Consider the following 55,371-nt stretch of genomic DNA (forward strand, 5'->3'; position numbering starts at 1 on the left):
CGGAAATCGCCGAAATACTTGGTGATCGCCGCCGTCAGCGTCGTCTTGCCGTGGTCAACATGGCCAATCGTGCCGATGTTCACATGCGGTTTCGAGCGGTCAAACTTTTCCTTTGCCATGGTCTTGGGCGCCTTGTCTGTTGGGGGGCCACCACGGCCCGATTGTCACTCCGCGCGCCGTTTAGGGGGTTACGATGGAAAAATCAAGCATGTCTTGCCATGCTTCGGGGCCGGGCGGCTGCCGCAGCCGCCCGCTCCCGTCACTCGCCGAAAAGGGCGGCGCTGATCTTGTCGGCATAGTCCTCGGAGACCCGCGCCATCTCGGTCTCCTGCCCCTTCACCAGCACGATACCGGCCAATCCGCCGAGACGCTTCTGGCCGGTGGCCGCAAGCTCTGTTTCTGCCGCCAGCGGGGCACCGGTATCCTGCTGGGTTACGCGCATCACCCCGCGCGAGCCGCTCGTCGTCGAACCCAACAGAAGATAGGCCCCGCCCGCGAGATACAGCATCTCCAGCTCGAGCTCGACGGCGAGGGGCAGAGCCCCGTCGGCATCGGCAGACTCGAGGCGCGCACGGATCACGGTCTGCGCGATCTCCTCCACCCGCGCCTCCTCGAGGCTGAAGGCCGAACCGAAAGTCTTCTTCGCACGCGAGGCATCGACCGTCACGGCAACCACGTCGAACTGCTGGCCGGTCTTTGTAATCCGTTCTTGCGGCATCTCGCAGGCTGCAAGCGCAAACAGCGTGGCGGCCGCGACGGCGGTTCTGGCGAAGGTCATTGGAATCCCCTGTAAATTTCGATGGTCAGCCCTAAACCGCCGGGCGGCCGCCGAAAAGAGCCAAACGCAGCCGGGGGCGCATGCCTTCGTGTCTATTCCTCGGCCGAAGGCTCCGTCGGGGATGAGGCTTCTTTGTCCTCCGGTGCCGGGATTTCGCTTTCTTCCTGCGGCGGTGCGGCATTTAGCGCCTTCTCCGCCTCGGTCTTCTCATGCGCCGGCCTGCCATCCGCCTCGAACCAGCCAAACTCGTCATTCTGCCGCGCCATCCAGTTCTGGATCTGCTTGGCGGCGTTGCGGCTCAGGTTCTCAAGCTGCACCTCCTTGCTCTGCGTCAGACCGGAGCTGAGGAAGGTCTGCGGCGAAATCGTCTCCACCACGGTCACCATATGCGGCTGTTCGTTGAGCTTCTTTCCGGCGGCATCGTCCCAGACGGTGACATGCAGGATCAGTGCGGATTTCGGCGCAGCGACCAGCGGGATGCCCGGAATCGCCAGCACATAACCCTCGATACTGATGCCGAGATGGTAGTACTTGCTGCCCTCGTAACGTGAAAAGCGATCCTCGATCGCCTTTGTCACGCCAGTGATCCATTCCTCTGCCGTCGCCTCGCGCGAGGCCGGGCCCTTGGTCAGGTTCGGGGCAACCACCACGTTATGCCCGAGGCGGAAATTGCCCAGATAGGCCGGGGCCTCGTCGAGATCGTTGGCATTGGTGCAGGCCGTCGCCACAAGCAGGCCGAGCAGGGCCAGAAAACGCATCATCCGAGATCACCTGAAGTAATATCTAGTTCCGAACCGCATATCCCACCCACCCGGCAGGTGCAACGATTTGCCCGACAGGCCCGGACAACCTATATCATGGCAGAGCCCCGAGGATCTGCCAATGCCGTCTCGCGACGCAATCGAAAACCGTACCGCGCCTGTGCGCGTGCCGCTCGTCACAGAGCCGCTCGGGGTCATGGGCTCGCTGCGCGCGGCGCGGCGCAACGTGTTGTCGATCATCCCCGAGCTCGCGACCCGTCAGCCCATGGTCTCAGGGCGCACCGGCAAGCGCTGGCACATGGTGACGGACCCGGATGCGATCCGCCGGATGCTGCTGGAAAACCTCGACAATTACCCCAAGTCGCTGGTCACCAAGAACCTGTTGCGCCCGGCGATCGGCGACTCGCTCTTCATCGCCGAGGGCGCGCATTGGCGCTGGCAGCGGCGCACCGCGGCCCCCGTGTTCTCGCATCGCAACGTGATGAACCTCGCCCCGGTCATGACAGCCGCCGCCGAACGCAGCGCCGCGCGTGTCGCCGGGGCCGGGCCGCGCGCCATCGACATGGCCGCCGACATGGTACGCACCACGTTCGACGTGATCGCGGATGTGACCTTTTCCGGCGACGGCCTCTTTGATCTCGACGGGGTGCATCGCGGCATCGACGCCTATATCGCCGAGGCGGGGCGGCTTTCGCTCTTCGACATCCTAGGCCTGCCCGATTGGGTGCCGCGCCCGGCGCGGGTGATGTCGGGCGGTGCCGTGGCCGAGATGAAGCGCATGGCCGACGAGGCGGTCGAGGCGCGCCGCGCACGCGGCCCGCGCGCGGTGCCCGACCTGCTCGACCTGCTGCTCGACGGCGAGGACCCCGAGACCAGGCGCCGGATGAGCACGCCGGAACTGCGCGATAACCTGCTGACCTTCATCGTGGCGGGCCACGAGACGACGGCCCTCGCGCTCGGCTGGTCGCTCTACCTCTGCGCCTATGATCAGGGCGTGCAGGACCGCGCCCGCGCCGAAGCGCAAGCGGTGCTGGAGGACCGCGCCGCCACCGGCGCAGACGTGGCCCGCCTGCCCTTCATCCGCCAGATCATCGACGAGGCGCTGCGGCTTTATCCGCCCGCGGGCATAGTGTCACGCACGGCGCAGGCGACGGATACGCTCTGCGGGCGTGCGATCCGCCCCGGCGATACGGTGATGATTCCGATCTACGCGCTGCACCGCCATCACCTGCTGTGGGATGCCCCCGATGCCTTCGATCCCGATCGCTTTGCCGACCGCAAAGGCATCCCGCGCTACGCCTACCTGCCCTTCGGGGACGGGCCGCGCATCTGCATCGGGGCCAGCTTTGCGCTGCAAGAGGCGGTGATCGTGCTGGCCACGCTCTTGTCCCGCTTTCGCTTCACGCGCGTGTCGGGGCGCGACCCAAAGCCGGTGATGATCCTGACCCTGCGCCCCGAAGGCGGCGTCTGGCTGATGGCCGAGGCGGTGTGAGTGGCGGCAGGGGTCGCCTGAAGCTGCCGTTCAATCGCAGAGCCAATGCGCGGCTCATCTCTGAAACCGTCAAAGGCAGTTCCAGATCACTCCTGCCCTCATCGCGTCGGCACCGGCTCCTCGCCACGGTAGTCGTAGAAACCACGCCCGGCCTTGCGCCCCAGCCAGCCCGCCTCGACATATTTCGTGAGCAGCGGACAGGGCCGGTACTTGGTATCCGCCAGCCCGTCATGCAGCACGTTCATGATCGCCAGACAGGTATCGAGCCCGATGAAATCCGCAAGTTCCAGCGGCCCCATCGGATGGTTGGCCCCCAATTTCAGCGACTGGTCGATGGACTGCACATTGCCCACCCCCTCGTAGAGCGTATAGACCGCCTCGTTGATCATCGGCATCAGGATGCGGTTGACGATAAAGGCCGGGAAATCCTCGGCGCTGGCCGCCGTCTTGCCCAGTTTGTCCACCACCGCGCGGCAGGCGGCAAAGGTCTCCTTGTCGGTTGCGATGCCACGGATCAGTTCCACCAGTTGCATCACCGGCACCGGGTTCATGAAATGAAACCCCATGAATTTCTCGGGCCGGTCGGTGCGGCTCGCCAGCCGGGTGATCGAGATCGACGAGGTGTTCGAGGTCAGAATCGTCTGCGGTGCCAGATGCGGCAGCAACTCGTCAAAAATCGCCTGCTTAACGGCCTCGCGCTCGGTCGCGGCCTCGATGATCAGGTCGCTCGGGCCCAGATCGGTCAGGGTTTGCGTCGTGGTGATCCGCGCCAGCGCCGCCTCGAGTTCATCCTGGGTGATCTTTTCCCGGCTCACCTGCCGATCAAGGTTCTTGCGGATCGTCGCCATCGCCTTGTCGAGCGCCTCGCGGCTGATGTCGTTCAGCGCCACCTCATAACCCGCCAGCGCCATGACATGCGCGATCCCGTTGCCCATCTGCCCCGCTCCGACAACGCCGATTGTCCTGATATCCATCGCCCGATCCTCGTGGTTTTGCCGCGCCAGCATAGGCCCCGGCAGGGCCGGGCCGCAAGGGTGGTGGGGATCTAAACTTATCCACGAATGCGACCTTTAAGGGAATGGAAACGGGAATCGGACCATCCTGCCACCGGGTGATGGACACAAAGGGCAGGACCCATGATATTCGAACGCCTGGGCTGCGCGCCCTTTGACTATAGGCCCGTGCGATACGGCGCATCGAAACTGACATTTCGCGGACCAGAACGTGACCTTTCGGGCGCGTATATCGCCTGTCTTGGCGGCACCGAAACTTATGGCAAGTTTCTTGACCGGCCCTGGCCCGCGCGGCTTGAGGCCGCGCTTGGCCTGCCTTGCGTCAATTTCGGCCTGCCCAATGCCGGGCCGGACGTGATCCTGCACGACAAGGGCCTGCTCGATCTCGCCCGCGGGGCCTCCGCCGTCATCTTGCAGGTGCCCGGTGCGATGAACCTCTCGAACCCCTATTACGACGTGCATCCGCGCCGCAATGACCGGTTTCTCCGCGCCCGCACCCGTCTGCGCCGACTTTATCCTGAGGTGGATTTCACCGAGTTCAACTTCACCCGCCACATGATGTGGCGGCTCGCCTCTCTCGCGCCAGAGCGGTTTGCACTACTGCGCAACAGCTTGCAGGATGTCTGGGTCGACCGGATGCACCGCGTCATCGCCCGTATCGACCGCCCCGTCATCCTGTTGTGGCTGGCCAATCATGCCCCAGGGACGGATCCGAATTCCGCAGAGGTCTGCGACGATCCGGCGCTTGTGAGCCGCGCGATGATCCGCGCCATCCGTCCCCGCGCCACCCATCTGACGCAGGTGGTGATCAGCAAGACCGCCCGTGACCAGGGCACGCGCGGCATGCGGTTCTCACCGATGGAGGAAAGTGCCGCCACCGACCTGCCCGGCCCGCTCGCCCATGCCGAGGCGGCGCAGGCCTTGCTGCCCGCCCTGCGCACGCTGACCGAGGCATGAAAAAACCCGCGCCGGTCGGGCGCGGGCCTTGGTCTGGTTCTCAACTGCCTCAGAGCTTTTCGGTCAATTCCGGCAGGGCGGTGAAGAGGTCGGCCACCAGTCCGTAATCGGCCACCTGAAAGATCGGTGCCTCTTCGTCCTTGTTGATCGCGACGATGATCTTGCTGTCCTTCATCCCGGCCAGATGCTGGATCGCACCCGAAATGCCGACGGCGACATAGAGATCGGGGGCCACGACCTTGCCGGTCTGCCCGACCTGCCAGTCATTCGGCGCGTAGCCCGAATCGACCGCGGCCCGGCTCGCGCCCACGGCAGCGCCCAGCTTGTCGGCCAGCTTTTCGATCAGCGCGAAATCGTCCTGACTGCCGACACCGCGACCACCCGAGACGACGATGCCCGCCGAGGTCAGTTCAGGGCGATCCGAGGCCGCGACCTTGTCTTCGACCCATTCGCTCAGGCCGGGATTGTCCGCCGCCGAGATGGTCTCGACCGGGGCCGCCGCCTGCTCGCCCGCAGCATCAAACGTCGAGGTGCGGAAGCTGATCACCTTCTTGGCGTCGCGCGATTTCACCGTCTGGATCGCGTTGCCCGCATAGATCGGGCGCTCGAACGTATCGGCATCCACCACGCCCGAGGCGTCCGAGATCACCATCACATCGAGCAGCGCCGCGACGCGCGGCAGCACGTTCTTAGCATCGGTCGTGGCCGGGGCCACAACATGGCTGTAATCGCCCGCCAGGCTGACCAGCAGCGCTGCCGTCGGCTCGGCCAAGCGGTGCCCGAGCGAGGCATCCTCGGCCACCAGCACCTTGGCGACACCGGCGATCTTGGCCGCCGCCTCGCCCGCCGCCGCAGCAGAGGCCCCGGCACAGAGCACCGTCACATCGCCCAGCTTCGCAGAGGCAGATACGGCCTTGGAGGTCGCGTCGAGATTGAGTTCACCATCGGTGACTTCGGCAAGAAGAAGTACAGACATCATACGGCCCCCGCTTCCTTGAGTTTCGCAACAAGCTCATCGACCGAGCCCACGATTTCACCGGCCTTGCGGGCCTCGGGCTCTGCCGTGCCGGTGATATCCAGGCGCGGTGTAACGTCCACGCCGTAGTCGTCAGCGGTCTTTTCATCGAGCGGCTTTTTCTTTGCCTTCATGATGTTGGGCAGGCTCGCATAGCGCGGCTCGTTGAGGCGCAGATCCACCGTCACGATGGCGGGCATGCCCACCTTGATCGTCTGCAACCCGCCATCGACCTCGCGGGTCACGAGCGCGGTGTCGCCCTCGATCTCCAGCTTGGAGGCAAACGTTGCCTGGCTCCAGCCCAAAAGCGCCGAGAGCATCTGCCCGGTGGCGTTCATGTCATTGTCGATCGCCTGCTTGCCGCAGAGCACGAGGCCCGGCTGCTCTTCCTCGACGATTTTGGCGAGGATCTTCGCCACGCTGAGCGGCTCGATATCCTGATGCACATCGTCGGCCGCCACCACGAGGATCGCGCGATCCGCGCCCATGGCCAATGCGGTGCGCAGCGTTTCCTGCGCCTGCTTCACGCCGATGGAGACGGCGATCACCTCGTCGGCCTTGCCCGCCTCTTTCAGGCGAATCGCCTCTTCGACCGCGATCTCGTCGAACGGGTTCATCGACATCTTTACATTGGCAAGATCGACACCGCTTCCGTCCGCCTTGACGCGAACCTTCACGTTATAGTCGATCACGCGTTTGACAGGCACTAGAACCTTCATTGGCATGGTCTCCTTCAAAGTGGTGAAAGGCCGATCTGGCCCTTCGTCTCATTCGTCTCGCGCGTTGATACCGGCTCATTGCGCGACAAAACAGGGTAAAATCGTCACGTCAGCGCCCGGCGACGTCGCGTTGCGGACTTTTCACGACAGGATCGTTGCAGGAGTGTTTCAGCGGTTCGCGCCCGAGCGACGCTCCGGGGCTCCGCCCTTCCGGTCGCCGGGCCGTCCGCAGGACGCCCCGCCGCTTTCAGCGGTTCGCGCCCGAGCGACGCTCCGGGGCTCCGCCCTTCCGGTCGCCGGGCCGTCCGCAGGACGCCCCGCCGCTTTCAGCGGTTCGCGCCCGGAACCCACAGCACATCCTGCTTGCCGCCGTCATTGGCCATCCGGGCGGCGACAAAGAACCAGTCGCTCAGCCGGTTGAGATAACGCACCGCCGCCTCGTTGACGTGCTCCAGCACCGACAGTTCCACCGTCAGCCGTTCTGCCCGGCGCGACACGGTGCGACACAGGTGGAGATGCGCCGAGAGCGCGCTGCCGCCGGGCAGGATGAAGCTGCGCAGCGGCTCCAGATGCTTGTTCATCGCGTCGATCTCGGCCTCCAGCCGGTCGACTTGCGCAGGCACCAAACGAAGAACCGGATATTCGGCCTCCTCGTCCTTTTCCATATCCGGGCGGCACAGGTCGGCTCCCAGATCGAACAGATCGTTCTGAATGCGCGCCAGCGCCTCGTCAGTCTCGCCCGTGGCGTGCAACCGCGCGAGGCCAAGCGTGGCGTTCAGCTCGTCCACCGTGCCATAGGCCGTCACCCGCGCCGAATGCTTGGCCACCCTTGTGCCATTACCCAGCGCAGTCTCGCCCGCATCGCCGGTGCGCGTGTAAATCTTGTTGAGAACCACCATCGGCTCAGCCTCCCTGCCTGCGGAAATAGACGAAAATCAGAATCAGAACGATGGCCACGAATTGCGCGATCAGCCGCCACCGCATGTATTTGTTGGACCGCTTCGCATTCTCCACCCCTTCCTTGCCGAAGCTGGCAATGCCCCGGATCAGGATGATCGCCACCACGGCACAGCCCGCAGCCACCAGAAGGAATAACGGGTCTGTCCACATGAGGTATCCTTTCCGAGTCGGTTACGTTGGGCACATCTAGGCGGCACCGGTGCAAAAGCGAAAGGGAAAATGTGCCGCAGCGCCCGCCGGGGCCACGCTCAGCCCTTCGAGATCACCCAATCGAGCGCACGAGTCGGCAGGACGCGCCGCAGTGTACCGGCGAAATAGGTGGGCGTGGTAACGTAATACCGCGCGCGCGGGCGCGGTGCCTCGACCGCATGGATCAGCTTTTTCGTCACCGCATCGGGCAACAGCTCGAACTTGTCCTTCTTGCGCTGACTGTAGAGTCGCGGCCGCAGCTTGTCGCGATAATCAGCCATGCGCACCGAATTCTCCCAGTCGATCCAGCGCTCGAACGGCGCGCGGGCATTCTCGCGGATCTTCGTCTTCACCGGGCCGGGCTCGATCAGGCTGACATGGATGCCGGTGCCGCGCATCTCGACGCGCAGCGTGTCGGTCAGCCCCTCGATGGCGAATTTCGTGCTGACATAGGCCCCGCGCCAGCCGATCGCGACCAGCCCCAGAACCGAGGAATTCTGCACGATCCGGCCATGGCCCTGCGCCCGCATCGCCGGGATCACCTGCCGGGTCAGGTCGTGCCAGCCAAAGACATTGGCCTCGAAAATCTCGCGCAGCGCGCCGCGCGGCAGATCCTCGACCAGCCCGGGGCAGGCATAGGCCCCGTTGTTGAACAGCGCATCGAGCCGCCCGCCGGTGGCCCCCAGTACCTCGGCCACGCCGGCCGTGATGCTCGCCTCGTCGGCATAGTCGATGCGCGGGGCGTCGAACCCCTCGCCGCGCAGCCGGTCGCAATCGGCCTCGGCCCGGCACGCGGCAAACACCCGCCAGCCGCGCGCCCGCAGCCCATGCGCCGCGTCATATCCGATGCCCGATGAGCATCCGGTGATCAGGATCGTTTTCTCGCTCATGGCGGGGTTTGTGACCGGTCCCCGCCCGCAACGCAAGCCTAGTCGGACGCTACGGTCAAAAGCCGGTCCGCCATCCATCCGATGCGCCCCGTCCCGGCGACCCGCAGCTTGATCCAGCCATTGCCCGGATCGCGCAGCACGATCACCTCGGTCCCGCGTGCAAGACTGGTGATCGCGCCAAAGGCGGTGCCCGGCCCGGTGCGCAGGTTGACGGACCGGCCCGCAACGCGGCGCGTCTCGACCACCGGTGCAAAGGGCTGCGCCGCGTCTTCGGGACTCGGCACGCTCTTTGGCACCTCGCTGCGCGCGACGGCCACCGTCGGCACCGTGATACGGGGCATGGCGGCGTCATCACGTTTGACCGCGGCGGAGGGCCGGGACACATCGCCCTCCGCCGCCGAGGCGAGCGTCACGTCCACTCGCTTTCCCATGGTCAGGCCCTTTGTCAGGCCCATTTTCAGGCCCAGTTCATCCAAAGATCTGACTGTGTGCGTCGCCCTGGGTTCGGGCCGCGCCGCATCATCCTGCGCGATCTCAATCACGTTCACCCGCAAAGGGCGCGCTTTCGGTCTTTGATTGTCGAGCATCGCCCGCATCTGAATGGAGTTGGCAGAGGGGCGATACTCCGCCCCGCCGCTCATCTCGTAAAATGACCACCCCAGAAAAACAAAGCTCAGCAAAATAAAACGCCACATCGCGCACCCCCTATAAATACATAACTGAAAAAGCTGGCAGAGGTTCCATGATACCCGATTCGGACGACACGGCGACGGGGAAAATCGGGGAAGTTTGCGCACCCCTGCCCCGATCCCCGCTTTACGGTGCATCCCGGCGGCGATATCACCACATCCATGAGTGATCTGATCGACGACCCCAACATGATGCCCGAAGCGACATCAGAACCGCTGCGCCGCGCCATCGGCGACCGTTACCTGACCTATGCGCTCTCGACAATCATGCACCGCGCATTGCCCGATGCGCGCGACGGGTTGAAGCCGGTGCACCGCCGCATCCTCTACGCGATGCGCGAACTCAGACTGTCAAGCAGCGGGGGATTCCGCAAATCCGCCAAGATATCGGGCGACGTGATGGGCAACTATCACCCGCATGGCGATGCTGCGATCTATGACGCGATGGCCCGCCTCGCACAGGATTTCGCGGTGCGCTACCCGCTCGTGGACGGGCAGGGCAATTTCGGCAATATCGACGGCGACAACCCCGCCGCCTCGCGCTACACCGAGGCGCGGATGACCCCCTTTGCCGAGGCGCTGCTCGACGGCCTCGCCGAAGACGCGGTCGATTACCGCGACAATTACGACGGCACCCTGCGTGAACCGGTTGTGCTGCCCGCCGCCTTTCCGAATCTGCTGGCCAATGGCTCTTCGGGGATCGCCGTGGGCATGGCCACCAATATCCCACCGCACAACATTGCCGAACTGATCGACGCCTGCATTCATCTGATCAAGACGCCCGATGCGCGTGACGACACGCTGTTGAACTTCATTCCCGGCCCTGATTTCCCAACCGGCGGCATCATCGTAGAGCCGCCCGAGAGCATCGCGCAGGCCTACCGCACCGGGCGCGGCGCGTTCCGCCTGCGCTGCCGCCACGAGATCGAGGATCTGGGCCGCGGCCAATGGCAGATCGTGGTCACCGAGATCCCCTATCAGGTGCAGAAATCCAAGCTGATCGAGCGCATCGCCGAACTGATCCAGACCCGCAAGATCCCCGTGCTCGCCGATGTCCGCGATGAGAGCACCGATGACGTGCGCCTGATTCTGGAGCCGCGCTCCAAGAATGTCGATCCGGAGGTCCTTATGGGGCTGATGTATCGCAATTCCGATCTGGAACTGCGCTTTTCGCTCAACATGAACGTGCTCATTGACGGTGTCACACCGCGCGTCTGCTCGCTCAAGGAGGTGCTGCGCGCCTTCCTCGATTTCCGGCAGGAGGTGCTGCTGCGCCGCTCGCAGCACCGGATGGAAAAGATCGACCACCGGCTCGAGGTGCTCGAAGGGCTGATCGTCGCCTTTCTCAATCTCGACCGGGTGATCGAGATCATCCGCTATGATGACGAGCCGAAACCGGCGCTCATGCGCGAGGATTGGGGGCGGACATTCACCCGCGCCATGTCCGAAGCCGATTACATTCCCCCCGTCGCCACCGACGAGGAGGGGCTGTCGGATGTGCAGGCCGAGGCCATTCTCAACATGCGCCTGCGCAGCCTGCGCCGTCTTGAGGAAATGGAGCTCAAACGCGAGCGCGACGCACTGATGGAGGAACGCGCCGGGCTCGAGGACCTGCTCGACGACGTGTCGCTGCAATGGGCGGCGGTCGCTGACCAACTCAAAGAGGTGAAAAAGACCTTCGGCAAGAATCATGCCATTGGCGCGCGCCGTACCGGCTTTGCCGAGGCAGGCAAGATCGAGGAGGTGCCGCTCGAGGCGATGATCGAGCGCGAGCCGATCACCGTGGTTTGCAGCCAAATGGGCTGGATTCGCGCCCTGACCGGGCATATCGACCTGAACCGCGAGCTGAAATTCAAGGACGGCGACGCGCCGCGCTTCATGTTCCACGCCGAAACAACGGACCGCATCCTTGTCTTTGGCAGCAACGGGCGGTTCTACACGCTCTCGGCGGCCAATCTACCCGGCGGGCGCGGCATGGGCGAACCGCTGCGCCTGATCGTCGACCTGCCCAACGAGGCCGGGATCGTCGATCTACTCATTCACAAGCCGGGGCGCAAGCTTCTGGTGGCCTCCTCGGCGGGCGACGGTTTCGTCGTGCCCGAGGACGAGATCGTCGCCCAGACCCGCAGCGGCAAGCAGGTGCTGAACCTGCGCGCACCCGCTCAGGCACAGGTGTGTCGCCCGGTCTCCGGCGATCACGTGGCCTGCGTCGGCGAGAACCGCAAGGTGCTGGTGTTTCCCCTCGACGAACTGCCGGAATTGACGCGCGGCAAGGGCGTGCGGCTGCAGAAATACAAGGATGGCGGACTGTCGGATGCCACCACCTTCAACCTCGCCGAGGGCCTCAGCTGGCGCGATCCGGCAGGGCGCACGCGAACAGAGTCGGACCTGACCGAATGGCGCGCCAAACGCGCAAGCTCCGGTCGCATGGCCCCGCGCGGCTTTCCCCGCGACAACCGCTTTACCTGAACGCATCCCGGGGCCACCTTGCAAGGCCCTTGCAAACGGCTTCCCCCGCGTTACCGGCGCGTCTCGCCCAGTGCCAGGGTATGCGCGCGCAGCCACTCCATGAAACCGCGCGGATCGCCGTCGAGCATCTTCATCTTCTCGTCGCTCACCGGGGCGCCGACGATCGGCTTCTGCGGGCGGTTGCAGCTATGCACCACCTCGTGCAGCAAGAGCCCCTGCCGCAGTGTGGCCGAGATCCGATTGGCCATCTGATACCAGCGCGAATTCGAACCGGGAAAGAAGATCGGCACCACCCGCGCGCCCGATCGGCGGATCATCTGCGCGGTGAACACGTTCCATTCGCGTTCCACCGCCGGACCAAAGAGCGTGTCCGACGACGCCACCACCCCCGACGGAAACACGCTGATCACCCCGCCTTCCTTGAGATGCGCCATCGCCTTGGCGCGCATTTCCACGGATTTGCGCTGCGCATCCGGTTCATGCGGAAACGGCACCGAGATCATGTAGGAGGCCGCCACCTCATCGATGCCCGTGAGCAAGGCACGGGTCAGGATCTTGTAATCGCTGCGGCGCCGTCCGATCAGGTCGGCAAGGATCATCCCGTCAACCAGCCCGTGCGGATGGTTGGCCACCACCACCACGGGGCCGTCGGCCGGAATGTTGCCCACTTCATCGTCAGGGGTTAGCAGCGGAATGCCCATCGTGTCGAGCGCCGCCCGCCAGAACGCCTGCCCAGTGGGCGCGCCGCGCTTTTCGAACTTGCGGATCATGCGGACAATGGTGAGCTTGCCGGTGACCCATTCCATCACGCGGATGATCGCCGCCGTCGTCGGCGAGTCGAAACTGTTGGCATAGGTCAGGCTGCGACGGTCATATTTGGTGAATACGACCGTTTCGCACGCCGTGCCGCCGGTCTCGTCCTGCGCGTTGGTGCTCACTGCCCCGTCCCTGTTCCGCTCTTCATCCCCGTCTTGGGGTCTCCCGCGCGCTCACATGTCCTCGCCGAACCGATCCGCCACCAGCGCAGCCATCGCATCACCGAGCGGCGCGGCATCGGAGCCCGCGATTTCGACGTCAATAGTGCTTCCTTTGGCCGCTGCCAACATCAAAAGCCCCATGATGCTGTCACCCGATGCCGATTGTCCGTTATGCGACACCTCGACGGTTGCGTCAAATCCCTCGACCACCTCGACCAGCTTGGCAGCGGCGCGGGCATGCAGCCCCTTTTCGTTCACGATCTTCAGTTGCCGCGAGACCTTTTCCGTCATCTGGCCGCCCCCTCTCATTCGTTGGTCACGTTGTGACTGTCGATATATTTGCGTCCCGCATCCAGCGCCGCGCGCACCGCCTCGGATACGCTCAGATGGCGGCTCTTGGCCAGCTTGATCAACATCGGCAGGTTCGCCCCGTAGAGAATCCGCCGATCATCCGGGCGGCAGGCACGCAGCGACAGGTTGGACGGCGAGCCGCCGAAAATATCGGTGACCAGCACGACCCCGCCCCCGGTATCGACGGAATCGGCGGCGACGCAGATCTCGTCCTGCTTGAGCGCGCGGTCGTGATCGCCCTCGATGGTGATCGCCACGATACCGGATTGATGGCCAACCACATGTTCGACCGCCCTCAGGTATTCGCGGGCCAGCCCGCCATGCGCCACGATCACGATCCCGATCACGACAGGGTCACTCCTCCGATGGCGGGGGCACGGTCATGCCGGGGCCGCGCCGCTCCAGTTCGCGATGCCTTATAGACACTTGCCAGCCGTCCTGCGCAAGGGTGGCGGCGAGGGTTTCTGCCATCGCCACGCTGCGATGCTGCCCACCGGTGCAGCCAAAGCCGATCGCGAGGTAGGCCTTGCCCTCGGCCTCGTAGGCGGGCAGCAACTCCTCGACCAGCGCCGTCACCTTGGCGCGAAAGCTCTCGAAGCGCGGATCGGCCCGCACATATCCCGCCACCTCGGGCGCGCGCCCATCCAGCCCGCGCAGCGACGGCTCCCAATAGGGATTTTTCAGAAACCGGCAATCCAGCGCCATGTCGAGGCCGCGCGGCAGCCCGCGCTTGTAGGAAAATGAATGCACCGACACTGCCAGCCGCACCGCGCCCTGCGGGGCGAACCAGCGCTCCAGGTCGGCGCGCAGGTCATGCGGCGACAGGTCCGAGGTGTCGATCACCAGATCGGCCCGCGCCCGCACCGGCCCCAGCAGATCGAATTCCCGGGCGATGCCCGCCTCGGCACTCTCGGCCGGGGCCAGCGGATGCCGCCTGCGGGTTTCCGAAAACCGCTGTTGCAGAACCTCCGGTCGGCAATCGAGATAGAGCACCTGCAACGGCAACCCCGCCTGCCAATCGCGCCCGTCGATCAGGGCGATCAGCGCATTGGTCGAGAAATCGCGGTTGCGCACATCGAGCCCGAGCGCCAGCGGCTTTTCGGGCGCCGTGCCGCCCTCCAGCAGCCGTGGCAGAAGGCTGAGCGGCATGTTGTCGATCGCCTCAAAGCCCATATCCTCCAGCGCGCGGATCGCCGTGCTCCGCCCGGCCCCCGACGGGCCGGTGACCAGCACCAGGCGCGGCCGCGCCCGGTCGCTCTGCGCGGGCTCGTGCGTGATGGACAGATTGGCTCCCATGGATCAACTTACCTTTCCATGCCGTAGATAAAGCAGAATCGCGGCAGGAAAATGGGCCTTCGTTGTTTTTGCGAAGACGGGCAGCGACAAACCCATCACGCGTGCCTGAGCCAGCGGCGGCAACCGCGCGTCTGTGTCGCGGTCCATGTCGATCACGCAGGCCACCGGCGTGGGCCCTGCGGCAGGCAGGTGCAGGATCCCCATCCCGCGCGCCTCGATCCGGCCACGGATCGTATCGGGCACATCGGCCATGAGCCGCGCGCCGTCACGCCACAGCCGGGTGCGATCATCCGCGATCAGCACTGCGCCCAGTGCGACAAGTTGCAAGGCCAACCCCGATTTTCCCTGCCCCGACGCGCCCCGGATCAGCGCCGCGCGCCCTTCCAGCGCTACACAACTGGCATGCACGACCTGCTCGACAGACGCCGCGTCTCCGGTCACGGTGTCAGACCGGCAGGCCCACGACAAAGCGCGCGCCCAGTGGGTCGGACGTGGCATCGGCGTGGGTCGGACGGATGTTCTCGGCCCAGATCACGCCGTCATGCGCCTCGATGATCTGCTTGGATATGGCCAGACCAAGGCCGGAATTATTGCCGAAATCGTCCTCGGGCCGCTGCGAATAAAAGCGCTGGAACACCTTTTCCAGCGCCTGTTCGGGGATGCCCGGCCCGGTATCTTCCACCACCACAAGCACCCGATCCGCGCGCCGCCGCGCCCAGACCCGGATCGCGTCCCCCTCTTCGCAAAAGCTGATCGCATTGGTGATCAGGTTGACGAAGACCTGCGCCAGACGCGCCTCCAGCCCGGTGATGACGATGGGCTCGTCCGGGAAATCGGTAATGAAATCGACACCCTTCTTTTGCGCTTCCTCGCTCAGATAGGTTCCGAGATTGCACAGCATGGTCAACAGGTCGAACGCCTCCTGCTCTTCTTTCACCAACTCGCTGTCCAACCGCGAGGCATTGGAGATATCGCTCACCAGCCGGTCGAGGCGGCGCACGTCATGCTCGATCACCTCCAGCAGGCGCTCGCGTTGATCGTCGCGCTTGGCGATGCGCATAGTACCCACCGCCGAGCGCAGGCTGGCCAGCGGGTTCTTGATCTCATGCGCCACGTCGGCGGCGAACTGCTCGTTGCTCTCGATCCGGTGGTAAAGGGCACCGACCATGCCGCGCAGCGCCCCCGAGAGCCGCCCGATCTCGTCGGGTCGCGCTGTGAGGTCCGGAATGCGGATGCGTCCGCGCGCGCCCCTGCCGCGATTGCGCTCCCGCCCGATCTCGGCCGCCGCCGCCAGATCGGCCAGCGGGTTCGAGATCGTCGAGGCCAGGATCAGGCTCAGCCCGACGGAAATCAGCGTGGCGATCAGGAACATTTGCAACACACGCTCGCGCTCGACCCGCGCCAGCTTGTCGATCTCGCCAGAGGCATTGGCCAGCGCCACCACCGCAACCGGCGTGTTGCCCTGCACGACCGGCGCCGCCGCCGACAGGATAGTGCCGCGCGGCCCTTCGGCACTGCGCACCTGCACGCCATCGGTCACCGCCGCGTCGACCATGTCGCGGGTCATCTCTTCGAGGCTCTGCACACCCGCGCCCAGCGCATCACCCGAGAAGGGGGCCGCAATCATATCCCAGAACCGGCCCAGAAAATCGGTCATCGGCGTATTCGGAAGCGCGCGCGCGGGATCGGACCCATCCGCATCCGCCGCCTTGCGTCCGAGAAGCAGCCCCGTCCGGTCGAACAACAAAAGTTCCGTGCCCGCCCCCACGTTCAGCCGCGCCAGCGTATCCTTGACATCGAGCCCGTCGCCGCTGGCGAAGCTGACCGGTGCGGTGGCGGGCAGACGCGCCTCGACCACGTCGGACATCAGCGCGGCGTTCTGCGTCAGGCTGTCGACACGCTGCTGGACCAGCGTTTCATGCGAGCCGCTGAGATAGAGGATGCCCACCACGAGCACGTTGAGCGCGATGAGATTGAAGGTGACGATCTTGCGCGTCAGCGAGGACTCGCGCAGCGAGAACCGGCCACGCCGGGCGCGGCGCTCTGTCATTTCCGCCTCGTCCACGCGGTCAGGCACGACAAAATCGTCCCCGAGAACGAGGTCGCTATCCTTTCGCGGCACCAGATCGCGCACGTCTATCCCCTTGGCAAGGATCATTATTCTTCGTTGTACCTGTACCCGATACCATAAAGCGTCTCGATTGCCGAGAATTCGGAATCGACCACGCGCAGTTTCTTGCGCAGGCGCTTGATATGGCTGTCGATGGTGCGGTCGTCGACATAGACCTGATCGTCATAGGCCACATCCATCAGCTGATCGCGGCTCTTGACGAAACCGGGGCGCTGCGCGAGGGCCTGCAACAGCAAGAACTCGGTCACCGTGAGCGACACGTCCTGCCCCTTCCAGCTGACCGCGTGGCGCAGCGGGTCCATTCGCAGATAACCGCGTTCGATCATCTTGGTCTCTTCGGTGTCGGCCACCACGGTGCCGTTCTGCGCATCCTGCCGCCGCAAGAGCGCACGGATCCGCTCCACCAGAAGCCGTTGCGAAAACGGCTTTTTCACATAGTCATCCGCGCCCATCCGCAGCCCCAGAACCTCGTCGATCTCGTCATCCTTGGAGGTCAGGAAGATCACCGGCATCTGTGATTTCTGCCGCAGCCGCTGCAACAGATCCATCCCGTCCATACGCGGCATCTTGATGTCGAGCACCGCCATGTCGGGCAGTCTCTTGCTGAACGCATCGAACGCCTGCTGCCCGTCATTATAGGTTTCCACCTCGAACCCTTCTGCCTCGAGTGTCATGGCGACGGAGGTCAGAATGTTTCTGTCATCGTCCACAAGGGCGATCCTGGACATTTTTTAATTCCTTATGCTGCTCAGATTACCTGCATTTTTTGTGTCATTATGCGCCTTTTCCCGCCGCGTTATCAATCCAAAACTGCGAATCGCCAGGTCCGCACGCTCCCATTGAGGCAAAAATATGTTTCGAATGGCTAAATTGACTCACTTTGCACGGCACGGGCGACCGGCGTCTTCGCGAACATCCATCTGGTTGCGCTAACTTGATCGTGGTTGCGCTAACTGCGTGAAATCGCCCTGTTATTTTACGGAAACGTCATGTTAAGAGGCGCGCAGCCGGGCAAGGTGCCCGACCGGCGCCGCCCGCCGGCGCCCCCTCTGTGATCCCGCGTTCCCGCGGAATTCGACGAACAGGAGTAAGGCGACATGACATTCGGACGGGTCAACCCGCAATTCCGGCTGGAAGATCAAGGCATCACCGGACTGGGCAATGTCTATTACAACCTCATCGAACCGGCGCTGATCGAGGCCGCGCTCAAGCGCGACGAAGGCACCCTCGGACAGGGTGGCACGTTCCTGGTGACCACCGGCAAGTTCACCGGCCGCTCGCCCAAGGACAAGCACGTCGTCAAGACCGACAACGTCGCGGACAGCATTTGGTGGGAGAACAACGCCGAGATGTCCCCGCAGGGCTTCGACGCGCTCTACGACGACATGCTGGCCTACATGAAGGACGGCGACTATTTCGTGCAGGATCTCGTGGGCGGGGCCGATCCGGCCTATTCGATCAACGTGCGGATGATCTCGGAACTGGCCTGGCACAGTCTGTTCAACCGCACCATGCTGCGCCGCCCCGAACGCGAGACGCTCGACGATTTCACCGCCGATTTCACGCTGATCAACTGCCCCGGCTTCAAGGCCGACCCCGAGCGTCACGGCTGCCGCTCCGAGACCGTGATCGCGATGAATTTCGAGCGCAAGCTGATCCTTGTGGCCAATACCGAATACGCCGGCGAAAACAAAAAATCCGTCTTCAGCCTGCTCAACTACCTGCTGCCCGAAAAAGGCATCATGCCGATGCATTGCTCGGCCAACCACGCGCAGGGCAATCCGGTCGATACCGCCGTCTTCTTCGGCCTGTCGGGCACCGGCAAGACCACCCTCTCCGCCGATCCCGCGCGCACGCTTCTGGGCGATGACGAACATGGCTGGTCGGATCGCGGCACCTTCAATTTCGAGGGCGGCTGCTACGCCAAGACCATCAGTCTCGACCCCGATGCCGAGCCCGAGATCTACGCCACCACGTCGAAATTCGGCACCATCATCGAGAACATGGTCTTCGACCCCGAGACGTTCGCGCTCGATTTCGAGGACGATTCACTTACCGCCAACATGCGCTGCGCCTACCCGCTGCACTATATCTCGAACGCCTCCGAGACGGCGCTTGGCGGGCATCCCAAGAACATCATCATGCTGACGTGCGATGCCTTCGGCGTGCTACCCCCCATCGCGCGGCTGACACCGGCGCAGGCGATGTATCACTTCCTGTCGGGCTTCACCGCCAAGGTCGCGGGCACCGAGCGTGGCGTGACCGAGCCGCAGCCCACCTTCTCCACCTGCTTCGGCGCGCCCTTCATGCCGCGCCGCCCCGAGGTCTACGGCAACCTGCTCAAGGCCAAGATCGCCAAGCACGGCGCGACCTGCTGGCTGGTCAATACCGGCTGGACGGGGGGGGCCTACGGCACAGGCTCGCGCATGCCCATTCAGGCGACGCGCGCGCTGCTGACGGCAGCCCTCGACGGCTCGCTCGGCGATGCCGAGTTCCGCAAGGACGAGAATTTCGGCTTCGACGTGCCGGTCGCGGTGCCGGACGTGGCCGAAGTCCTGCTCGACCCGCGCCGCACTTGGGACGATCCCGAGGCCTATGACCGCCAGGCCGCCAAGCTGGTCGGCATGTTCGCCGACAATTTCGCCCAGTATGTCCCTTATATCGACGAGGACGTGAAGGCGGCGGCCCTCGGCTGAGGGTTTGAGCGGGGGCGTTTTCTTGGGCCTGCGGCGTTGGCCGTAGGCCCGAGCGCGCCACCCTGCTCCCCGGACGGCCCGCGCGCGGGCCTTGCAAACCCGCGCCCTGCGGTTGCCCGTGGTGATGCGCGCGGCGTTTGACGGGAACCAGACCGGAGTCGACATGCTGTTATTCTGCAGCCACTCCCAAACTGTTGTTGCAACCAAACCTTACTATGGAAGGTGCGGAGTACCGCTACATTGAGAGTTAAGTGCATTTGCGGGCTCTAATGCAGGGGGTTGTTTTGTTAGCGTACGCAAGTTATTTGCCTTTGCCTGAGAAAAGGATCTCTATTCGCTGCCCCGTTTGAGGGACTAATAACATGGGTTCAATAGGGGATTGGAACTGGGCTATTGCGGTAGCCTCTGCCCGGTACAATGCGTTAATTGTCGAGGATATTTTCTCAAAATGGCCAAATGACCAGCCGCACCCCCCTGTACATGAGATCATATTCTGCGCAACGAATCTGGCATTTGCCACAGAACTATTCCTTAAGGCCGCATGTGTCGCTTGCAGTGGAAAAGTGCCTCCCGGCGGGCACAAGCTTCGAACAATCTTTATGAACATACCAAAGCATGATAGACAAAAGATCATCGCTAAGTATGACAAAATTTTCGCGTCAAAATATTGCGATCTCAGAAACGGGGAAATCTGGTTCAGACTTAACGATAGTGATCTTCCCGCTGAAAAACGGCCAACAAGTTTATTGGAAGTTTTAGATCATTATTCAACAAGCTATGAGGATTGGCGTTATATTTTTGCGATCCGAAACGACGCAAATCCATCAAACCTGCGCGGGCTACATTACTCTCGCCTCATGTGTCTATGTGAAGCGACAGACCAACACTTGCAAAACCGGTTCCCGGAGATCGTGCGGAGAAATGAGGTCACCATCCTTTCGTAATCTCTCGCCCGCAAAACCTCATAATTCAGTGAGGAGCCGCTTAGTAACTATTCCGACCAAACGCTGAGGGGCAGTGACTTTGGAAATCGTTCTTGCTGCGTATTGCTGCCAGTCGTGGGCGGCGCAGCAAAACTCCGCTCCCCGCCCAACCTCACCGCAACGTCGAGCGCGTCAAGCATCCCGACGACCGACCGCGAGGCGGTGTCCCCCACCTCTCGCACCCGCAGCATCCTGACGGGGAATGAACGGCCCGTCCGGCCCCTGCCTCCGACCGGTGCGGTCAGGACGGGTTAACCCATGGCCGCCCCCCGGTTCAGGGCCTCGCCTAGAGCAGCACCACCCCCCGCCGGATCAGGTTTACCCCCGCGATCAGCAGCACCCAGAGCGTGACCTTGCGAAACGTATCCTGATCGAACCGGTCCTGGAGCCAGAACCCCAGCCCGATCCCCAGCAGCGCCGGCGGCACCAGCCCGAGCGACAGCGGCAGCGTCTCGGCGCGCAGCACGCCCGAGCCCAGATGCGACACCAGCAGCAGCACAGCGCCCAGCCCGTAGATCACCCCCTGCACGCGCATCTGCTCGGTTTTCTCCGTCCCGCGCGCCATCAGCATCGCCACCGTCGGTGGCCCCCAAATCCCTGATAACCCACCGAAAAGACCCGACAGCGCGCCCATCCCCGCCTCGCCGCGCGCACCGCCTTCGGGCGACAGGCGCAGGCCCCGTCCAAGCAGAGTGGAGAGTGCATAGGCGGTGATCAGCGGCCCGATGAACAGGAACATCGCCGCAGGCGGCAGGCGCGGCACCGCTTGCGCCGCCAGCACCATCACCGCCCCGCCCGCCAGCAGGAACACCCGGAACCGCAGGACCGAGGCGAGTGCTGCGCCGACGCCCTGCCGCAAGGCCTGCCACAGGTTTGTCGCCAGCGTCGGCAGGATCAGCCCAGCCAATGCGAGATCGGGTGGCATCATCGTACTCAACCCCGCGATCAAAACCGTCGGCATTGCAAACCCCACCACGCCCTTGACCAGCCCCGCGCAAATCGCCACGAGAAAGGCTAGGCTCCAGCCCCAGACCGGGCCAATGTCGAAAAACATATCCATACCTGCGTGTTAGCATGGCTCTAGCTCCGCAGTACAATAAATCAATACGCAATTTTAGATCAAAAAAATGCGACAATTGGCATAATAGTTGCGCTGCACCTGCATAATAGATAAAAGTCACCAGATCAGGAAAAGGATGCGATTCATGGCACATGACGGACAGGACATTGCAATGGCCCAAACCACGATTCTGAGCGACCTTCTGGCACTGACCGGGGCCGCCATTGGCCCAGTCGAGACAGTGCTCGAGCGTGCGAAAGCCTCTGTTGGCGCGCTTGTGACGGTGGATGGCCGGGTGTCCGGAGCCGCGATCGAGACGCATCAGACCGCCGCGCATGGCTTGGCCTGGCTGGCCACCTATGTCGAATCCCTGCGCCAGATGCAACATTGGGCCACCCGGCTAGAGGAACAGGGTCAGTTCGGCGAGGTGGAGCAGCTGATTCACCAGATCGCGTTCGGCGAATACCTGCATCAGATCTATGGCGGCATCCAGATGAACCAGGGCGAAATGGTGCGCCTGCGGGATTTGGGGCTGAGCCAGGACGACATGCGCGCGCTGATGGAGCCTGCGGTGATGACGCTGACGCAATCGGGCAACACGCAAGACGCGCGCACCCGGCTGGTGGAATTGATGCAGGAACGCGCCGCCGAGATCACCGTGGGGCGCAGCGGGCTAGATGACGAGTTGGAGATGATCCGCGAGCAGTTCCGCCGCTTTGCCGTGGAAAAGGTCGAGCCGCACGCGCATGAGTGGCATCTCAAGGATGAATTGATCCCGATGGAGATCATCGAGGAACTGGCGGAAATGGGCGTCTTCGGCTTGACCATCCCCGAAGAATTCGGCGGGCTGGGCCTCAGCAAGGCGTCGATGTGCGTGGTCTCGGAAGAGCTGTCGCGCGGTTATATCGGGGTTGGCAGCCTTGGCACCCGCTCAGAAATCGCGGCCGAGTTGATCCTTGCCGGGGGCACGCAGGAGCAGAAGGAAAAATGGCTTCCCAAGCTGGCCAGTGCCGAAACGCTGCCGACGGCCGTTTTCACAGAGCCCAACACCGGCTCTGACCTTGGTGCGCTGCGCACCCGGGCCGTGCGCGACGAGAATGGCGACTGGAAAGTGACCGGCAACAAGACCTGGATCACCCATGCCGCGCGCACCCATGTGATGACGCTTCTGGCGCGCACGGTGCCCGACACCACCGATCACCGGGGCCTGTCGATGCTCCTGGCCGAGAAAGAGCCAGGCACCGATGAGCACCCCTTCCCCACCCCCGGCATGACCGGCGGCGAGATCGAGGTGTTGGGTTATCGCGGCATGAAGGAATACGAACTTGGCTTCGATAATTTCCACGTCAAGGGCGAGAACCTGCTCGGGGGCGAAGAGGGCAAGGGCTTCAAACAGCTGATGGAGACCTTTGAATCCGCCCGCATCCAGACCGCCGCTCGGGCCATTGGCGTGGCGCAATCGGCGCTCGATGTGGCGATGAAATACGCGCAGGATCGCAAGCAGTTCGGCAAGCCGCTGATCGCCTTCCCGCGCGTCTCGGGCAAGCTGGCGATGATGGCGGTAGAGATCATGGTGGCACGGCAGCTGACCTATTTCTCGGCCTGGGAAAAAGACAACGGGCGGCGCTGTGACCTGGAGGCAGGGATGGCCAAGCTCCTCGGCGCGCGCGTCGCCTGGGCGGCGGCGGATAACGGGCTGCAGATCCATGGCGGCAACGGCTTTGCGCTGGAATACACCATCAGCCGGATTCTATGTGATGCGCGTATCCTCAATATCTTTGAGGGGGCGGCGGAAATCCAGGCGCAGGTGATTGCACGGCGGTTGCTGGGGTAGATTTGGTCTGGCCCTGGGTCGCCGTTCCGCATCCCGCGCGAAACGCACCCAAGATGCCGCGCGGTCGCCGGGTCATCCCCTTCAATCTGGCTGAAAGATCGTCCCTGCCTGCAACGCCTGCCCCGTGCGCCAGATCAGCCCCGCGATGATCAAGCAGAGCAGCGCCAAGAGCCCCAGCCCGATCAGCCGATGCCCCGCCGAGCCGGTCATCTGCGCGTGGCCAAGACTGGCCAGCACCGCCCCCGCCACCGGAAAGCTCAGCGCCCAGAAGGCGAGCGAGAAGGGCAAACGCAGCAGTTTCGGCAATTGCACCGCCACGATCAGCGTGAAGAGATAGGCGCAGTTCAACAGGACCCGCGCGAATTCATCCACCCCGCCAACGAGCGCCACCCAAGCCAGATAGCCCACCGAGGGCGGCGCGATCAGGATCACCAACGAGGGCTGCAACCGCTCGGGCAGGGGATCGTGAAAGATCAGCCGGTTCATCACCAGCACCAGCATCACGATCCAGAAGATCAGCCCGACGCTGGTAAAGAACCAGCTGATCTCGATATAACCCAGAGGCACGCCCGCAATCGCCACGATCACGTTGCCGACGGCGGGAATGAACCACGCGGGCGAGAGGTGGCCGTGCTGGAACGACCGCGCGCTGATCCAGCCGTTCACCACGGCGAGTGTCAGTGCCAGTTGCATCGGCACGGCGATGAGCCACATCGCACGTGCCAGCCCCGGATAAGGGACCAGCATGACGATGGACATCAGCACCAGCGCAATGGAAATCGCCGGGAAGAACGCGAGCTTGACGGGATGTTGCCATTCGGCCTGCACGGCACCCGGGTGGCGCAGCAGCTTGGCCAGATAGCCCACGGCGATCACGGCAAAGATGCCCATGGTCAGCCAGTGCGCCAAGGCCGAGGCGAGATGGTCAAACCCCATCGCCGCCTCGCCCGCGCGCAGCGCGAGGGTAAAACCGCACAACCCCATCACTATGGTAAAGAGCGTCACCGGCATGTGTTGCAGACGACTGCCCGTCATGTCGCTCACTCCGCCGGGCCGATGCTCAGATGCAGCGGGGCAAGGCCGTCAACCTCGCCCAGCAGCACATTGCCCGACCCTACCGGGCCGACACCGGCCGGCGTGCCGGTATAGATCAGATCCCCCGGTTGCAGGTGATAGAACCGCGACAGATGCGCGATGACCTCGGGCACGGACCAGACCATGTCCGACAGCCGCGCCTCTTGCGTCACCGTGCCGTCCACCGCCAACCGGATCGCCTGACCGCCGATCTCGCCAAATTCGGCCTTGGGCGTAATCGGGGCGATGATTGCCGAATGCTCGAAATCCTTGCCCAGATCCCAAGGGCGGCGCTTCTCCTTGGCCACCCCTTGCAGGTCGCGGCGCGTCAGGTCGATGCCGCAAGCATAGCCATAGACCGCCACCATCGCCTCTGCTTCACTGACGCGGAACGCGGGGCCGCCCATTGCCACCACGAATTCCATCTCATAGTGGCAGTTGGCGGTCTCCAGAGGATAGGGGATCGTCGCTCCGCTTAGGCAGATATCATGCGCCGATTTGTTAAAATACCACGGCGCCTCGCGGTCCACCTCGTTGCCCATCTCGGCGGCATGGGCGGCATAGTTGCGCCCAACGCAGAAAATCCGCCGCACCGGAAAGGCCCCGGCTTCTCCCTCGACAGGGACAAGGGGGGCGGCTGGAACGGTGAATAGCGGCTCTGTCATGGCAGGCTCCGGGGCAAGCGGTTGAAATCGCGCCTGTTATGCGCCCCCGCCCCGGCCTTGTCAAAGCATCGGCTCAGCCTGCGCGCTGCCCCCGCGACCAGACCCCGCGCAGGGCGGGCGCGTCGCCGCGCAGCCGGAACCGGATCAGATCGGCGCGCGCGCCCAGTTCCAGCCGTCCGCGATCCGTCAGCCCCACGGCACGCGCCGGGTTCATGGTGACGGTGGCCAACCCGCGCGCCATGCATCCCCAGCGATGGCCCAGCTGCACCGCCGCCAAGAGCAGCGCCGAGGGCACGTAATCCGACGACAGGATATCGAGATGCCCCAGATCGGCCAGGTCGCTGGCGGCGACATTGCCGGAATGCGATCCACCCCGGATCAGGTTGGGCGCGCCCATGATGACGGAGATGCCGCGCGCATGACATGCGCGCGCCGCCTCAGCCGTGGTGGGAAACTCCGCCAGCCGGATGCCATGGCCATGCGACACGGCGACCTGCGCCTCGGTGGTGTCATCATGGCTGGCCAGCACTGCGCCATAGCGCGTGGCATGGGCCACCGCCGCCGCCTCGTGCCGGTCGCCATTGGCGGCGCGCAGCGTCTTCAACTGCGCGATATGGGCCTCGAATTCGACGTCGTTCATCGCGTGCTTGCCCTTCATGTAGGCCTCGAGCTTGGTCAGATCGCGAAACTGCCGCTGCCCGGGCGTGTGGTCCATCAGGCTGACGATGCCGACCCGGTCCTCAGGCCCGAATTCCTCCATCTCCTCTTCCAGAGTCTCGGAACAGACCTCGGCGCGCAGATGCAGGAAATGGCTGATCCTGAGCGCATCCTCGGCCCGCAGACTCAGCAATTCATTGGCGAGGCCACGCGCGTATTTCTTGTAACGCGCCGCACCTGTGGGCACAGACCCCACGCGCATCGCGTCGAACACGGTGGTGATCCCGGTGCTGGCCAATTCCGCGTCATGTGCGAGGATGGCGGCGTCATGCGGCCAGTCGACCTTGGGACGCGGCTGTATATGACGCTCCAGATTGTCGGTATGCAGCTCGATCAGGCCGGGAGCGAGGTAATCTCCGCCGCAATCCACCGCTCCCCGGGGCACCGTCGTGCCAGTGTCGATACCGGTGATCTGCGCGTCCTCGATATGCACCGATCCGGGGCGCACCTCGCCCGGCAGGATCAACACGGCATTGGCGAGAATGAGGGTTTCTGTCATGTCACTGTCACGCTTCTCTGTAAGGGGGCGTCAAACCGATGAGTGTGCCCATGCATTTCACCCGTTACGCTGTCTATTACACACCGCCCGAGGGCGCGTTCGCCGCCTTCGGCGCGGCCTGGCTGGGATGGGATGTGGCGCGGGGTCTGCCTGTTGCGCATCCCGAGGTGGCCGGACTGCCCGCACCCGTGGCCGAGATCACCGCAACCCCGCGCAACTACGGGCTGCATGCCACGATGAAACCGCCGTTCCGGCTGGCGCAAGGGCAGGAGGAGGCAGCCTTGCGCGATGCCTTTGCGCGGTTCTGCGCGCAGGTCCGTCCGGTGATGCTCAACGGCCTCGCCGTCACCGCGCTTGGGCGGTTCTTGGCGCTGATGCCCGAGGGTGACACCACCGCGCTCGACGCGCTCGCCGCCCAGACCGTGCGCGCCTTCGAGCCGTTCCGCGCGCCGCTGTCCGAGGCGGAAATTGCCCGCCGCCGCGCCGGCGGGCTGAGCCCCAATCAAGAGGCGCGGCTCATGGAATGGGGTTATCCGCATGTGATGGAGGGGTTCCGCTTTCACATCACGCTGACCGGCAAACGGCCAAAATCCGAATTGCAGGAACTGCGCGAGATCCTCGCGGCGCAGCTCCTGCCGCTCCTGCCGCGCCCCTACCCCATCGACGCGCTGTCGCTGATGGGCGAGGACGCGCAAGGCCGGTTTCACCGGATCGCGCGTCATGTCTTCACCCTGTAGACCAGCCTGATCGCCCGCTTGGCCAGCCGCGTCACCGACGCATCGGTGTCGAGCGTCACCACCGGCCACGCACCGTCAGGCAGCGCCACCTCCGCCCCCTCCAACCGCTCGGCGATATCGTCCGCCGCCTCGCGCCCGCGTGCGGCAAGGCGCGCGGCCAGCACCTCGGGGGCCGCCGTCAGATGCAGCACGATCAGGCGGGTATAGCGCGCCTGCGCCTGCGCCAGCACGCCGCGCGACAGGTTGACCAGCAGATCGCGCCCCGCGCCTAGATCCATGCAGATGCCCACCGGCACCCCGTAGCGCAGCCCATGCGCGCGCCAGTCGAGGGCAAAACCGCCTTCCTTGCGGCGCGCCTCAAATTCGGTCTCGGTCACGGATTCATGCCCCTCACCGCCATCGTCGGCGGGGCGGGTGATGACCCGGCGCACCCGGCGCAAACTGGGCCTCTCCGCCACCATCGCGCGCATCAGCGTGTCTTTGCCCACGCCCGACGGGCCGACCACGGCGATGAGACGCCCCTTTTTCATGCCGCCCGCCCCGGGGCAAATGCGCCCATATCGACTTCGCGGTCGCAGATCCGGGCGCGCGCCGCCTCGTCGTGAAAGATGCCGATGATCGCGGCACCGCGCGCCTTGGTCTCCTCGATGAGGCCCATCACTACCTCGCGATTGGCAGCGTCGAGGCTGGCGGTCGGCTCATCCAGCAAAAGCGCGGGAAATTCGTGCGCAAAGCCGCGCGCGATGTTCACCCGCTGCTGCTCGCCGCCCGAAAACGTCGTCGGGCTCAGCGACCATAGCGCCCGCGGTATATTGAGCCTCGCCAGCAGCGACTCGGCCCGCGCGATGGCGTCCGCCCGCGCCACGCCAAGGGTCAGCAGCGGCTCGGCCACCACTTCGCGGGTGGGCACGCGCGGCACGACGCGCAGGAACTGGCTGACATAGCCCAGCGTATGACGGCGCAGCCTGATGATCTCGCGCGGCGCGGCTTGGGCGATGTCGGTCTTGCCCACCATGATCCGCCCGGCACTGGCGCGGTAATTGCCGTAGATCATCCGCATCAAGGTGGACTTACCCGCACCCGACGCGCCGGTCAGCGCCACGCATTCGCCGCGCGCCACCCGCAGACACGCCCCCGCCATCACCGCGATCACCGCGCCGCCCTGATTGTGCAGAGTGAAGCTCTTGCCCAGACCGTCTATCTCGATCATCGCGTCCACCTTTCATCTTGCCCCAAATATCCCGGGGGTTCGGGGGCTGGCCCCCGGATCACACCTGCAATACGCTCGACACCAGCAGCTGCGTGTAGCCATGCTGCGGATCATCAAGCACCTGATCGGTTAAACCCTGCTCGACCACGCGGCCATCCTTCATCACCATCAGCCGGTCAGCCAGCAGGCGCACGACGGCCAGATCATGCGTCACGATGATCGCCGAGAGGCCCATTTCCCGCACCAACCCGCGCATGAGATCGAGCAGCCGCGCCTGCACGCTCACGTCAAGCCCGCCCGTGGGCTCGTCCATGAACACCAGACGCGGGCCGGTCACCAGATTGCGGGCGATTTGCAGGCGTTGCTGCATGCCTCCTGAAAACGCCCACGGTTTGTCATCCACCCGGTCAGCGGCAATCTCGACCCGTCCCAGCCAATCCACCGCCTGTTCGCGGATATCGCCATAATGCCGCGCGCCCACGGCCATCAGCCGCTCGCCGACATTGCCGCCCGCCGACACCCCCATGCGCAGCCCGTCGCGCGCGTGCTGATGCACGAACGCCCAATCGGTGCGCATCAGCATCCGGCGCTCGGGTTCGGACATGCTCAACGTGTCGCGCGGGCCGTGAAGCTGCGTGTCGAAAATCACCTCGCCCCGGTCGGGCAGCAGATGCCCGGCAAGGCACGACAGAAGCGTCGACTTGCCCGAGCCGCTCTCGCCGACGATGCCCATCACCTCCCCGGGCCAGAGATCGAAGCCGACATCCTCGCAACCGCGTCGCGCCCCGTAGAATTTGGCGAGATCGCGCACTTGCAACAGCGGTGTCATGCGCGCGCATCCTCATAGGGCGCGCCTTGTGCACCGACATGGTTCGCTGCGCGCCGCGACCGGCAATAATCGGTATCGGAACAGACGAACATCCGCCCGCCCGCGTCATCCACAATCACCTCGTCGAGATAGCTGTCAGAGGCCCCGCAGAGATCACAATCGTGATCGGCCTTGCTGGGCTCGAACGGGTGATCCTCGAAATCGAGGCTGACGACGCGGGTATGGGGCGGTAGCGCATAGATCCGCTGTTCGCGCCCCGCGCCGAACAGCTGAATCGCCGCCATGCTCAATTTCGGATTGTCGAATTTCGGGATCGGGGACGGGTCCATCACATAGCGCCCCTCGACCTTGACGGGATAGGCATAGGCGGTGGCAATCGCGCCATGCTGGCTGATATCCTCATAGAGTTTCACATGCATCAGACCATATTCCTCGAGGCTGTGCATCTTGCGCGTCTCCACCTCCGACGGCTCCAGAAAGCGCAGCGGTTCGGGGATCGGCACCTGGTAGACCAGGATCTGATCCTCGCTCAGCGCCGCCTCGGGGATGCGGTGGCGGGTCTGGATCAGGCTCGCCTGCGCGGTTTCCTCGGTGGTGGCGATGCCAGCGGTTTTCTCAAAGAATTTTCGGATCGAGATCGCGTTGGTCGTGTCATCGGCACCCTGATCAATCACCTTGAACGTATCACCCGGCGTCAGGCAGGCGGCAGAGACCTGCACGCCGCCCGTGCCCCAGCCGTAAGGCATCGGCATTTCGCGGCTGGCAAAGGGCACCTGATAGCCGGGGATCGCCAGTGCCTTGAGAATGGCGCGACGGATCATCCGCTTGGTCTGCTCGTCGAGATAGGCGAAATTGTAATCGCTCATCGCAAACTCTCCCGTTTCACTGTTCCAAGAATGCTCATTCCGCCACCTCCTGCCCCGCGCAGCCCTCGGCCTCACGGCGCAGTTTTCGCACCAATTCCAGCTCGCTCTGGAAATCCACGTAATGCGGCAGCTTGATGTGCTCCAGAAACCCCGTCGCCTGGATGTTGTCGGCATGCATCAGCACGAATTCCTCGTCCTGCGCGGGCGCCCCCTGATCCTCCTCGCCCAGTTCCTTCCAGCGCAGCGCGCGGTCAACCAGCGCCATGGCGATGGCCTTGCGCTCGGTCTGACCAAAGACCAGCCCATAGCCCCGGGTGAATTGCGGCAGCTCGGTTTTCGAGCCCTTGAACTGGTTCACGGTCTCGCATTCGGTCAGCACGACTTCGCCGAATTCTATGGTAAAGCCCAGCTCGGGGATGTCTATCTCGACGGCCACCGCTCCGATCCGCAATTCGCCGACAAAGGCGTGGTTGCGGGCGTAGCCGCGCTGCGTCGAATAGGCGAGCGACAGGATGAACCCCTCATCGCCCCGCGTCAGCGCCTGCAAGCGCAACGCGCGGGTTGCGGGCAATTCCATCGGCTCGCGGGTGAGGTCGGGCGGGGTCGCCTCATCCGGCACCTCCTCCTTGATCAGCCCCTCGCGGTTCAGATAGCCCATGATATGCGGCGTCTGTCCGGGCTGGGGCGCGGCCTCGGGGGCCTCCGCCACCTCGCCCTCGGCGGCCAGTTTGAAATCCAGCAGGCGGTGCGTGTAATCGAATGTCGGCCCCAGAACCTGCCCGCCCGGCGCGTCCTTGAACGTGGCCGAGATGCGCCGGTCGCAACGCATCGCAGATGTCTTCACCGGATGCGAGACCCCGAATCGCGGCAGCGTGGTGCGATAGGCGCGAATGAGGAAAATCGCCTCGATCAGATCACCGCGCGCCTGCTTGATCGCCAGTGCGGCAAGGTCTGGATCATAGAGCGAGCCCTCGGCCATGACACGGTTAACGGCAAGGCTCAGCTGCTCGCGGATCTGCGCGACGCTGAGTTCTGCCACAGCCCTGTCACCCCGCCGCTCCTCGGCAAGCCAGGCATGGGCGTTGTCGATGGCGCGCTCGCCTCCCTTGACCGCGACATACATCAGACGGCCTCCACGCGGGTGCTGCGCGGCAGTGCCGCAAGCCGGTCGCCACAGGTGAAGAGGAAATCGAGCCCCAGCGGAAACGCCCGCGCATTGGCCTGAAACGCCGCCACCTCGGGCAGCGAGAGCGCCGCTTCGTCTGCGATCCCCGGCCCGATCAGTCGCGCACCGGATGCCTCCAGCCGCTCCATCTCGACAATCAGCGTGGCCGAACGATCAGGATACTCGGGTGTGCCCCGCGCGTAGTCGTCGCGTGGCAAGAGCGCCTCCCAGCGGCCTATCGCGAACATCGCCTCGCTACGCCCCACCAGCGGCGCGCCGGTGTGAAAGGTGATCCAGTCGCGCACCGCTGCGCAATCGGCATCGCCCGCCAGATACACCGGCGTTTCCGGGTCGCACAGCGTGAGCAGCACCGTGCCCGCCGCAACCGACAGGGGGGCGGGTGGCGTGGCCCCCGTTACCGCCTCAATCGTTCCTGGCCGGGCCATCACGCGCATCACGGCGCGAAAGGCGTGGGCCGCATCCACCGGGGGGGCCGCGAATGCGCCGCTCAAGGTATCTGTCTGCATCAATCCTCTCCCCGCATCATGGTGAAAAAATCCACTTTGGTGGCCGCGGCGCGGGCGGCACGGGCAGTGCGGCGGGCATCCTCAGCCTCTTTCAGGGGCGACAGGATCACCGCGCGCAGGGTCTCGGCCTCAACCCCCTGCATCAACGCATCGACCAGCGCCGCCTGCGTCGCATGGGTCTTGCCGCGCCCCTGCACAAAACCGTGCCCAACAGTGCCATCAGCCAGCCGCACCGCGCAGCGAGTCACGGTCATCTCGCCCAGGTTGAACGGCGCGCCAGTGGCCCCGGCGCGACCGCGCACCATCACGCCACCCACCTCGGGCGGGCGCAGGTGGGCGTAATCGGGGGTCAGCCCGGCCTCGGACCATAGCCTGTTCAGCTCCCCGGCGGGCGCACGCGCCAGCAGGCCCATCCATGCCTTGCGCTCTGAATTCTCGGTCATGCAGACACCTTGCGGATTTGTCGAAGTAACTATACAACTAGACAAATAACTACCTGAAACCGCCCCACTGAACAAGCCTGCACCCCAAGAAATTTATGTGACATGCCCCGAGAAAAGCCTGCCGCGCTCTGGCGCGCGATCCATAACAGTCTGAGCGCCGACATCACGGCGGCGCGCTATGCGCCCGGTGACAAGCTGCCGACCGAGGCAGCCCTCGCCAATCGCTTCGGCGTCAACCGCCACACCGTGCGCCGCGCGCTCGGCGAATTGGCAAACGCGGGTGTGATCTTTACCCGGCGCGGTGCCGGGGCGTTCGTGGCGCATCGCCCGACCGATTACCCGATCGGAGCAAGGGTACGGTTTCACCAGAACCTGCGCGCCGCCGGTCGCCTGCCGACCAAGGAAATCCTCGCGTTGGAGACGCGCGCGGCGGATGCCGCCGAAGCCGAGGCCCTGCGCCTTGCAACAGGCGCGCAGGTGCATGTCTATGACGGGCTGTCGCTGGCCGATGGCATGCCGGTCGCTATTTTCCGCAGCAGCTTTCCGGCGGCGCGGTTTCCGGATCTTCCCCGGGCGCTGCAACGCCTCAGATCGGTGACAGCGTCGCTGCGCGAACAGGGCATCGAGGATTACACCCGCGCCTCTACGCGGCTGACTGCAAAACTCGCGAGCCCCACCCAGGCGCTGCATCTGCAACTGAGCCCCGGTGCGCCGATCCTGCGCACAACGGCGGTGAACGTCGATCCAGAGGGCCAGCCCATCGAATACGGTCGCACCTGGTTCGCGGGGGAGCGGATCACTCTCACGCTCTCGGGTCCCTGAAATACCGCGCAGTGTCATGGCGATGTCACACGCGCCGCTTAAGTGGGCCCATATTGAAGCTACCCTTTTACCCGCGCCATTTCAGCACCTGCAAGGCGGCCCTCGTGGCCGCCTTTTTGCTTAACCGCCATGTTCTTCCAAAAACGCCGCGGCTGTGAGCGCGCAGAAATCCCCCAAGCTGTCACGCAGCCGCGCATGGTCCCAGTCCCACCACGCCAGCGCGATCATCCGCTCGGCCAAGACGGGCGCCAGCCGCGCGCGCGGCGCTTGTCGAACCAGGCGAGATCATCCCAATACGAGGCCGAGCGATAGAGGAAATGATGCAGCGACGCTCGGTCCAGCGGATTTTTCTCCCCAAGAGATGAATGCCTGCGGCGCGAGTATTTTTACCATAAAGAAACGCAGCACCCTCGGTTTCTTTATGGCAAAAATACTCAAATCCGCGGCCTCAGTGCCCGCTATCATCCGACATGATGAGCTTGCGCCGCAGCCAGCCCGACACCGTGTCCATCACCATCACCATGATCAGGATGAGTACGATGTAATAGCTCACCTCTTCCCAGTCCTTTTGCGTGATCATCGCCTGCGTCAGCAACAACCCGATGCCGCCACCGGTGATCGCGCCGATGATGGTGGCGCTGCGGGTGTTGGATTCAAGGTAGTAGAGAAGCTGGCTTAACAGGATCGGCGTGATCTGCGGGATGACGCCAAAGCGGTAGCGTTGCAAGGGCTTCGCGCCGGTCGATTGCACGCCCTCGATCTCGCGCGTGCCGACATTTTCCAGCGCCTCCGAGAAGAGCTTGCCAAAACTGCCCGTGTCGGTGATCAGAATGGCCAACGCGCCGGTCAGCGGGCCGGGGCCAAAGGCCCGCGCGAGGATGATCGTCCATATGAGCGCATCGACGCCGCGCACGAAATCGAACAGCCGCCGAACGCTCGCGCGCACCGCCATCAGCGGCGAGAAATTGCGCGCCGCCGCAAAGGCCAGCGGCAGCGCCACGATGGCGGCACCCATGGTACCGAGAAAGGCCATCAGGATGGTCTCGAAGATCGCCCACATCACATCCTTGTGCTGCCACATCTTGTTGTTCCAGATGTCATGCAGAATGGCAGCAAGGTTGCTCTTGCCCTCGACGACGCGATCGCCCGAAACGACCAGCCCTGCCAGCTCGCCGAAACTCTTGCCGTAGAACGGGCTGTCGAGCGTGAACCAGAACAGCTCCCAGCCGAAGGCATAGCGCATCACCTCGGTGCGCGCCTTGGTCAGGGTCACGCGCCCGCCCTCGGTGGTGATGTCGACGCGGGCGTTGCTGGCGCTGATCCAGTCCGGCACTGTGTCGGCGGGCAGGTTGAGCGTCACGCCCTCGCGCCGCGACACCTGGGCCGTGATCAGCCCGTAACCCGGCACGTCATAGCGCATGCCATTGCCGTCGATCAGCACCTCGTGGCCATGTTTCAGCGCAACGCGTGTGCGATCCTTGCCCTCCCGCGTCACCCAGTCGGGGCTGGTGCCTTCGGGCCAGGTGCCCTTGTTCTCGCCCTCCACCGCGATGGTCAACGCGCCGGTGCGGTTGTCGCGCGTCACATGGGTCTTGTGGCTGTAACTGTCGGCGACAAGGATGCGCGCATTGTCCATCCGCGCGCGATCCGACAGCCCCGGAATGTCAAAGGCGAAAAAGATATAGACGAAATAGGCCAGGATCACCGCCGGGACGGCAAAGGCCATGCACCGCTTGCGCCGAAAGAAACCGGCTGCGTCGAACCCTGCTTCGGTTGCCATCGTCATGCTCTCACTCCCCCGCGATCAGCTTGTTGCGGTAGCGGCTCGACATCTGATCGAAGAACACGATGGAGCCGAACAGCAGCAGAAAGATCGCCGCCACCTCGTCATAGCGCCCCTGCCCCCAGCTGAACGCGTTCTTGAGGTCATAGCCGATGCCGCCCGAGCCGACGAAGCCGAGGATCGCCGAGGCGCGGATATTGATCTCGAACCGCAACAGCGCGTAGCTGACGTAGTTCGGGGCCACCTGCGGTATTATCCCCAGCCACATCCGCTGCTCCCAGGTGGCACCGACCGAGTGCAGGCCCTCCACCGGCTTCAGGCTCGCGTTCTCATTCACTTCGGAAAAAAGCTTGCCCAACGCCCCCACGGTATGCAGCGCGATGGCGATCATCGCGGGCACCGGCCCGCCGCCGAGGATGAAGATCAGCACCAGTGCGATCACGATCTCGGGCACCGCGCGCAGGATGTCCATCATCCGGCGAAACAGCCCGATCAGACGCGGCCATTTCGCCAGCCCCCGCGTCGCCAGAAGCGAGATCACCACCGCGCCCATCGCCCCCAGAAGGGTCGAGGCCGCCGCGATATTGATCGTCTCGATCAGCGCGGGCAGGAACTTCCACATCAGCCCCGGCAGATTGTCGCTCTTTTCGCTCGCCTCGGCCAGAACCTCGCCGGGGAACTCGAGTATATTGCCGATCCCGTCCCAGAACCCGCCCGCGTTGCGCCCGTCGGCCACCTGAAATCCCGAGACCATCAGCGCGATGAACACGATCAGCATCACCGAGCCGTAAAGCCGCTTGCGCCGGGTCATCGCCATATAGGCGGATTGCACGTCCTGTACCCGCACCACGCCCGCCCGTCCTGCCATCAGATCGCTCATGCCTAACCCCCGGTCAAATGAGACCGGGCCTACGCGCATGGCAGGCCCGGCCCGTGTGTCAGCCGCTGCGGCTTACATCTTGGATTTGCGCGCCTCGATGATCGACAGATAGGCGTCGTGGTTGATCGGCTGGAAGCCCAGCGCCTCACCGGCCATGAAGTTATAGGCGCAATCGGCATCCATATAGGGCAGCGACGCGGTCAGCGTGGTAATGTCCAGCTTGACGCGCTCGGGCAGGTCCTTGCGCAGCACGATCGGGCCTTCGGGAATCGGCTTGGACTTCCAGATTTCGACCATCTGGTTCATGTCCACCAGGCCCGCATCGGCGGCCTTGCGCAGCGCGCCCGAGTTATAGCCGTCTTCCCAGGCACCCATGCCGTCAGCCCAGGTCACGCCGGCATCGACATCGCCATTGGCCACGGCGACGATGGTCTGTTCGTGACCGCCCACGAACTTGACCTCGCCGAAAAAGTCGCCCGACTCCATGCTGGCACCGGTCGCGGCCGGGATCTCGATGGACGGGATCAGATAGCCCGAAGTGGAGTTGGGATCACCGAAGGCAAAGACCTTGCTCTGCATGTCGTCGAGCGAGACGATGCCGCTGTCCTTGCGCGCGAAGCCCACCGAGTAATAGCCGTAGGACTTGTCCATGTTGGTCTTGACCATGATCGGCTCGACGGCGTCGGGATCGGTAAGATAGGTCTTGGCATAGGCCGAGGCCCCGAGCCACGCCATGTCGAGCGTGCCGCCCAGAAGGCCCTGGATCACGCCGTCATAATCGGCGGGGGTGAACAGCTTGACCGGCACGCCGAGCAGGTCTGCGGCGGCGGCGCGGAAGCACTCGTTCGAGGCCATGCGATCCTGCGCGTTCTCGCCGCCCAGCACGCCGATGCGGAATTCCTCGATCTTGTCCTGCGCCAGCGCGGGGCTGACGAGGGCGGTGGCGGCCACGATGGCAGCAATGAGTTTGGTCATGGGTTTCTCTCCGGTTGGGTTGACTTGGGTTGTCGGCCCGCCACCCCCCGGCGGACCCGGGGGTCGTCAGATCGTGGCTTCGGCCTCGCGCAGCGCGCGCACCGCTCCACGGTCCAGCGTCTCGATGGAGGTCGATGTGCTCTCCTCGGAAAAGCGGGCATCGGCACCATAAATGTCGCGCGCCACGCCGGTGGTCAGTTGTTCGGGCGAGCCGTCAAACACCACCCGGCCCTGCAGCATCCCGATCACCCGGTCACAATAGCGCCGCGCGGTATCCAGCGTGTGCAGGTTGGCGATCACCGTGCGCCCGACTTCTTCATGGATGCGGCGCAGGTCATCCATCACCAGTTGCGCGTTCATCGGGTCGAGACTGGCAATCGGCTCGTCCGCCAGCACGATCTTGGGGTCCTGCATCAGCGCGCGGGCAATCGCCACCCGCTGCTGCTGCCCGCCGCTCAGCGCCTCGGCACGTTTCGGCGCATGATCAGCAATGCCCAGCCGGTCGAGGATCGCGATGGCGCGGTGAATATCCGCATCGGGATAGAGGTTGAACATCGTGGCCAGCGTCGAGCGGCGGCTGAGCGTGCCGTGCAGCACGTTCGACACAACATCCATCCGCGGCACGAGGTTGAATTGCTGAAAGATCATCGCGCAGTCGGATTGCCAGGCGCGTTTTTCCGCACCCTTGAGGCCGGTGACCTCACGCCCTTCGAACATGATCTGGCCCGACGAGGCATCGGTCAGCCGGTTGATCATCCGCAGCAGCGTGGATTTGCCCGCCCCGGATCGCCCGATGATCCCGATCATCGCCGGTTTCTCGACGGTGAATGTTACCCTGTCCACGGCTGTGTTGCAGCCGAATGTCTTGGTCAGCGCGTCGATGCTCAGCACGAAAAATGCCCCCTTGGTTTGCGCCCCACCTACGCGGCGAACGCAAAGAGAGTGCGACAGTTTGGTAAAATTTTTTTGACGACCACTTAATGCCGCGTGACATTCTCAACCCTTGCGACAGTTCCATGCCGGGCGTAAACCTGATAGCATGATCGCCCGACGCCGCCCCCGTTTGACCCGTGACGACTGGCTTCTGACCGGCCTCACCGCCTTGTGCGAAGGCGGGCCCGGCACCCTCGGCGCGGAACCTCTGGCGCGGCGTGTCGGCGCGACCAAGGGTTCGTTCTACTGGCATTTCGACGATGTGCCCGGCTTTCACGCGGCGCTTCTGGCGCTCTGGCAGACCGAGGCCAAGACGGCCCTGCTCACCGCCGACGGCACCACCGACACTGCCCGCCTGCGCACCACCGCCCAGACCATCGCCGACAGCGCCATCAGCGACAGCCCCGCCCTGCGCTCCGAGCCCGCGATTCGCGCCTGGGCGCAGGGTCATGCGCCCGCCGCGCGCGTCGTGGCGAGCGTCGACGACATCCGCGTGGCGCGGCTGCACGATCTTCTGGCGGCCTGTGGCATCGGCAACCCGGAAATGGCCCGAATCCTCTATGCCTCGGCCACCGGCATGCAGGCCTTGCAGGACAGCGCCCGTAACACGGCGGCCAGTGCCATCGGCTCGCTGGTCGATCTCATTCTCGCGCTGAGGTAAGGCGATGCGCGCCGCCGCCCTGCTCATCGCCATGTCCATCCTTGGCTATTGCAAGGATGAGACCGTGTCGGGCCATGGCGGGGCCGGGGCGACATGGGTGCTGCACAGCATCGACGGCACGCCCTTTGCCGCCCGCGCAACCCTGGCCTTTCCCGAGGAAGGCACGCTTGCGGGCGAGGCCCCCTGCAACCGCTATTCCGGCGCGCAGACCCTGCCCTACCCGTGGTTCCGCGCCGAAGCCCTGATCACCACCAAACGCGCCTGCCCCGATCTGGCGGCCGAGACACGCTATCTGCGCACGCTTGAAGAAATGACGCTGGTCGAGGTTGCGGGCGACACGCTTCTGCTGACCAATGACGCAGGGCGCGAGATGGTGTTTCGGGCGGAAGAGTAAGCGGGGTGCGGCAACGTCAGTTGCAGACCAAACTTGACCGCCCCCGCTCCACTCAGATCCAAAAACCCCGCGCTCAGCCCGCGCCCGCCTGCGCCGCGAACCGCGCGACAAAGCGGGCGCGGGCGTCCGGCAGCGGCTTGTTGCCCATCTGCGGCGCGAGATGATGCATCAGGAAATGACCCGTTACCTGAAACCCCTGCAATATTTCCGCATCCGGGGCCGGGCCCTCGCCCAGCAGGCAGGGCGGCAGCGGCAAGAGCCGGTCGGCCCACTCGCCCGCCCCCGCGCGCGACACCGCGCGCCCGGTCTTGGGCGATATATAGCTGAGATCATTGGCCTTTTCCCCCATCACCGCGCAGCGCCGCAAATCAAGGCCAAAGCCCATCTCCTCCAAAAGCGCCAGTTCCCAGTTGAGATAGGCCAGCGGCCAGATCTCCGGCTGCTCCAGAAGATCGAGCAAGATCAGGCTTTTGCGGTAAATCCTCTCATGTGCTTCACGCTCGGGCAGCGCAAATAGCAGCAGCGCGCAAACAGCATTGAGCCCGGCCAGCGCCATCCGCTCCCCAATCGACCAGGCCCTTGATTTCAAGGGCTCGACCCGAAATGTCCCCAGATGATCCTCCAGCCGCGCGCGCCACTCCACGTCGAGTTGCGCGCCCGGTTGCAGCACGGGTGCCATCCTGCGCGACGCCCCACCCCGCACGACGCCCGCGTGCCGCCCACGCTCAGACGTGAAAACTTCAATAATGGCAGAGCTTTCCCCGTGGCGGCGGCTGCTCAGCAATATTCCCTGATCACGCCATTCCATCGCCCAAACCTACCCGCTCAACCCGTCAGCGTCGAGCAGGTGCCGCCCCGCCCGGTCCTCCACCTCGACCACCCAGATATCCGGGTCGAACCCGCGTTGCCGGGCGATGGCGGCATCCACCTCCGCCTCACAGCCCTCGGCCAGAGTCACCCAGGCGCGCGCGCCGGTCGCGAGGTCGAAAGAGCGTTGAAACACCTGCGCCTTGGCGTCGAGCGTGTTGAGCTTCACCAACACCGCTCCGCCCGTGTCATCGCCATGCGCCACGACAAAGGCCGGGATATCCGCCAGCCGCAACCGCGCCAGGTAGGCATCCACCCAGAATCGTGCGGTCAGCCGGGCCACGCCCTAGGTCCCGTCCTTGAAATCCAGCCCCATCTCGGAATAGCGCTCCGCCTCATCCATCCAGCCGGTGCGCACTTTCACCTGCAGGAACAGATGGATACGCCGCCCGAGGAATTCTTCCAACTCTTCGCGCGCGGCCTTGGACACGGCCTTGATCGTCTCACCCTTGTTGCCAAGGACGATTCCCTTGTGGCCGTCGCGCAGCACATAGATGATCTGATCGACGCGGGCCGAACCGTCCTTGCGTTCTTCCCAGGCCTCGGTCTCGACGGTCAATTGATAGGGCAATTCCTGATGCAGCCGCAGCGTCAGCTTTTCGCGGGTCATCTCGGCGGCGATCATCCGCATCGGCAGATCGGCGATCTGATCCTCGGGATAGAGCCACGGGCCCTCCGGCACCTCCCCCGCCAGCCACAGGCGCAGATCGTCCACGCCATGGCCCCTTTCTGCCGAGATGAGGAATGTCCGCTCAAAACCGAACCGCTCGTTCATCTCCTTGGTCAACGCCAGCAGCACAGGTGCCTCCACCCGGTCTATCTTGTTGATCGCAAGGGCAATCCGGCGCCCCTTGGCGATATCCTGCAAGCCGTCGAGGATACGCTCCACCCCTTCGGTGACACCGCGATGCGCCTCGATCAGCAGCACCACGACATCGGCATCCGCCGCGCCGCCCCATGCGGCGGCGACCATCGCGCGGTCCAGTCTGCGGCGCGGCTGGAACAGGCCGGGCGTATCGACGAAAACAAGCTGGCTCTCACCCTCCATCGCGACGCCGCGAATGCGCGCGCGGGTGGTTTGCACCTTGTGGGTGACGATGCTGACCTTGGCGCCCACCATGCGGTTGAGCAGCGTGGACTTGCCCGCATTGGGCTCTCCGATCAGGGCGATGAAACCGGCGCGGGTGGTCATGTCTGGCTCTCCAATGCATCGAGCAGCGCACGCGCCGCCGCCTGTTCCGCCTGGCGCTTCGATCCGGCGGTGGCGCTTGCCTGCTCGCCGCTTTGCAGCCGCGCCGCGATGGTGAAGACCGGCGCGTGATCGGGCCCCGAGCGCGCCGTCTCGGCATAGTCGGGTGGCGGAAACCCGCGCGCCTGCGCCCATTCCTGTAGGGCAGTCTTGGCGTCGCGCGCGTCTTCCTTGACCGCGCCGATGCGCCCGCCCCAGAGCCGCAGCACCGTTGCGCGCGCCGCCTCGAAGCCTGCATCGACATAGACGGCGGCGATCACTGCCTCCATCGCATCGCCCAAGAGCGCCAGCTTGCGCCGCCCGCCCGAGAGCATCTCCGAGCGCCCCAGTTTCAGCACCGTGCCAAGGTCAATCTCACGCGCGACATCGGCGCAGGCTTCCTTGCGCACCAGCGCGTTGAAGCGCGGCGCAAGCTGGCCTTCGGTGGCGGCACGGTCATGCGCCAGGAGCGCCTCGGCCATCACCAGCCCAAGCACCCGGTCCCCGAGGAATTCCAGCCGCTGATTGTCATCGCGATTGGGCGAGGACATCGAGGAATGCGTCAGCGCCCGCACGAGCAGCGCGGGATCGGCAAATTCATGCCCCAGCCGCGCCTGAAATTCCGCCATGTCGCGTGACAGTTTCACTCCAGCCTCTCGAAGAACCGATCCCCGCGCCATGTCCAGAAGGCCAGCATTGAGGTGCCGGCAGAGGAAAAGATCACCCGGTTCGCCCGCCCGATCAGGTTCTCGTACGGCACAAAGCCGACACCGCCCACCGCCTGAGGAAAGCGCGAGTCGGTGGAATTGTCACGGTTGTCGCCCATGAAGAAATAATGCCCTTCGGGCACCGTAAAGACGCCGGTATGATCCGAGCGTTGGTCGCCGATATTCAGGATCGCATGGGAATGACCGTTGGGCAGGGTCTCGATCTGGCGGGATTTGGTGCACTCAGCCCCGGCGCCCACAACCCCGTTTTCACAGCGCGGGCGAATGCCCATCGGCCCCTGCCGCGCAAATTCCTCGCCAAACTCGCCCGCCGGTTCCAATTCGACCGGTTCCTCGTTGATATGCAATACGCCGTCGCGCATCTGGATGCGGTCGCCGGGCAGACCGATCAGGCGCTTGATGAAATCGGTGCCGTCGGCGGGATGACGGAACACGATGATATCGCCGCGCTCTGGCTCGCCGCCCAGGATCCGGGTGTTGTCGCCATCGAGAAAGCCGCAGATATCCTCGGCATCAACGTTGACAAAGCCCAGCCGGATCGACGGGCAGGAAGCATAGGAATAGCCATAGGCCATCTTGTTGACGAAGAGGAAATCACCAATCAGCAGCGTGTCCTTCATCGAGCCGGAGGGAATCCAGAACGGCTGAAAGAACAGCGTGCGAAACAGCCCCGCGATCACAAGGGCCCAGAACACCGTCTTGATCGTCTCGACGATGGAATTTCCTTTTTTGGCGTCAGATGCCATGGAGCCTCTCCGGATGGGGCAGATTTGGGTCTCGCGCTACATGCGGGGCGGGGCGCGGACTGTCAAGGCGCGAGGGGGTGTGATCGCCGGTGTGACAGGCAAGGTTGAGCAATACGCGGCTTGGGGGCAGGTGTAGAATCCGATTGAAGCACCCTGCGCGGAACGCGGCCAAAGGCCACCGCAACGACAGAAGAAGGCCATTCACGCCCCCTACCCAACCCCAGCCTTCGGCCGCGCCTCGATCACCACAAAGGCCTGTGCCCAGGGGTGATCGTCGGTCAGGGTCACATGGATGATCGCCTCATACCCCTCGGGCGTCATCTCGGCCAGCCGCTCGGCCGCCCATCCGGTGACATGCATCACCGGTTGCCCGGTCCCGAGGTTGCTGACCGCCATGTCCTTCCACGCAATCCCCATGCGCAGCCCGGTGCCGAGCGCCTTGGAGCACGCCTCCTTCGCGGCCCATCTTTTGGCATAGGTGCCGACCACATCGGCGCGACGTTCGGCCTTGGACTGTTCGATATCGGTAAAGACACGGTTGCGGAACCGATCGCCGAAGCGCTCCAGCGTGCGCGCGATACGCTCGATATTCGCCAGATCTGTGCCGATCCCAAGGATCATACCTGCCCTCCCCGTGCAAAGAGTGGAGAGCTCAGGCCGAGCGCCCGGGCGAGGATCAGGCCGAGCGCGAGACCGGCAGACGCCAGCCCTGCCCGCATCGCGCAAGGCTGGCAAGAGGATAAAAGCGTGCGCCCGGCCTGTCTCACCCGCGCGCCCCGTCCATCAGGCGGCGCATCTCGGCAATGGCCGGTCCAAGCCCGAGAAAGATCGACTCGCCAATGAGGAAATGCCCGATATTGAGCTCCATCACCTCGGGGAAGGCCGCGACGGGCTGCACGGTGTCATAGGTGAGGCCGTGACCCGCATGCACCTCCAGCCCCAATGAGTGCGCATAGGCCGACATCTCGCGCAGACCCTCCAACTCGCGGTCGCGTGTCTCGACATTGCCCTCGGCATGGGCGTCGCAATAGGCGCCGGTATGCAGCTCGATCACCTCGGCCCCGATCCGTTGGGCGGCGTCGATCTGACGTTTGTCGGCGGCGATGAAGATCGACACCCGGCAGCCCGCATCGCGCAGCGGTGCAATATAATGCGCCAGCCGGTTTTCCTCGCGCGCCACCTCGAGCCCGCCCTCGGTGGTGCGTTCCTCCCGCTTTTCGGGCACGAGGCAAACGGCGTGCGGCTTGTGGCGCAGGGCGATCTTCTGCATCTCAGCGGTCGCCGCCATCTCGAAGTTGAGCGGAACCGTCAGAACCTCCATCAGCCCGTCGATATCGGCGTCCGAGATGTGGCGGCGGTCTTCGCGCAGATGCGCGGTGATGCCGTCGGCGCCCGCCGCCTCCGCCAGCTTGGCGGCGCGCAGCGGGTCGGGGTAGGCCCCGCCCCGCGCATTTCGGACGGTGGCGACGTGGTCGATATTCACGCCAAGGCGCAGTTTTCCATCGGATGGCATCGGGCTCTTCCTCAGATCATGAACGGCTCGGGGTGCAACCTAGTCCCCTTTGCCGCGCCCGTCAGCCTCAATTGACGCATTATCCTTCTGTGCCTTCTTTTCCTTGATCGCCGTCCATTTCTCCCGCAGCACGCCCTTGCGGCGGTTCTGATAGGCGGTGATCACCGGCAGGCTGATGTAATAGGCGGCAAGGGCCGTCACGATACCGGGCACGATGCCGCCCACCATGTAGGGCAGGAACACCTCGTCGTAGAACAGATGCAGGCTGTGCCAGTCGGCCTGATGATCCGAAAAGATCGCCAGAACGTTGTTCTTGAGATCCTCGCCCGCATCCAGAAACTTGCCACCGAGCGAACGGCTGATCTCGTCCTCGGCCAACGTGTGCCGCCCTAGAATCGCATGCCCGGTCTGAAGCGAGATCACCCCGATCGGCACATAGGTCAGCGGATTGCCAAAGAAGGTGCCCAAGAGGGCGGCGGGGATATTGCCGCGCAAGATCATAGCCAACATCCCCGCGACCACGAAATGCAGCCCGTAGAATGGCGTAAAGGTGGTGAACACCCCCGCAAAGATCCCGCGCGCGATCCGGTCGGGCGGGTCGGGCAGCCGGTTCAGCCGGTGCTTGACATAGGTGAACGCCCGCGCCCAGCCACCCTTGGGCCAGAAAAAGTCAGCGATCACCTTCCACAAGGGTCGTCTGTCTCGGCGTTTGAAAACCACCTATGCGGCTCCTAGGGTTCATGGTTCATGCCGCCCCCGGTGCGGGACGGATCGCGATAGCGTTCGACGGCGGCCACATCGCTTTCTGCATCGAGCGCCGACAGCACCCCGTGCAGATGCTCGGCATCGCGCAATTCGACATCAACAAGCAGGCGATAGAAATCAGGTTTCCGGTCAACGAAAGTCAGGTCCGAGATATTGGCCTTCTGTTCGCCGATCAAGGTGCAAATCCTCCCCAGCACGCCCGCATCGTTGCCGATGGTGAGGTCCAGTGTCACATCATAGGCCGCCGGGTGGGTGCCAGTATGCCAGTGCAGGTCCATCCAGCGACCCGGCTGACTGTCATATTGCGACAGGGTTTCGCAATCTATCGCATGGATCACCACGCCGCGCCCGCGATAGGTGATCCCGACAATGCGCTCGCCCGGCAGCGGCTGACAGCAGCGCGCCCGCTCGAAACTCTGATCCGCCTCGAGGCCGATCACCGCGCGGTCGCGGGCCACCTCGTCGGACGGATCAGGGGCGAGATCGGGATAGACCGCGTTCAGCACCTGTTGTGCGGTCAGTTCGGCACTGCCCAGCCGCGCGCGCACCTCGTCGGCATCTCGCAGTCGCAGCGTGCGCGCGGCGGCCTCCAGCGCCTTGTCAGTGGCCTTCTTGCCGACATGCTCGAAGGCCGAACGCGCCAGTTCGCGGCCAAGCTTGATATAACGCCCCCGATCCAGTTCGCGCAGGGCACGACGGATGGCGGCGCGCGCCTTGCCGGTGGTTGCGATATCCAGCCATGTCGCCTGCGGCGTCTGCCCATCGGCGGTGATCACCTCGACCGATTGCCCGTTCTTGACCCGGGTCCAGAGCGGCACGCGCATGCCGTCCACCTTGGCCCCCACGCAGGCATGCCCGATGCGGGTGTGGATCGCATAGGCGAAATCAATCGGCGTCGCGCCGCGCGGCAGCTTGATCACGTCGCCCTTGGGGGTAAAGCAGAACACCTGATCGGCATACATCTCGAGCTTGACCGCCTCGAGGAAATCCTCGTGATCCTCCTCGGCGTCGAACTGCTCGCTCATGCTGGAAATCCACTTGGCCGGATCGACAGCAAAGGGGTTTTCAGTGCGCACACCGTCACGGTAGGACCAATGCGCCGCCACACCCGTCTCGGCCACGTCATGCATCGCCTGCGTGCGGATCTGCACCTCGACCCGCTTGCCGTCGCGGCCCGACACGGTGGTGTGAATAGAGCGGTAGCCGTTCGATTTCGGCTGGCTGATATAATCCTTGAACCGCCCCGGCACGGCGCGCCAACGTTGATGAATGGCCCCCAGAGCACGATAACAATCATTCTCGGAGCGGGTGATCACGCGAAAGCCGTAGATGTCCGACAGGCGCGAAAAGCCCATTTCCTTTTCCTGCATCTTGCGCCAGATCGAATAGGGTTTCTTGGCCCGCCCAAACACATCCGCCTCAATCCCCGCCTTGTCCAACTCGTGGCGCATGTCGCTGGTGATGCGCTCGACCACATCGCCGGTCTCGCGTTGCAGGGTGATGAAGCGGCGGATGATGCTGGCCCGCGCCTCGGGATTGAGCACCCGGAACGCCAGATCCTCCAGCTCTTCGCGCATCCACTGCATGCCCATGCGGCCCGCAAGCGGCGCGTAGATGTCCATCGTCTCGCGCGCTTTCTGCGCCTGTTTCTCGGGGCGCATCGCCTTGATGGTACGCATGTTGTGCAGACGGTCGGCAAGTTTCACGAGGATCACCCGCAGATCCTTGGACATCGCCATGAACAGCTTGCGGAAATTCTCGGCCTGCTTGGTCTCGGAACTCGAGAGTTGAAGATTGGTCAGCTTGGTGACGCCATCGACCAGGTCCGCCACCTCGCGGCCGAATTTCTCCTCGACGATACGGTAGGACGCCTTGGTGTCCTCGATCGTGTCGTGCAAAAGCGCGGTGATGATCGTCGCGTCATCCAGCCGCTGTTCCGTCAGGATGGCGGCGACCGCGACAGGATGGGTAAAATAGGGCTCGCCCGAGTGGCGAAACTGCCCTTCATGCATCGCGCGACCGAAATCATAGGCCGCGCGAATCAGCGCCTCATCGGTGCGAGGGTTGTAGTGGCGGACCAGCGTGATCAGGTCATCAACGGCGATCATCGGTGTCGCGCCTTGCCGTTGTTCAGGGTGGCTTAGCCTTGACCCTGGGCTTCCATTAGGGCGCGGAGCAGCTTTTCTTCCGACATGTCGTCGGCTTCGGGCTTGTCCGCCTCTCCCCCCATCAGCAGGGCCATGGAATCCTCTTCCGGCTCATCCACCTCGATCTGGGTCTGATTCGATTCGATCAGCCGCTCGCGCAGATCATCCGCCGATTGGGTTTCCTCGGCGATCTCGCGCAGGGCGACAACCGGGTTCTTGTCGTTGTCGCGATCCACCGTCAGCGACGATCCAGAGGCAATCTCACGGGCGCGGTGCGCGGCGAGCATCACCAGATCGAATCGGTTCGGAACCTTGTCAACGCAATCTTCAGTCGTAACGCGGGCCATAAGACCTCCGGGTAGGGTTTGGGCGTAAATCAGAAGCCCCCTATCTAGGGCGTCGAAACCGGATTTACAAGCGTAGAATCAGAGTGCCACAACCGTGTCGCGCGCCTCTTGCGGCAGGGCCTCCAGCATCTCGCGCACCGAGAGCCCAAGCACCGGGTGCCTCCAGTCCGGGGCCACGTCGGCCAGCGGCACCAACACGAAGGCGCGCTCATGCGCACGCGGATGCGGCAGGATTAGATGATCGGGCGCGCGCGCCTGCTGCGCCCGCGCGTCAAGCGCGCGCCACACCTCGTATCCCGCGCGATCAGGCCGCACCAGATCGTCAATGCCGATCAGATCGAGATCGAGCGTGCGCTGGCCCCATCGCGCGCGGCGCTCGCGCCCGAACGCCGCCTCGATCCTGTGCAGCGCGGCCAGTACCGTCTCTGGATCGCCGAGCATGCGCAGGGTTGCGGCGGCGTTAACAAAATCCGGGCCGCTGCCCGGCGGGAAGGCCGGTGTGCGGTAAAAGCGGCTCACCGCGTCGATCCGCGCGCCAGTCGCCGTCAGATGCTGCAACGCGGCATCGACGGTCTGCTGCGGAGGCCCCGCCCTAGACGGCATGTTTCCACCGATGGCGATCAAGCATTGTTGAACCGACGTCATGCCCAACCTATCCTTTTGTGACATAGCATGCGCTTGCGCAGCTTTCGATAAACCCCTAACTCAATTCCCTGCCTTGCCCGGTCCGGACCACTCACACCACTCACTCTCACGGACAAGGCATACCGATTTGGAAGGACATTAATCATGTTTTACAAGGACGATCGTTTGGCGTTGTTCATTGATGGTTCGAATCTTTATGCGGCCGGCAAGGCGCTTGGTTTCGACATCGACTACAAACTCCTCCGTTCCGAGTTCATGCGCCGCGGAAAGTTGCTGCGCGCATTCTACTACACTGCGTTGCTGGAAAATGACGAGTATTCGCCAATCCGCCCGCTGGTCGATTGGCTGCATTACAACGGCTATTCCATGGTCACGAAACCGGCCAAGGAATACACCGACAGTCAGGGCCGCCGCAAGGTCAAGGGCAACATGGATATCGAGCTTTGCGTCGACGCGATGGAACTCGCGCCGCGCGTCGATCATATCGTGCTCTTCTCCGGCGATGGCGATTTCCGGCCGCTGGTCGAAAGCCTGCAACGTCAGGGCGTGCGCGTTTCGGTCGTTTCGACGATCCGCAGCCAGCCGCCGATGATCTCGGACGACCTGCGCCGTCAGGCCGACAACTTCATCGAACTGGCCGACCTAAAGGACGTCATCGGGCGCCCGCCGCGCGAGTATCAAAACGACCGGCAGGAGGCCTATGCCGAACAGGACTGACGTAATCCTGACACGGCTTTGCAATGACGCCCGGATCTGCCACGCATGAGCATGGAGGATCCGGGCGTTTTGCTGCAAATGGGCGGGCTGTTTCTGGCGGCGTTCGGCGCGGCCACGATCCTGCCGTTTCAGTCCGAAGTGGTCTTTGTCGCCCTGCAACTGGCGGGCACCGCCTCGCTCACGTGGCTGATCGTGGTGGCGAGCGTGGGCAACACGCTCGGTGCCGTCGTCAACTATGTCATGGGGCGCGGGATCGAGCGGTTTCGCACCCGCCGCTGGTTTCCCGTGAATGCCGCACAACTGGCCCGCGCGCAACGCTGGTATGCTCGCTGGGGCGTCTGGACCCTGCTGATGAGCTGGGCCCCTCTGGGCGATGCGTTCACCGTGATCGCAGGCGTCATGCGCACACCGGCCTGGCTGTTTCTCATACTTGTGACCATCGCCAAAACGGGGCGCTATGTCATCCTCGCTTGGTTGACGGTGCAGGCAGGCGGCTGAGGGTCTTCAGCGCGATCCGTGATGGTGCTGATCACAAAGCCTGAATTGACGCCAACCCCAATTGCCGTACGCTGCGCCCGAACCGCGCGAGGCCCCGATGCAGAAATCCGCCCCCCTTATCACGCCCGTCCTGATCGCGGGCTGCACGATCATCCTGATCTCCTTCGCGATCCGGGCCTCGTTCGGGGTGTTCCAGATCCCGATCGCCGAGGAGTTCAACTGGCCGCGCGCCGAATTCTCGCTCGCCATCGCGATCCAGAACCTTGCCTGGGGGATTGGCCAGCCGATCTTCGGGGCCCTGGCCGAGAAACTCGGTGACCATAAGGCAATCATCCTCGGCGCGCTGACCTATGCGGCGGGGCTGGTGCTGTCGTCCTTCGCGGTCACCCCCGAGGCGCATCAGATCTACGAGATCCTCGTTGGTTTCGGCATCGCGGGCACCGGCTTTGGCGTGATTCTCGCCGTGGTGGGGCGCGCAAGCTCGGACGCGAACCGCTCGATGAGCCTTGCCATCGCCACCGCCGCCGGATCGGCGGGGCAGGTGTTCGGCGCGCCGCTGGCCGAATTCCTGCTATCGGTGATGACATGGCAGGGCGTGTTCCTGATCTTCGCCGCCGTGATCCTCTGCGTATTGGCGATGTTGCCGATGATGCGCGCGCCCGAGCCGGTGGATCGCAGCGTGATCGAGGAGTCGATGGGCACGATCCTGCGCCGCGCGTTTCGCGATCCCTCCTATACGCTGATCTTCCTCGGGTTTTTCAGCTGCGGCTATCAGCTGGGCTTCATCACAGCGCATTTCCCGGCCTTCGTGACCGAAATGTGTGGCCCGATCCTGCCCGGCGGCGCGTTGCACAAGATCGGCATCACCACCACCTCGGCGCTTGGCGCGGTGGCGATCTCGGTGATTGGCCTCGCCAATATCGCGGGCACGCTGGCGGCGGGCTGGCTGGGCCACCGCTATTCCAAGAAGAACCTGCTGGCGGGCATCTATCTGGGCCGCACCCTGATTGCGGCGGCCTTCATCATGACCCCGATCACGCCCGCCACGGTGCTCTTGCTCTCGGTCTCGATGGGGGCGCTGTGGCTGGCGACGGTGCCGCTCACCTCGGGTCTGATCGCGCAGATCTACGGGCTGCGTTACATGGGCACGCTCTACGGGATCGTGTTCTTCTCGCATCAGCTTGGCAGTTTCATGGGCGTCTGGCTGGGCGGCAAGCTCTATGACCTGCACGGCGACTACACGCTGGTGTGGTGGATCGGCGTGGGCGTCGGCGCGTTCTCGGCCATCGTGCATCTGCCGGTCAGGGAGCAACGCTTGAAGGTGGCGTGACAGGCCGCACAAGTTTTGGCGTAGATCTGCCCACCGCCCCCGCGTCGCAATACGGCAAGAGCCCGTCAGACGCGCCCGCCGCGATGGGGGACACAAAGCCGGTCACAGCGATCACGGCGATCTTCATCTTGCGCATGGAGATCGCCGTTTCGATCCTCTCGCGGCTGCATCTCGCCTTCCTCCGATGGAAGGTCAAGCCCGATGTAACGGCGGATTCTGGCCCGCCTCCCTTTACGCCGCGCGCCACCTGCCTTACCTCTGATCCGAGCAGGAGACGCGCCATGACCAAGCCCCCCCTCACCCTCTATCTCGCCGCGCCGCGCGGGTTCTGCGCCGGTGTGGACCGCGCGATCAAGATCGTCGAGATGGCGCTCGAAAAATACGGCGCGCCGGTCTATGTCCGCCATGAGATCGTACATAACAAATACGTGGTCGATGACCTGCGCGCCAAGGGCGCGGTCTTTGTCGAGGAGCTCGACGACTGCCCCGATGACCGCCCGGTGATCTTCTCTGCCCATGGCGTACCCAAATCGGTGCCCGCCGAGGCAGCGGCGCGGCAGATGCTCTTTGTCGATGCCACCTGCCCGCTGGTCTCCAAGGTGCATATCGAGGCCGAACGCCACCATGAGAACGGCCTTCAGATCGTGATGATCGGCCATGCGGGCCACCCCGAGACGGTGGGTACAATGGGCCAATTGCCCCCGGGCGAGGTGCTGCTGGTCGAGACGCCCGGCGACGTGGCCATGCTGGAGGTGCGCGACGAGACGCGCCTCGCCTTCGTGACGCAGACCACGCTCTCGGTCGATGACACCGCCGAGGTGGTCACAGCCCTTCAGGCACGGTTTCCGGCCATCAAGGGCCCGCACAAGGAAGACATCTGCTACGCCACCACCAACCGGCAAGAGGCAGTCAAGGCGATGGCGCAGAGGGCCGAGGCGATGCTGGTGGTGGGCGCGCCCAACTCGTCCAATTCCAAACGCCTGGTCGAGGTCGGCGCGCGCGCCGGGTGTTCCTATGCGCAGCTTGTCCAGCGGGCCACGGATATCGACTGGCGCGCATTGCAGGGCATCACCTCTATCGGCATCACCGCCGGGGCCTCGGCCCCCGAGGTTCTGGTGAACGAGGTGATCGACTCAGTCCGCGCCCACTATGACGTAACCATCGAACAGATAGAGACCGCACAGGAAAACGTCGAATTCAAGGTGCCGCGAGTGCTGCGCGAGACGGCGTAAGAGGCAACCGGTTTGCGATCCATGCGGTGGTCGCGCGGGACTGCCATGGGGGGTCTAAGCAGCCACAGCCACAGCCACAGCCACAGTTGTGGTCATGTCGCGCATGCGTCGCAAGATACGCGCCAGCTCCGAAATGTGTGTCATAGGACCCGGAATCGAGCCGGTGCGCCTGAAGCCCGGCTCCTCGTTACACACATTCGACGCGTCATCCGCCATCTTGCAAGGAACTGAAAACGTGCGCTTAGTTTTGAATTAGACTCTTAGAGCGCCGAACTTCGGAAAGGCCCTAGTTTGATCACGCCGTATCACCCAAAATCGCGTATGGCTCAGAGTGTTGCAATCCGAACCTTTGCCGAAGATCGACGGTGGCCGCCACAATCACCACCGGCCGCGTAGCTCGCGTTACGCCGGGGGCTCCGCGCACGGCCTCTTTCACCATCTCACGGGACACAGCCAAGGCTCATTACGGAACCAGCCGACCTTGAAGTGCCAAAGTAGTGCTAGATCAATGACCTACGTAGAACTACGCTACCGGTTGAATCTCAGCTTCAAACACGCGATGGTTTCCACGATCACGAATGTCATCGCCTTTATCGGCGCTGGCATGCGTGAATGCGGCATGGGGGAGGTGACGCAATGTTGAAAACCGTAATCAATGGTTTGAACGAAACCGTTGGTCGGATCGTATCGGTTATCGCCATCATTTTCGCAGCCATTATCATCTATGATGTGGTCCTGCGCTACGTGTTCAGCGAGCCGACGCGGTGGGCGTTCGACGTCTCCAAACAGCTCTTCGGTTTCTACTTCGTGCTGCTGGGTGGCTATGCCCTGCGCCACGGCGCGCATGTGCGCGTGGACATTCTGACCGAGAAGCTTGGGCGCGGCGGACAGCGGATCGCGGATCTCCTGGGCTACGTGATTTTCTTTTTCCCCTTCGCTTGGGTGTTCCTCACCCGGTCCTGGGAGTTTGCCTCGCGCTCCTGGGCACAAGGCGAGGTCACCTATGGGGCCATTCAGATGCCGGTCTACCCGCTCAAGATGGCGATGTGTCTGGCTGCCGGGCTGTTGCTGTTGCAGGGCTTTGCCGAGGTTCTCAAGATCGTCTTCGACCGGCAGGAGGCCACCGAATGAATCCCGAACTGATCTCTGCCCTGATGTTCGGCCTGTTGTTGATCGGCCTGTTCCTCGGGCATCCGCTTGCCTTCGTGCTGGGCGGCACCGCCGTGCTGACCGCGATCATCGCGGGCAAGCCGATGGTTCTGGGCATCGTGATCAACCGCATCTTTGGCGATGTGCTCGACAATTACACGCTGATCGCCATTCCGCTCTTTGTGCTAATGGCGCGATTTCTATCGGATTCGGGTGTCACGGACCGTATGTTCGAGACCCTGCGCCTGATGCTCAGCCAGGTGCGCGGGGGGCTGGCGCTGGCGGTGGTGTTCATCTCGATCTTGCTGGCGGCGACGACCGGCATCATCGGTGCCTCGATCACCGTAATGGGCGTGATGGCGCTGCGCCCGATGCTGCAATATGGTTATGCGCCCTCGCTCACCGCCGGGGTGATCGCCGCCTCGGGCTGTCTGGGCATTCTCATCCCGCCGTCGATCATGCTCATCCTGATGGCCAGTTACTCGCCGCTCTCGGTGGGGGAACTGTTCGCAGGCTCGATGATCCCCGGCGTGCTTCTGGGCCTCAGCTATGCTGTCTATGTCTATATCATCTCGGTGCTGCGCCCCGACCTGGCCCCGGCGGTGGAACCCGAGGAGAAGGTCGAGCGCGCCACTCTAATGAAAATGCTGATGGTCGAGGCGCTGCCGCCCCTGGTGCTGATCTTCGGTATTCTTGGTTCGCTTCTGGCGGGCATCGCCACCGCAACCGAGGCCTCTGCCATCGGGGCTGCGCTGGCCCTTCTGATCGTGATCGCACGCGGGCGGTTTCAGCTTGGCACCTTCTACAGCGCCATGCTGGAGACCGGGCGCACCTCGGCGATGATCCTCTTTATCGTGATCGGGGCCACCGCCTTTACCGGCGTGTTTAACATCACCGGGGGGCTACGCGCCACGCAAGAGCTGATCCGCATGCTGGACATGGAGCCGTGGATGTTGATCACGATGATGATGTTCATCGTTTTCATCCTCGGAGCGTTTCTCGACTGGACAGGGATCGTGCTGCTGTCCTTCCCGATCTTCCTGCCGATCATTCAGGACATGCCTGAAGTGAACCTGCTGTGGTTCGTCGTGCTGATGGCCGTCGTGCTGCAAACTTCGTTCCTGACGCCGCCATTCGGCTATGCGCTCTTTTACCTGCGTGCCATCGCGCCCAAGGATTTGCGCACCGCGTCCATCATTCGCGGCGTCCTGCCGTTCATCGCGCTGATCATCGTGATGTGCGTGCTCGTCGCGGTGTTCCCGGCGCTGGTCACTTGGCTGCCGGATGTCCTCTACACCAAATAACCACCAACCATGAAAAAGGGAGATATCATGACCATCAAGGCATTCGTTCTTGCGGCAGGGGCCGCAACCGCGCTCGCCGGGCAGGCCACAGCGCAAGAGACCTGGACGATGACCACCACCTGGCCGTCCTCGCTGGAACTGATCGAGACCGACAAGCACTTTGTCGATCTGGCCAACAAGCTGACCCAAGGCGAGTTGTCGATCGAATTCTTCGACGGCGGCTCGCTCGTCCCGGCTGGCGAGGTCTTTGGCGCGGTCGAGTCGGGCACAATCCAGGCGGGTGCAGACTGGCCCGGTTACTGGGCCGGGCGCGACGCGGCCTTCTCGCCGCTGGCAACCACGCCAAGCCTCTTCAACGCCGTGGATTACGTGAACTGGATCCAGCAATGGGGCGGTGCCGAGCTCTATAACGAGATCTACGGCCAGTATGACATGGTCTACCTGCCTTATGGCGTGACCAATAACGAGTCCGGCTTTCGCACCAACGAGCGGATCCAGAACCTCGAGGACCTGCAGGGCAAGCGCCTGCGCCTCTCGGGGCTGGAGCAGGGCATGTTGCTCGAACGCCTGGGCGGCAATCAGGTCTCCATGGCGGGCGGCGAAATCTATCAGTCGTTGGAGCGTGGCGTGATCGACGGGGCCGAGTTCTCGACCCCCAATGTCGACTGGTCGGGCGGCTTTCAGCAGGTCACCAAATACTGGGCGACCCCGGGCTGGCATCAGTCGGCCTCGGTCTTTGGCGTGATGATCAACAAGTCCGCTTGGGACGCGCTCAGCGCCGAGACACAGGAGAAATTGCAGATTGCCGCCGACGCGACGCTCCTGTGGTCGCTGGCCTTCACTGAAAAGCGCGCCACTGAGGCCTATGCCAAGTTTGACGAGGCAGTTGAGATCAACCGCTACGACGACGAGACACTGGCCAAGGTCCAAGAGATGGCAAACGAGGTGATCGTCGAGACCGCTTGCGCCAACCCCAACTCGGCCAAGGTCTATCTCAGCATGGTCGAATATATTGACGACTACGCACAGTGGCGCGATGCTTCAGCCCCGTTCAACCTCGGGCGCACACCCAACGGGCCCGATGCTGCCGCGCTGCGAGACTGCGCGCAATAGGGGACGGATTATCCTTTGGCATGCCCGCTGAAATGGCGGGCATGTGCACCGGTCGGACCGAACGAACACTGTAGTTTCAACGAGGTCCGACCCGTCGAATGTGAAATCAGCAAGCATTCTATTTAAGGATAGGCCAAGATGCGCGCCATCTTCGGTTATCCTTGCGGGTGTCCTTACCCGGTTGGCGTCTCCTTCCAATATGCGTCCTCGCTTGGGAAGACGGCCAATTGCCAGTCGCTGGTGTCTGTGACGCTGGCCATAAGCATCGCACGCTCGATGGCCGCGTCCAGGCCGTGCCAGGTGAAGACGTCTGGCTCGTGGGTGAGCAGCGATCGACCGAAGAGCAGAATTACTACGTATCGAACCTGCCGGTCGAGGCCATTCTCAAGACATTCGCCGGCACCATCAAGGCCCGGTGGGTCGCCTGCTCGGGAATCTGCTTTTCCACCAGCGGCGTCTTGACGTAGCCGGGGCAGATCACGTTGGTCCGCACGCCTTTTTCGCCGCCTTCCTTGGCGGTTGTCCGTGCCAGACCCATCAGGGCGTGCTCGGCCGAGATATAGGGTGCCTTGGGCGTCGAGCCCTCCTGCGAACGCACCGAG

The 55,371-nt window shown here is 63.9% G+C and carries 60 protein-coding genes and 1 pseudogene (1 of these 61 only partly in view); 16 read left to right on the forward strand and 45 right to left on the reverse strand.

The window, feature by feature from the left end:
• The 3 genes from BHD06_RS19345 to BHD06_RS19355 form a co-directional block, all read right to left on the reverse strand.
• A partial coding sequence (locus BHD06_RS19345) for a GTP-binding protein (RefSeq protein ID WP_254892495.1) occupies positions 1-119 on the reverse strand: 119 nt, incomplete at its 3' end.
• Between the two features lie 140 nt (positions 120-259).
• Entirely contained in the window at positions 260-778 is a 519-nt protein-coding gene (locus BHD06_RS19350) for a hypothetical protein (RefSeq protein ID WP_080458618.1), read from the reverse strand.
• Positions 779-870: 92 nt separating this feature from the next.
• The gene (locus tag BHD06_RS19355; protein ID WP_080458619.1) at positions 871-1,539 is read right to left on the reverse strand and encodes a hypothetical protein; all 669 of its coding nucleotides are present in this window, start codon (positions 1,537-1,539) and stop codon (positions 871-873) included.
• A 121-nt stretch (positions 1,540-1,660) separates the two neighbouring features.
• Here BHD06_RS19355 and BHD06_RS19360 point away from each other — a divergent pair, with 121 nt between their 5' ends.
• Positions 1,661-3,031 (forward strand): cytochrome P450, encoded by a 1,371-nt coding sequence (locus BHD06_RS19360; protein WP_080458620.1) that lies wholly within the window; start codon positions 1,661-1,663, stop codon positions 3,029-3,031.
• 98 nt (positions 3,032-3,129) lie between these two features.
• Here BHD06_RS19360 and BHD06_RS19365 read toward each other — a convergent pair whose 3' ends face one another.
• The gene (locus tag BHD06_RS19365) at positions 3,130-4,005 is read right to left on the reverse strand and encodes a 3-hydroxybutyryl-CoA dehydrogenase (RefSeq protein WP_080458676.1); all 876 of its coding nucleotides are present in this window, start codon (positions 4,003-4,005) and stop codon (positions 3,130-3,132) included.
• A gap of 162 nt (positions 4,006-4,167) precedes the next feature.
• Here BHD06_RS19365 and BHD06_RS19370 point away from each other — a divergent pair, with 162 nt between their 5' ends.
• Positions 4,168-5,001 (forward strand): DUF6473 family protein, encoded by an 834-nt coding sequence (locus BHD06_RS19370; protein ID WP_080458621.1) that lies wholly within the window; start codon positions 4,168-4,170, stop codon positions 4,999-5,001.
• Between the two features lie 49 nt (positions 5,002-5,050).
• Here the strand turns inward: BHD06_RS19370 and BHD06_RS19375 are convergent, their stop codons facing one another.
• From BHD06_RS19375 to BHD06_RS19400, 6 genes are all read right to left on the reverse strand, one after another.
• Positions 5,051-5,977 carry an electron transfer flavoprotein subunit alpha/FixB family protein gene (locus tag BHD06_RS19375; RefSeq protein ID WP_080458677.1) on the reverse strand — a complete coding sequence of 309 codons (927 nt, stop codon included), beginning with the start codon at positions 5,975-5,977 and terminating at the stop codon, positions 5,051-5,053.
• Entirely contained in the window at positions 5,977-6,735 is a 759-nt protein-coding gene (locus BHD06_RS19380) for an electron transfer flavoprotein subunit beta/FixA family protein (protein ID WP_080458622.1), read from the reverse strand. Before BHD06_RS19380 ends, BHD06_RS19375 begins: the two co-directional genes overlap by 1 nt.
• 326 nt (positions 6,736-7,061) lie before the next feature.
• Positions 7,062-7,634 (reverse strand): cob(I)yrinic acid a,c-diamide adenosyltransferase, encoded by a 573-nt coding sequence (locus BHD06_RS19385; RefSeq protein WP_080458623.1) that lies wholly within the window; start codon positions 7,632-7,634, stop codon positions 7,062-7,064.
• Between the two features lie 4 nt (positions 7,635-7,638).
• Positions 7,639-7,845: a twin transmembrane helix small protein gene (locus BHD06_RS19390; protein ID WP_080458624.1), complete on the reverse strand. Its 207-nt coding sequence runs from the start codon at positions 7,843-7,845 to the stop codon at positions 7,639-7,641.
• A 98-nt stretch (positions 7,846-7,943) separates the two neighbouring features.
• The gene (locus BHD06_RS19395) at positions 7,944-8,774 is read right to left on the reverse strand and encodes an SDR family NAD(P)-dependent oxidoreductase (protein ID WP_080458625.1); all 831 of its coding nucleotides are present in this window, start codon (positions 8,772-8,774) and stop codon (positions 7,944-7,946) included.
• Between the two features lie 38 nt (positions 8,775-8,812).
• A complete protein-coding gene (locus BHD06_RS19400; RefSeq protein WP_080458626.1) occupies positions 8,813-9,469 on the reverse strand; it encodes an SH3 domain-containing protein in 657 nt (218 codons plus the stop codon).
• Positions 9,470-9,625: 156 nt separating this feature from the next.
• On the opposite strand from BHD06_RS19400, the gene parC reads away from it, so the two are divergent.
• The gene (gene parC / locus BHD06_RS19405; protein ID WP_080458678.1) at positions 9,626-11,932 is read left to right on the forward strand and encodes a DNA topoisomerase IV subunit A; all 2,307 of its coding nucleotides are present in this window, start codon (positions 9,626-9,628) and stop codon (positions 11,930-11,932) included.
• Between the two features lie 50 nt (positions 11,933-11,982).
• Here parC and BHD06_RS19410 read toward each other — a convergent pair whose 3' ends face one another.
• The 7 genes from BHD06_RS19410 to BHD06_RS19440 are packed head-to-tail and all read right to left on the reverse strand — an operon-like array spanning position 11,983 to position 17,415.
• Positions 11,983-12,870: a lysophospholipid acyltransferase family protein gene (locus tag BHD06_RS19410; protein ID WP_080458627.1), complete on the reverse strand. Its 888-nt coding sequence runs from the start codon at positions 12,868-12,870 to the stop codon at positions 11,983-11,985.
• Between the two features lie 51 nt (positions 12,871-12,921).
• Positions 12,922-13,200 (reverse strand): HPr family phosphocarrier protein, encoded by a 279-nt coding sequence (locus tag BHD06_RS19415; RefSeq protein WP_080458628.1) that lies wholly within the window; start codon positions 13,198-13,200, stop codon positions 12,922-12,924.
• Positions 13,201-13,214: 14 nt separating this feature from the next.
• Entirely contained in the window at positions 13,215-13,607 is a 393-nt protein-coding gene (locus BHD06_RS19420; RefSeq protein WP_080458629.1) for a PTS sugar transporter subunit IIA, read from the reverse strand.
• Positions 13,608-13,614: 7 nt separating this feature from the next.
• Positions 13,615-14,556: an RNase adapter RapZ gene (gene rapZ, locus BHD06_RS19425; protein WP_080458630.1), complete on the reverse strand. Its 942-nt coding sequence runs from the start codon at positions 14,554-14,556 to the stop codon at positions 13,615-13,617.
• 3 nt (positions 14,557-14,559) lie between these two features.
• On the reverse strand, positions 14,560-14,997 hold the full coding sequence (locus tag BHD06_RS19430; protein WP_254892491.1) for an HPr kinase/phosphorylase: 438 nt from the start codon (positions 14,995-14,997) through the stop codon (positions 14,560-14,562).
• Between the two features lie 4 nt (positions 14,998-15,001).
• Positions 15,002-16,714, reverse strand: a complete 1,713-nt coding sequence (locus tag BHD06_RS19435; RefSeq protein ID WP_080458632.1) for a sensor histidine kinase — start codon at positions 16,712-16,714, stop codon at positions 15,002-15,004.
• Entirely contained in the window at positions 16,714-17,415 is a 702-nt protein-coding gene (locus BHD06_RS19440) for a response regulator transcription factor (protein WP_080458633.1), read from the reverse strand. Before BHD06_RS19440 ends, BHD06_RS19435 begins: the two co-directional genes overlap by 1 nt.
• A gap of 369 nt (positions 17,416-17,784) precedes the next feature.
• Between BHD06_RS19440 and BHD06_RS19445 the strand changes: the two genes are divergently transcribed.
• The gene (locus BHD06_RS19445) at positions 17,785-19,383 is read left to right on the forward strand and encodes a phosphoenolpyruvate carboxykinase (RefSeq protein ID WP_080458634.1); all 1,599 of its coding nucleotides are present in this window, start codon (positions 17,785-17,787) and stop codon (positions 19,381-19,383) included.
• A gap of 1,269 nt (positions 19,384-20,652) precedes the next feature.
• On the opposite strand, the gene BHD06_RS19450 is transcribed toward BHD06_RS19445, so the two are convergent.
• Complete coding sequence (locus BHD06_RS19450) at positions 20,653-21,426, reverse strand: sulfite exporter TauE/SafE family protein (RefSeq protein WP_080458635.1); 774 nt, start codon at positions 21,424-21,426, stop codon at positions 20,653-20,655.
• 145 nt (positions 21,427-21,571) lie between these two features.
• Between BHD06_RS19450 and BHD06_RS19455 the strand changes: the two genes are divergently transcribed.
• Positions 21,572-23,260 carry an acyl-CoA dehydrogenase family protein gene (locus tag BHD06_RS19455; protein WP_080458679.1) on the forward strand — a complete coding sequence of 563 codons (1,689 nt, stop codon included), beginning with the start codon at positions 21,572-21,574 and terminating at the stop codon, positions 23,258-23,260.
• An 81-nt stretch (positions 23,261-23,341) separates the two neighbouring features.
• On the opposite strand, the gene BHD06_RS19460 is transcribed toward BHD06_RS19455, so the two are convergent.
• The 3 genes from BHD06_RS19460 to BHD06_RS19470 form a co-directional block, all read right to left on the reverse strand.
• Positions 23,342-24,295, reverse strand: a complete 954-nt coding sequence (locus BHD06_RS19460; RefSeq protein WP_139784809.1) for an SLAC1 anion channel family protein — start codon at positions 24,293-24,295, stop codon at positions 23,342-23,344.
• A gap of 5 nt (positions 24,296-24,300) precedes the next feature.
• A complete protein-coding gene (locus BHD06_RS19465) occupies positions 24,301-24,999 on the reverse strand; it encodes a fumarylacetoacetate hydrolase family protein (protein WP_080458637.1) in 699 nt (232 codons plus the stop codon).
• A gap of 73 nt (positions 25,000-25,072) precedes the next feature.
• A complete protein-coding gene (locus tag BHD06_RS19470) occupies positions 25,073-26,215 on the reverse strand; it encodes an alpha-D-ribose 1-methylphosphonate 5-triphosphate diphosphatase (RefSeq protein ID WP_080458638.1) in 1,143 nt (380 codons plus the stop codon).
• Positions 26,216-26,265: 50 nt separating this feature from the next.
• Here BHD06_RS19470 and BHD06_RS19475 point away from each other — a divergent pair, with 50 nt between their 5' ends.
• Complete coding sequence (locus BHD06_RS19475) at positions 26,266-26,952, forward strand: DUF1045 domain-containing protein (protein WP_080458680.1); 687 nt, start codon at positions 26,266-26,268, stop codon at positions 26,950-26,952.
• On the opposite strand, the gene phnN is transcribed toward BHD06_RS19475, so the two are convergent.
• From phnN to phnG, 7 genes are read right to left on the reverse strand one after another with little or no spacing between them, the layout of a single operon-like run.
• On the reverse strand, positions 26,934-27,482 hold the full coding sequence (phnN, locus tag BHD06_RS19480) for a phosphonate metabolism protein/1,5-bisphosphokinase (PRPP-forming) PhnN (RefSeq protein ID WP_080458639.1): 549 nt from the start codon (positions 27,480-27,482) through the stop codon (positions 26,934-26,936). The genes BHD06_RS19475 and phnN overlap by 19 nt on opposite strands.
• On the reverse strand, positions 27,479-28,162 hold the full coding sequence (phnL, locus tag BHD06_RS19485; protein WP_080458640.1) for a phosphonate C-P lyase system protein PhnL: 684 nt from the start codon (positions 28,160-28,162) through the stop codon (positions 27,479-27,481). The genes phnN and phnL overlap by 4 nt, the downstream gene beginning before the upstream one ends.
• 58 nt (positions 28,163-28,220) lie before the next feature.
• Entirely contained in the window at positions 28,221-28,991 is a 771-nt protein-coding gene (gene phnK / locus BHD06_RS19490) for a phosphonate C-P lyase system protein PhnK (protein ID WP_080458641.1), read from the reverse strand.
• A complete protein-coding gene (locus BHD06_RS19495) occupies positions 28,988-29,857 on the reverse strand; it encodes an alpha-D-ribose 1-methylphosphonate 5-phosphate C-P-lyase PhnJ (RefSeq protein ID WP_080458642.1) in 870 nt (289 codons plus the stop codon). Before BHD06_RS19495 ends, phnK begins: the two co-directional genes overlap by 4 nt.
• Before the next feature lie 34 nt (positions 29,858-29,891).
• The gene (locus BHD06_RS19500) at positions 29,892-30,980 is read right to left on the reverse strand and encodes a carbon-phosphorus lyase complex subunit PhnI (RefSeq protein ID WP_080458643.1); all 1,089 of its coding nucleotides are present in this window, start codon (positions 30,978-30,980) and stop codon (positions 29,892-29,894) included.
• Positions 30,980-31,549: a phosphonate C-P lyase system protein PhnH gene (gene phnH / locus BHD06_RS19505; protein ID WP_080458644.1), complete on the reverse strand. Its 570-nt coding sequence runs from the start codon at positions 31,547-31,549 to the stop codon at positions 30,980-30,982. Before phnH ends, BHD06_RS19500 begins: the two co-directional genes overlap by 1 nt.
• The gene (gene phnG, locus BHD06_RS19510) at positions 31,549-31,992 is read right to left on the reverse strand and encodes a phosphonate C-P lyase system protein PhnG (protein WP_080458645.1); all 444 of its coding nucleotides are present in this window, start codon (positions 31,990-31,992) and stop codon (positions 31,549-31,551) included. The genes phnH and phnG overlap by 1 nt, the downstream gene beginning before the upstream one ends.
• A 102-nt stretch (positions 31,993-32,094) precedes the next feature.
• On the opposite strand from phnG, the gene phnF reads away from it, so the two are divergent.
• On the forward strand, positions 32,095-32,814 hold the full coding sequence (gene phnF, locus BHD06_RS19515) for a phosphonate metabolism transcriptional regulator PhnF (RefSeq protein ID WP_080458646.1): 720 nt from the start codon (positions 32,095-32,097) through the stop codon (positions 32,812-32,814).
• A gap of 120 nt (positions 32,815-32,934) precedes the next feature.
• Here phnF and BHD06_RS19520 read toward each other — a convergent pair.
• From BHD06_RS19520 to phnC, 5 genes and pseudogenes are all read right to left on the reverse strand, one after another.
• Positions 32,935-33,161 (reverse strand): annotated as a pseudogene (locus BHD06_RS19520) (hypothetical protein); the annotation flags it as partial.
• Positions 33,162-33,262: 101 nt separating this feature from the next.
• Positions 33,263-34,600, reverse strand: a complete 1,338-nt coding sequence (gene phnE / locus BHD06_RS19525; protein ID WP_080458647.1) for a phosphonate ABC transporter, permease protein PhnE — start codon at positions 34,598-34,600, stop codon at positions 33,263-33,265.
• A gap of 4 nt (positions 34,601-34,604) precedes the next feature.
• Positions 34,605-35,477, reverse strand: a complete 873-nt coding sequence (gene phnE / locus BHD06_RS19530) for a phosphonate ABC transporter, permease protein PhnE (protein ID WP_080458648.1) — start codon at positions 35,475-35,477, stop codon at positions 34,605-34,607.
• A 72-nt stretch (positions 35,478-35,549) separates the two neighbouring features.
• Positions 35,550-36,452: a phosphonate ABC transporter substrate-binding protein gene (phnD, locus tag BHD06_RS19535; protein WP_080458649.1), complete on the reverse strand. Its 903-nt coding sequence runs from the start codon at positions 36,450-36,452 to the stop codon at positions 35,550-35,552.
• A gap of 66 nt (positions 36,453-36,518) precedes the next feature.
• Entirely contained in the window at positions 36,519-37,343 is an 825-nt protein-coding gene (gene phnC, locus BHD06_RS19540; RefSeq protein WP_080458650.1) for a phosphonate ABC transporter ATP-binding protein, read from the reverse strand.
• Positions 37,344-37,491: 148 nt separating this feature from the next.
• On the opposite strand from phnC, the gene BHD06_RS19545 reads away from it, so the two are divergent.
• Both BHD06_RS19545 and BHD06_RS19550 read left to right on the forward strand, forming a co-directional pair.
• A complete protein-coding gene (locus tag BHD06_RS19545; protein ID WP_080458651.1) occupies positions 37,492-38,046 on the forward strand; it encodes a TetR/AcrR family transcriptional regulator in 555 nt (184 codons plus the stop codon).
• A 4-nt stretch (positions 38,047-38,050) separates the two neighbouring features.
• Entirely contained in the window at positions 38,051-38,440 is a 390-nt protein-coding gene (locus tag BHD06_RS19550) for an META domain-containing protein (protein ID WP_080458652.1), read from the forward strand.
• 73 nt (positions 38,441-38,513) lie between these two features.
• Here the strand turns inward: BHD06_RS19550 and recO are convergent, their stop codons facing one another.
• From recO to folK, 11 genes are all read right to left on the reverse strand, one after another.
• On the reverse strand, positions 38,514-39,248 hold the full coding sequence (recO, locus tag BHD06_RS19555; RefSeq protein WP_080458653.1) for a DNA repair protein RecO: 735 nt from the start codon (positions 39,246-39,248) through the stop codon (positions 38,514-38,516).
• Between the two features lie 9 nt (positions 39,249-39,257).
• Positions 39,258-39,590 carry a DUF1491 family protein gene (locus tag BHD06_RS19560; protein ID WP_080458654.1) on the reverse strand — a complete coding sequence of 111 codons (333 nt, stop codon included), beginning with the start codon at positions 39,588-39,590 and terminating at the stop codon, positions 39,258-39,260.
• Positions 39,591-39,593: 3 nt separating this feature from the next.
• Entirely contained in the window at positions 39,594-40,499 is a 906-nt protein-coding gene (gene era, locus BHD06_RS19565) for a GTPase Era (RefSeq protein ID WP_080458655.1), read from the reverse strand.
• Positions 40,496-41,182 (reverse strand): ribonuclease III, encoded by a 687-nt coding sequence (gene rnc, locus BHD06_RS19570; protein ID WP_080458656.1) that lies wholly within the window; start codon positions 41,180-41,182, stop codon positions 40,496-40,498. Before rnc ends, era begins: the two co-directional genes overlap by 4 nt.
• A complete protein-coding gene (gene lepB / locus BHD06_RS19575; protein WP_080458657.1) occupies positions 41,179-42,009 on the reverse strand; it encodes a signal peptidase I in 831 nt (276 codons plus the stop codon). Before lepB ends, rnc begins: the two co-directional genes overlap by 4 nt.
• 210 nt (positions 42,010-42,219) lie before the next feature.
• A complete protein-coding gene (gene acpS, locus BHD06_RS19580) occupies positions 42,220-42,630 on the reverse strand; it encodes a holo-ACP synthase (RefSeq protein ID WP_080458658.1) in 411 nt (136 codons plus the stop codon).
• A gap of 142 nt (positions 42,631-42,772) precedes the next feature.
• Entirely contained in the window at positions 42,773-43,522 is a 750-nt protein-coding gene (locus BHD06_RS19585; RefSeq protein WP_080458659.1) for a pyridoxine 5'-phosphate synthase, read from the reverse strand.
• 39 nt (positions 43,523-43,561) lie between these two features.
• Positions 43,562-44,242, reverse strand: a complete 681-nt coding sequence (locus BHD06_RS19590) for a DUF2062 domain-containing protein (RefSeq protein ID WP_080458660.1) — start codon at positions 44,240-44,242, stop codon at positions 43,562-43,564.
• A gap of 11 nt (positions 44,243-44,253) precedes the next feature.
• Positions 44,254-46,395, reverse strand: a complete 2,142-nt coding sequence (locus BHD06_RS19595; RefSeq protein ID WP_080458661.1) for a bifunctional (p)ppGpp synthetase/guanosine-3',5'-bis(diphosphate) 3'-pyrophosphohydrolase — start codon at positions 46,393-46,395, stop codon at positions 44,254-44,256.
• A 32-nt stretch (positions 46,396-46,427) separates the two neighbouring features.
• Positions 46,428-46,781 carry a DNA-directed RNA polymerase subunit omega gene (gene rpoZ, locus BHD06_RS19600; RefSeq protein WP_080458662.1) on the reverse strand — a complete coding sequence of 118 codons (354 nt, stop codon included), beginning with the start codon at positions 46,779-46,781 and terminating at the stop codon, positions 46,428-46,430.
• 78 nt (positions 46,782-46,859) lie between these two features.
• Positions 46,860-47,426, reverse strand: coding sequence for a 2-amino-4-hydroxy-6-hydroxymethyldihydropteridine diphosphokinase (gene folK, locus BHD06_RS19605; RefSeq protein ID WP_080458663.1), 567 nt, complete (start codon positions 47,424-47,426; stop codon positions 46,860-46,862).
• A 144-nt stretch (positions 47,427-47,570) separates the two neighbouring features.
• Between folK and BHD06_RS19610 the strand changes: the two genes are divergently transcribed.
• From BHD06_RS19610 to dctP, 7 genes are all read left to right on the forward strand, one after another.
• Positions 47,571-48,143, forward strand: coding sequence for an NYN domain-containing protein (locus BHD06_RS19610; RefSeq protein WP_080458664.1), 573 nt, complete (start codon positions 47,571-47,573; stop codon positions 48,141-48,143).
• Between the two features lie 45 nt (positions 48,144-48,188).
• Entirely contained in the window at positions 48,189-48,641 is a 453-nt protein-coding gene (locus tag BHD06_RS19615) for a YqaA family protein (protein ID WP_080458665.1), read from the forward strand.
• A 97-nt stretch (positions 48,642-48,738) separates the two neighbouring features.
• Positions 48,739-49,971 (forward strand): MFS transporter, encoded by a 1,233-nt coding sequence (locus BHD06_RS19620; RefSeq protein ID WP_080458681.1) that lies wholly within the window; start codon positions 48,739-48,741, stop codon positions 49,969-49,971.
• A gap of 281 nt (positions 49,972-50,252) precedes the next feature.
• Positions 50,253-51,203: a 4-hydroxy-3-methylbut-2-enyl diphosphate reductase gene (ispH, locus tag BHD06_RS19625; RefSeq protein ID WP_080458682.1), complete on the forward strand. Its 951-nt coding sequence runs from the start codon at positions 50,253-50,255 to the stop codon at positions 51,201-51,203.
• A gap of 636 nt (positions 51,204-51,839) precedes the next feature.
• The gene (locus BHD06_RS19630; RefSeq protein ID WP_080458666.1) at positions 51,840-52,334 is read left to right on the forward strand and encodes a TRAP transporter small permease subunit; all 495 of its coding nucleotides are present in this window, start codon (positions 51,840-51,842) and stop codon (positions 52,332-52,334) included.
• Positions 52,331-53,656, forward strand: a complete 1,326-nt coding sequence (locus BHD06_RS19635) for a TRAP transporter large permease subunit (protein ID WP_176214415.1) — start codon at positions 52,331-52,333, stop codon at positions 53,654-53,656. Before BHD06_RS19630 ends, BHD06_RS19635 begins: the two co-directional genes overlap by 4 nt.
• Before the next feature lie 27 nt (positions 53,657-53,683).
• Positions 53,684-54,769 (forward strand): TRAP transporter substrate-binding protein DctP, encoded by a 1,086-nt coding sequence (dctP, locus tag BHD06_RS19640; RefSeq protein ID WP_080458667.1) that lies wholly within the window; start codon positions 53,684-53,686, stop codon positions 54,767-54,769.
• Between the two features lie 352 nt (positions 54,770-55,121).
• Here the strand turns inward: dctP and BHD06_RS19645 are convergent, their stop codons facing one another.
• A protein-coding gene (locus tag BHD06_RS19645) for an SDR family NAD(P)-dependent oxidoreductase (protein WP_254892492.1) crosses the window boundary here: on the reverse strand, positions 55,122-55,371 show its 3' portion. The gene runs 38 nt beyond the window's last position; 250 of the gene's 288 nt are visible here — the last part of the coding sequence; its start codon lies off the right edge, out of view; the stop codon is at positions 55,122-55,124.

Source organism: Roseovarius sp. A-2 (genome assembly GCF_002072155.1).
In the GTDB taxonomy this organism is placed as follows: Bacteria; Pseudomonadota; Alphaproteobacteria; order Rhodobacterales; family Rhodobacteraceae; genus Roseovarius.

Coding starts and splice junctions, on each gene's coding strand:
- folK (WP_080458663.1), bottom strand. CDS start 47,426: ATGACGTCGGTTCAACAATGCTTGATCGCCATCGGTGGAAACATGCCG.
- rapZ (WP_080458630.1), bottom strand. CDS start 14,556: ATGGGAGCCAATCTGTCCATCACGCACGAGCCCGCGCAGAGCGACCGG.
- rpoZ (WP_080458662.1), bottom strand. CDS start 46,781: ATGGCCCGCGTTACGACTGAAGATTGCGTTGACAAGGTTCCGAACCGA.
- parC (WP_080458678.1), top strand. CDS start 9,626: ATGAGTGATCTGATCGACGACCCCAACATGATGCCCGAAGCGACATCA.
- phnH (WP_080458644.1), bottom strand. CDS start 31,549: ATGCAGACAGATACCTTGAGCGGCGCATTCGCGGCCCCCCCGGTGGAT.
- BHD06_RS19500 (WP_080458643.1), bottom strand. CDS start 30,980: ATGTATGTCGCGGTCAAGGGAGGCGAGCGCGCCATCGACAACGCCCAT.
- BHD06_RS19615 (WP_080458665.1), top strand. CDS start 48,189: ATGAGCATGGAGGATCCGGGCGTTTTGCTGCAAATGGGCGGGCTGTTT.
- BHD06_RS19630 (WP_080458666.1), top strand. CDS start 51,840: ATGTTGAAAACCGTAATCAATGGTTTGAACGAAACCGTTGGTCGGATC.
- BHD06_RS19495 (WP_080458642.1), bottom strand. CDS start 29,857: ATGAGCGATTACAATTTCGCCTATCTCGACGAGCAGACCAAGCGGATG.
- BHD06_RS19440 (WP_080458633.1), bottom strand. CDS start 17,415: ATGTCCAGGATCGCCCTTGTGGACGATGACAGAAACATTCTGACCTCC.
- BHD06_RS19375 (WP_080458677.1), bottom strand. CDS start 5,977: ATGTCTGTACTTCTTCTTGCCGAAGTCACCGATGGTGAACTCAATCTC.
- ispH (WP_080458682.1), top strand. CDS start 50,253: ATGACCAAGCCCCCCCTCACCCTCTATCTCGCCGCGCCGCGCGGGTTC.
- BHD06_RS19545 (WP_080458651.1), top strand. CDS start 37,492: ATGATCGCCCGACGCCGCCCCCGTTTGACCCGTGACGACTGGCTTCTG.
- acpS (WP_080458658.1), bottom strand. CDS start 42,630: ATGATCCTTGGGATCGGCACAGATCTGGCGAATATCGAGCGTATCGCG.
- phnL (WP_080458640.1), bottom strand. CDS start 28,162: ATGATCGAGATAGACGGTCTGGGCAAGAGCTTCACTCTGCACAATCAG.
- BHD06_RS19620 (WP_080458681.1), top strand. CDS start 48,739: ATGCAGAAATCCGCCCCCCTTATCACGCCCGTCCTGATCGCGGGCTGC.
- BHD06_RS19595 (WP_080458661.1), bottom strand. CDS start 46,395: ATGATCGCCGTTGATGACCTGATCACGCTGGTCCGCCACTACAACCCT.
- BHD06_RS19550 (WP_080458652.1), top strand. CDS start 38,051: ATGCGCGCCGCCGCCCTGCTCATCGCCATGTCCATCCTTGGCTATTGC.
- BHD06_RS19610 (WP_080458664.1), top strand. CDS start 47,571: ATGTTTTACAAGGACGATCGTTTGGCGTTGTTCATTGATGGTTCGAAT.
- BHD06_RS19355 (WP_080458619.1), bottom strand. CDS start 1,539: ATGATGCGTTTTCTGGCCCTGCTCGGCCTGCTTGTGGCGACGGCCTGC.
- phnF (WP_080458646.1), top strand. CDS start 32,095: ATGCCCCGAGAAAAGCCTGCCGCGCTCTGGCGCGCGATCCATAACAGT.
- recO (WP_080458653.1), bottom strand. CDS start 39,248: ATGGAATGGCGTGATCAGGGAATATTGCTGAGCAGCCGCCGCCACGGG.
- BHD06_RS19415 (WP_080458628.1), bottom strand. CDS start 13,200: ATGACGGAAAAGGTCTCGCGGCAACTGAAGATCGTGAACGAAAAGGGG.
- phnE (WP_080458648.1), bottom strand. CDS start 35,477: ATGAGCGATCTGATGGCAGGACGGGCGGGCGTGGTGCGGGTACAGGAC.
- BHD06_RS19350 (WP_080458618.1), bottom strand. CDS start 778: ATGACCTTCGCCAGAACCGCCGTCGCGGCCGCCACGCTGTTTGCGCTT.
- BHD06_RS19445 (WP_080458634.1), top strand. CDS start 17,785: ATGACATTCGGACGGGTCAACCCGCAATTCCGGCTGGAAGATCAAGGC.
- BHD06_RS19475 (WP_080458680.1), top strand. CDS start 26,266: ATGCATTTCACCCGTTACGCTGTCTATTACACACCGCCCGAGGGCGCG.
- phnD (WP_080458649.1), bottom strand. CDS start 36,452: ATGACCAAACTCATTGCTGCCATCGTGGCCGCCACCGCCCTCGTCAGC.
- phnK (WP_080458641.1), bottom strand. CDS start 28,991: ATGACACCGCTGTTGCAAGTGCGCGATCTCGCCAAATTCTACGGGGCG.
- BHD06_RS19380 (WP_080458622.1), bottom strand. CDS start 6,735: ATGAAGGTTCTAGTGCCTGTCAAACGCGTGATCGACTATAACGTGAAG.
- BHD06_RS19635 (WP_176214415.1), top strand. CDS start 52,331: ATGAATCCCGAACTGATCTCTGCCCTGATGTTCGGCCTGTTGTTGATC.
- BHD06_RS19470 (WP_080458638.1), bottom strand. CDS start 26,215: ATGACAGAAACCCTCATTCTCGCCAATGCCGTGTTGATCCTGCCGGGC.
- BHD06_RS19435 (WP_080458632.1), bottom strand. CDS start 16,714: ATGATCCTTGCCAAGGGGATAGACGTGCGCGATCTGGTGCCGCGAAAG.
- lepB (WP_080458657.1), bottom strand. CDS start 42,009: ATGGCATCTGACGCCAAAAAAGGAAATTCCATCGTCGAGACGATCAAG.
- phnE (WP_080458647.1), bottom strand. CDS start 34,600: ATGACGATGGCAACCGAAGCAGGGTTCGACGCAGCCGGTTTCTTTCGG.
- BHD06_RS19465 (WP_080458637.1), bottom strand. CDS start 24,999: ATGACAGAGCCGCTATTCACCGTTCCAGCCGCCCCCCTTGTCCCTGTC.
- BHD06_RS19360 (WP_080458620.1), top strand. CDS start 1,661: ATGCCGTCTCGCGACGCAATCGAAAACCGTACCGCGCCTGTGCGCGTG.
- dctP (WP_080458667.1), top strand. CDS start 53,684: ATGACCATCAAGGCATTCGTTCTTGCGGCAGGGGCCGCAACCGCGCTC.
- BHD06_RS19455 (WP_080458679.1), top strand. CDS start 21,572: ATGGCACATGACGGACAGGACATTGCAATGGCCCAAACCACGATTCTG.
- BHD06_RS19385 (WP_080458623.1), bottom strand. CDS start 7,634: ATGGTGGTTCTCAACAAGATTTACACGCGCACCGGCGATGCGGGCGAG.
- BHD06_RS19450 (WP_080458635.1), bottom strand. CDS start 21,426: ATGGATATGTTTTTCGACATTGGCCCGGTCTGGGGCTGGAGCCTAGCC.
- BHD06_RS19400 (WP_080458626.1), bottom strand. CDS start 9,469: ATGTGGCGTTTTATTTTGCTGAGCTTTGTTTTTCTGGGGTGGTCATTT.
- BHD06_RS19585 (WP_080458659.1), bottom strand. CDS start 43,522: ATGCCATCCGATGGAAAACTGCGCCTTGGCGTGAATATCGACCACGTC.
- BHD06_RS19370 (WP_080458621.1), top strand. CDS start 4,168: ATGATATTCGAACGCCTGGGCTGCGCGCCCTTTGACTATAGGCCCGTG.
- era (WP_080458655.1), bottom strand. CDS start 40,499: ATGACCACCCGCGCCGGTTTCATCGCCCTGATCGGAGAGCCCAATGCG.
- BHD06_RS19460 (WP_139784809.1), bottom strand. CDS start 24,295: ATGACGGGCAGTCGTCTGCAACACATGCCGGTGACGCTCTTTACCATA.
- phnN (WP_080458639.1), bottom strand. CDS start 27,482: ATGAAAAAGGGGCGTCTCATCGCCGTGGTCGGCCCGTCGGGCGTGGGC.
- phnG (WP_080458645.1), bottom strand. CDS start 31,992: ATGACCGAGAATTCAGAGCGCAAGGCATGGATGGGCCTGCTGGCGCGT.
- BHD06_RS19395 (WP_080458625.1), bottom strand. CDS start 8,774: ATGAGCGAGAAAACGATCCTGATCACCGGATGCTCATCGGGCATCGGA.
- BHD06_RS19365 (WP_080458676.1), bottom strand. CDS start 4,005: ATGGATATCAGGACAATCGGCGTTGTCGGAGCGGGGCAGATGGGCAAC.
- BHD06_RS19390 (WP_080458624.1), bottom strand. CDS start 7,845: ATGTGGACAGACCCGTTATTCCTTCTGGTGGCTGCGGGCTGTGCCGTG.